Here is a 57,671-nt window from a genome sequence, read left to right as displayed (position 1 = left end):
ATAGCTTGTTGTACCAAGTGCTCAGGATTTTCATGACCTAAACCTTTTATTGACGCGTCTAAACGAAGTAATAGGGCAGGCCAAGTCAAAAAATCGTTCGCATTTAAACGGCGTAACGCTTGTTGATACAGCCCGACTTTGGTTTTCCAAATACCAATTTGCAAGGCATTTTGTGGCTGCTCAAACAGTTGCATCAGCAAACGCATTTCCTTACTGATACTCCATAAAATCAGCGACATCGGCTCGCCTGAAACGATTAAGTATTGAAAAATTTTAATTGATTGTGCCAAATTGCCTTGCAGCATGGCATCATTTAAATCATAGGTGGTGTAGCGTGACTGATCTTGTAAGCAAGAGTACAGATGATCTATTTGGATCATCTCTGCTTCAGGAAAAGTATCTGCAACACGCATTAAACTATTTTTTGCAGCCAGTAAGTTGTGCTCATGATGCTGTTCTAGCCATTGCCAAGCATCATTGGCGAGTTTAATGCCGAGCTTTTGTGCTTCAACGGCCAAAATTTGCTGACGATCTTTAGGGTAGTTTGCAGTCAGTGCAACATTGACTCCATTGGCATCAATGGTTTGGAAAAAACTGGTCTTTAAACTCGCACTGTCTTGCTTCGGCATGACCACGAGCAGCAAGTTACTTTCATTTTGCTGCAAATAGCTTTTTAACAGTTTTAGTCCATTGGCATCGGGTTTAATGCTGCCATGTGCCTCAATTGCCAGTTGACTGGAAAATAATGACAAGCTATTTAAAGCATTAAAGACATTTTTCCAATCAGCAGCAGAGCTAATGTCATACCGTTGACGCTCGACTTCTCGAGTGTTCCAACTCTTACGAAATGCATCCAGGAGATTTTGTTCAAGTAAAGGCTCTTGACCATGCAGCACCCAGGCACCTTGCGCTTCATCTACACGTTTTAATGCCTGAAGATAGTCAAGTTTCATAAATCAAAATTACTCAGCTTTGGTCGGTGCAGTTAGTGGGTTTGCTTTCGGTAAGCGGTTTGATGAAATTTGGCGCACGATTTGTTGTGCAATGTCATCAATAATCACTTGTTTTAAATATTTTTCTTCTTGGTCATCGGTGTTCACGGTTGCTACGTCGTATTGGTAGCTACGTGTTGCCATCAATGTACGTGGTTCTGTCACAGGGTTACCTTGAGCATCTTCAATTTGGAACGTCACATTCAAGCGCAGTAAAGTTTCAACCAATTTACCATTGAGTTCTAAACGTCGCGGAGTGTAATCCAACACATGTAAGACATAGGCATTTTGATTATTGCTCAATTGCACGCCTGCAGAACCTAAATAAATCGCTAACTTTTCATGTAAGTCATCCGTATCTTCAGGAAGTGCCAAACGCATATTGGAATAGGCTACAGGTACAGCAGCAGGGTTGGTGCCTTTTAAATGAAAACCACAACCGACCATGCCTGCGCTCAGGCCCATAGTTAATACAATTGCAGCAACACGTTGAACCAAGTGCATAAAGTGTCCTCTGTTTCCCGAAGGGATAATGTTGAAATCCTGTGTGGATTGTAAAGTCAAAGCCCGTTGACTCGCAACGGGCTTTGTTTGGGAATTGTTTTTTAATCCCTCCCGACCTCCCTTTAAAAAAGGGAGGAGATCCGATTTTTTGTTGGGAGCGGGAAGTCCCCCTTTTATAAAGGGGGATTTAGGGGGATTAAATTAAACCACCAAATTCACTAATTTATTCGGCACCACAATTTCTTTCTTGGTTGGACCAGTCAAGAATTGTTGAACTTCAGGTAATGCTTTTGCTTGCGCCAGAATGTCATCTTTAGATGCATCGACAGACACTTCTAATTTGCCACGAAGTTTACCGTTCACTTGCACTACAATCGTTTGTGTATTGCGAGTCAGCGCAGATTCATCTACCGCAGGGAAGCGTGCTGATGTTAATTCGATACCAAACTCAGCCAATAAGGTTTGGCTTAAATGTGGTGCAAATGGTGCCAGTAAAGTTAGCAGTGTGGTGATCGATTCACGTGCAACAGCGGCATCGTTATCATCTTTTACTTCAAACTTATTGTTTGCGTTTAGAAGTTCCATCATCGCAGCAATCGCGGTGTTGAAGGCGTGACGACGTGCAATGTCATCACCCACTTTTTGAATGGTTTCGTGTGTTTTACGACGCAAGTCTTGTGCAGCGGTAGATAGTGTCGCTTTGTCGATGTTTGCAGCAGAGTTGCCTTGTTCAAGGAAACCAGATGCTAGGCGCCATACACGTTTTAAGAAACGGTTTGCACCTTCAACACCTGCGTCAGACCATTCAAGTGATTGATCTGGCGGCGCAGCAAACATCATGAATACACGTGCAGTATCTGCGCCATATTGGTCAATAATCGCTTGCGGGTCGATACCGTTATTTTTCGATTTCGACATTTTTTCTTGACCGCCAACCACGACGTCTTGACCATCACCTTGATATTTCGCAGAAATGATACGACCTTTTTCATCACGTTCTAAATCGATGTCGGCAGGGTTAAACCAAGTTTTCTTACCTGACTCTGATTCACGGTAGTAAGTATCCGCAAGCACCATACCTTGTGTTAAAAGGTTAGTGAATGGTTCGTTACCTTGAACGACGCCTTCATCACGCATCAATTTGTGGAAGAAGCGTGCATAAAGTAAATGAAGAATTGCGTGTTCAACACCACCGATGTATTGGTTCACAGGTAACCAAGTTTGACCCGCTTCAGGTTTCACCATACCGTCAGTGAAATCTGGAGATGCATAGCGTGCATAGTACCAAGATGATTCTACAAAGGTATCCAAAGTATCTGTTTCACGACGAGCATCGCCACCACAGCATGGGCAAGTGGTTTCATAGAACTCAGGCATTTTGTTGAGTGGGTTGCCTGAACCATCTGGAACCACGTCCGTTGGCAATACAACTGGAAGCTGTTCTTCAGGTACTGGAACCTGACCACATTTTTCACAGTTGATCATAGGAATTGGACAACCCCAATAACGCTGACGAGAAACACCCCAGTCACGTAAACGGAATTGAACTTTCGAGTTGGCAAGTCCAGTCGGTTCTAATTTTGCAAGGAATGCATCGTACGCCCCTTGTAAGTCTAAGCCGTCAAATTCGCCTGAATTCACCAGTTTGCCGTCTTTAGAGCCATACCATTCTTGCCAAATTGTTGCGTCAAAGTCTGCATCGTCTGCACCTTTGGCATCAATCACTTGCTTGATGGTTAAGCCATATTTGTTGGCAAATTCGAAGTCACGTTCATCGTGTGATGGAACCGCCATCACCGCACCTGAACCGTAAGACATCAAGACGTAGTTTGCGATCCAAACAGGAACTTCTTCACCTGTAACTGGGTGCTTAACTGACAAACCTGTTGCCATGCCTTTCTTTTCAGCAGTCGCAAGGTCTGCTTCTGCAACAGAACCCATACGGCATTCTTCGATAAATGCAGCAAGCTCAGGATTGCTTTCCGCAGCTTTAAGTGCCATTGGATGCTCTGCTGCAACTGCAACATAAGTCACACCCATGAGTGTGTCAGCACGAGTGGTAAATACAGTTAAACCATCTGCATAAACATTTGGATTCGCTGAAGGGAAGGTAATTTCCATACCCTGTGAGCGACCAATCCAGTTACGTTGCATGGTTAAAACTTGCTGTGGCCAGCCGTCTTTTAATGTTTCTAAATCGTCAAGTAATTCTTGCGCATAGTCAGTGATGCGGAAGTAGTACATTGGAATATCACGTTTTTCGACCAATGCACCAGAACGCCAGCCACGACCATTTTCAACTTGTTCGTTTGCTAAAACAGTTTGGTCTACAGGGTCCCAGTTCACTGTTGAAAGCTTACGGTAAATTAAACCTTTTTTATAAAGCTGTACGAATAACCATTGTTCCCAACGGTAGTATTCAGGTGTGCAAGTTGCAAATTCACGATCCCAATCTACAGAAAGACCTAACTTTTTAAGCTGATTACGCATGTAATCAATGTTTTCAAAAGTCCATTTTGCAGGAGCGACTTGATGTGCAATTGCCGCGTTTTCAGCAGGCAAACCGAAAGCATCCCAACCCATGGGCTGTAGTACAGTTTCACCTTGTAAACGGTGGAAACGGCTGATCACGTCACCAATTGTATAGTTACGCACATGACCCATATGCAGTTTGCCACTTGGATAAGGGAACATAGAGAGGATATAACGACGTGGTCCTTCTACTTGGTCGGCAACTTTGAAGGCTTTGCGATTTTCCCAGTCTTGTTGGACTGTAGGTTCAATCGCACTGGCTTGATATTCAGGGTCAATGTGAGTAGTCATAAACGTAAATAGAAATAACGGTTAAAAAGTTTGTGCTACAGCATAGCGCAAAATACGCCTAGAGTGAATTTTGCGATGCTGCCTAGATGTAAATAATTTAAGTCGATATAGCAGGACTTTGGCATGAATTATTGTGCTGCGGCAGCTACCGCTTGAGCTTGGCGGAGTGCTGCATTGGCTTCGCGTTGTTGTTCTGCTTGTTGCTCATTTTGTTCATTCGACTGTTCGGCTTCACGTGAAACCTCTTCTTGGTTTTTTGCTGGAGCAGATTGCGTAGTCGTTGTTGCGCCATAGGTATTTACTTTACCTTTACGCTGCGCATTTTTTGGCGGTGGCGTGGTGGTGTAATGCGTTGAACCTTTTGCATCTACCCATTTGTAATATTCTTTCGCTGAAAGGTCCAAACTGGTGAGGCAAAACGCCATGCTAGATAAAATACAGGCAGTGCGAGCAATCGTCGTCTTCATCATCATATATTCAGTCCCAAAGTTATAGTGATCATGCAAAATTATGCTGAAAATTTTGCGCTTTTTTGACAGCAGAATCTATGCATTTTTTAGCACAAAGGATAAAAGGGGCATCGCGTGGGATGAATAACTTTGTGAATGATGAATTGTGGAATTAATAAGCAATCAAAATATTGAGTTCTTATGATCCAATCCATGCCTCAAGTTGAAAGTGAGGCAATTGAATTAAAAACTCACAGCCATTCATTTAATTTATTTATTAGATTTATAAAAGTATTTTATTAAATGCGTGCTAACTGGTTATAAATAAACAAACTACAAAGAATACAAAGAACGGGAGTGTGCTTAAAAAACAAACGGTCTGTAAGTAATCAGAAAAAAGCCGATTTTTAAACTTGACTTTAATGGTTGAAACTACAAAAATGCTGTCTTTAGTTTTATATGCCTTAGATCGATCACCCTTCGAATGAGTGCATTTTAGCAATGGACTTCTTCTCTAGCCGAGAAGTTGAACAAAGCCAACAAAATATGTTTATCCCAACATGTTTTAGACCCCATATTGCTCAAACAGCAAGCAGGTCAGATTTTTTTCTTATTGCTATGAAAACTATGAAATTTGTGTGCTATAACAGAGCACACAGTTAATGAATTAACCACGACAAATGCCCTCCATTTGTGCGTGAAAAAAGATTAGGGTGAATCACGTTGGAACTTTTATCTGGTGGTGAAATGCTCGTACGCGCTTTAGCGGACGAAGGCGTTGAACATGTTTTTGGATACCCAGGCGGCGCAGTACTGCATATTTATGATGCGCTATTTCAACAAGAAAAAATCAATCATTACCTAGTGCGCCACGAGCAAGCTGCTGGTCATATGGCTGATGCTTACTCACGTGTCACAGGTAAAACAGGTGTCGTACTGGTGACATCTGGTCCGGGTGCAACAAATACCGTAACTCCAATTGCAACTGCCTATATGGACTCAATCCCAATGGTGATTTTGTCAGGTCAGGTTGCAAGCCATCTGATCGGTGAGGATGCGTTCCAAGAAACTGATATGGTCGGTATTTCGCGCCCAATCGTAAAACACAGCTTCCAAGTACGTCATGCAAGCGAAATCCCTTCGATTATTAAGAAGGCATTTTATATCGCTTCAAGTGGCCGTCCGGGTCCTGTTGTCGTTGATATTCCAAAGGATGCGACGAATCCTGCAGAGAAATTTGCTTACGAATATCCTGAAAAAGTGAAAATGCGTTCGTATCAACCGCCGCATCGTGGTCACTCAGGTCAAATTCGTAAAGCAATCGATGAATTGATTCATGCCAAACGCCCAATTATTTATTCAGGCGGTGGTGTGGTTCAAGGCAACGCTTCTGCACAGTTGACAGAACTTGCACATTTATTGGGTTATCCAGTAACCAGTACCTTAATGGGTCTTGGTGCGTATCCGGGCAATGATGAACAATTCATCGGCATGTTGGGTATGCATGGTACTTACGAAGCCAATATGACCATGCACAATGCAGATGTGATTCTGTGTGTAGGCGCGCGCTTCGATGACCGTGTAACCAATAATCCTGCGAAATTCTGTCCAAATGCGAAAGTCATTCATATTGATATTGACCCAGCAACGATTTCAAAAACAATTATGGCGCACATCCCAATTGTGGGTGCAGTAGAGCCTGTATTGACTGAAATGTTGGCTCAATTAAAGCAATTGAATGTGTCTAAACCAAATCCTGAAGATATCGCGGCTTGGTGGAAACAAATCAATGAATGGCGTCAAGTTCATGGTTTGAACTATGACAAACCAACTGATGGTTCAATGAAGCCACAGCAGGTTGTTGAAGCGTTGGATAAAATTACCAATAGCCAAGCCATCATTACTTCAGACGTTGGTCAACACCAAATGTTTGGTGCGCTTTACTACAAATACACACGTCCACGTCAATGGATCAACTCAGGTGGTCTAGGAACCATGGGTGTAGGTTTGCCATATGCTATGGCAGCAAAACTTGCCTTCCCAGATCAACAAGTAGTGTGTATTACTGGCGAAGCATCGATTCAGATGTGTATCCAAGAACTTTCTACATGTAAGCAATATGGCCTAAATGTAAAAATTCTATGCTTGAATAACCGTGCATTAGGTATGGTTAAGCAATGGCAAGACATGAACTACGAAGGTCGTCACTCAAGCTCGTATGTTGAGTCACTTCCAGACTTCCCTAAATTAATGGAAGCGTATGGTCATGTAGGTATTCAAATTGACCATGCAGATGAACTCGAGTCGAAGCTTGCTGAAGCGATGGCGATCAATGACAAGTGCGTGTTTATTAACGTGATGGTTGACCGTTCAGAGCATGTATATCCAATGTTGATTGCTGGCCAGTCAATGAAAGATATGTGGTTAGGCAAAGGAGAGCGCACACAATGAGACATATTATCTCTGTACTTGTAGAAAACGAAGCAGGTGCGCTTTCACGGTTGGTGGGTTTATTTTCTCAGCGTAATTATAACATTGAGACTTTAAATGTAGCGCCAACAGAAGATCCGACACTTTCGCGTTTGACTTTAACGACGTATGGCGATGAGCATAAAATTGAACAAATCACCAAACAACTCAACAAGCTTGTCGAAGTTGTTAAAGTTGTTGATTTGTCTGAAGGTGCTCATATTGAACGTGAATTGATGTTAATTAAAGTCAAAGCACTCGGTTCAGCACGTGCCGAAATTAAACGTACTGCGGATATTTTCCGTGGACAAATCGTAGACGTAACGCCAACGACATATACCATTCAAATCGCAGGTACAACTGAAAAGATAGATGGTTTTATTGATGCCTTAGCTGAAAATACAATTCTAGAAGTTGTACGTTCAGGTGTTTCAGGTATCGCACGTGGCGAAAAAGTTTTAACTATCTAATTTTATATATTCACCTCACTCCTATGGGTGAGGTACTTGAAACGTGAATAATCAAACAGAATCACGGTATCAAGTTAAAGGAAACGAAAGCATTTTAGCGGAGACAGCAATGCAAATTTTTTACGATAAAGACACAGACTTATCTATCATCCAAGGCAAAAAAGTAGCAATCATTGGTTATGGTTCACAAGGTCATGCTCATGCGCTTAACCTTAAAGATTCAGGCGTTGACGTAACTGTAGGTCTACGCGCTGGTTCTACTTCTTGGAAAAAAGCTGAAAATGCTGGTCTTAAAGTTTCAGAAGTTCCTGCTGCTGTAGCTCAAGCTGACTTAGTTATGATTTTGACTCCAGATGAGTTCCAATCACAACTTTACCGTGACGTAATTGAGCCAAACATCAAGCAAGGTGCAACGCTAGCATTTGCTCATGGTTTCTCTGTTCTTTATAACCAAGTTGTTCCACGTGCTGACCTTGACGTAATCATGGTTGCTCCAAAAGCGCCTGGTCATACTGTACGTTCAGAATTCCAACGTGGTTCAGGTGTACCTGATCTTATCGCTGTTCACCAAGATGCTTCTGGTAATGCACGTAACGTTGCGCTTTCTTACGCTTCAGGTGTTGGTGGTGGCCGTACTGGTATTATCGAAACTTCATTCCGTGAAGAAACTGAAACTGACCTTTTCGGTGAGCAAGCAGTCCTTTGTGGTGGTGCTGTTGAATTGGTTAAAATGGGCTTCGAAACTCTTGTTGAAGCTGGTTATGCACCAGAAATGGCTTACTTCGAATGTTTACACGAACTTAAATTGATCGTTGACTTAATGTTCGAAGGCGGTATCGCGGACATGAACTACTCAGTATCAAACAATGCTGAATATGGCGAATACGTAACTGGCGTTGAAGTAATCAACGAACAATCTCGTGAAGCGATGCGTAATGCGCTTAAACGTATTCAATCTGGTGAATACGCGAAAATGTTCATCCAAGAAGGTGCGTTGAACTATCCTTCTATGACTGCTCGTCGTCGTCAAAACGCGGCGCATGGTATCGAAGTAACTGGTAACAAGTTACGTGCGATGATGCCTTGGATCCAAGCGAACAAAATCGTTGATAAAGAGAAAAACTAATTTCTTGAATCCATTGATTTGAATACGAAAACCCACTCATTTTGAGTGGGTTTTTTAATATCTAAAGTTACGTGCCTTAAAAATAGAAAAGCATGCTTTTCTATTTTTACGTACCTTGGATCCAAGCGAACAAAATCGTAGACAAAGAAAAGAACTAAGTTCTGATATCTAAGTCAAAAAGCCCTTGTTTTTAACAGGGGCTTTTTTATGCCTTACAAAAGACGGTATCAAGGCTGCGTGCCTCAAATGATGTAAGCAGTGCTTTTATTCCTTGCGCTTCACTCAGAACAGTGTTCTGAGTTTGCTCATACCTTGGATTCAAGCGAACAAAATCGTAGACAAAGAAAAGAACTAAGTTTTGATTTCTAAGTCAAAAAGCTCCTGTTTTTAACAGGGGCTTTTTTATGCCTTACTGAAATCAGCATAAAGGCAAGTAAAACCGTTGATAAAGAGAAAAACTAATTTCTCCAATCAATTGATTTGAATGTGAAAGCCCACTCATTTGAGTGGTATTTAAATTTGCTAAGTACCTAGAAAGGATAAAAGGCAGTACGTGGCCTCTTTGCGTCCACAACAGTGATTTGCTTTTTGGGCTTCATTCAAAGCAGTACTTTTTCTTCCTTGTATTCAAGTAAAAAAAGTTGTAGAGCAATAAAAGAACAAAATTTTATTTCTCAGTCAAAAAAGATGTTTTTAATGGGGATGCCAAAGATTGGAAACATGGGCTTTAAAAGCGGCACCAATTTAATCTAATGGTTTGAGTCATAGATAGTTTCAAAACTCCTATATTTGTGTCATCTGTGTTGAATTTAGGTTGTGATAGAGTAGGCATTATTCATGCTGTATGGAGTGTGTAATTGCAATGAAAATATCAAAACTCTCTCTTTTACTCGCTCTTTGTCTACCTGTGGTGGGTTTTGCACAAGATGCAGATATAGCACAGCCTGAGTTAAAGCCTTTACCTGAGGTTCGGATATCCATGCAGCGGATGCTTCGCTCGATTGAAGGACGTTATTTCTTAGATTTGTATGCTGGTATATGGAATCCGTACGGGACGTTGACTAATCTACAAGAGCCCAAACAAATTAACTTTAAAGGGACTCAAAAAGCTGATTTTATTGACTTGAATTCAGTTAATGTTGGGACTGAACAAAGTGCGGCAACAGCTTATCGATTGGCAGGAACCTTGAATGCAAATACAGGCTCGTTTAAAGCAGAACTGACTGAACAAACGGTACCACCATCTACAAGTTATTTACAGTTTGAACCTGCGTTTAAAGCAGTAGATAAACCTATCCTGCTGTTTAAGTTTTATGGAGTGCAATCCGCAGACCAACCTTATGGGAAGTCTCTAAAACGCGTAGATGTGATTAATAAATCGAATGGCAAAGTACTACAGTCATTACAAGGCTTTAATGCTTTTGGGAATAGTATGGGATTCTTAGATGTAAACTTTGATGGATACTATGATGTTGTACTTTCGGATACCTCTGATGGTCGAAAAATAGAAGATAAGCGATTTATTTATTGGATGTACAATCCTAAAACGAAGAATTTTCAACGCTCACCGCAATTGGAGAAAATTGCTGGCTTCCCAAAATTAAAAGGAGAGTTGCAGCAGATCGACTTTGGATCAGGTCAAATCTTTCGAGTCGATCAAGGATTGCTTTATCCAGTCAGTGAGTAAGTTAAATTTTTTAAAAAGCCCCATAACTTGGGGCTTTTTTTTATTTATAGAATTTTCTAAAGGAGTATGTAGGCAGTTTTAAAAGAGGTGGTCCGTATTTTGAATAAAAAAACAAAGTAAAATGAGTGTTGAAAGAGAGGGGGTGAATTTCTATATATGTGATAATTCACGTAATAAATGAGATTCTAAAAATTTGAAAAACAAAAACTGAAATTTAAAGAAAGAAAATATGTTTTACAAAAGCTAAACATTGGAAACTAAGACGTGTTTCAGAACCTGTAATTTAATACAAAGTCTCAGTATTTGGTGACGTAATTCTTGTATTGCGTTTCAAAAGACATACCTGAAAGTGGTGATTATACATTTGAGATTCTATTTAAAATTTAAATTTAATCGGTCTTTACTATTAATATAGTTGAATATTCACGTAGTATTGGTTTGTTTGAAAATTATTTTGAACTATTTCACAAATATTTGGTGAAATATGTAACAGCCTATATTATTTTTAATGTTACTAAATTTAATAAAAACAATAAGATATAATATACCAAAAAATAGGGATATGAAAAAAATCCCCAAAATTTGGGATAAAGAGAAAAATTAAATAAAAATATAAAAATTAAAAATATTTAATATATTACAACAACATAATTTAAATATTTGTAAAAAATAATATTACATGATTATTCGTGTGAAATTTCCATATTAGGTTCTTTTTTTCTCAACATGATTAAGAATGAATCAGCACCTAGGGAAAGTAAGATTAATTAGTTTTTCTTAATAAATATCCTTTGATGCACATACTAATAAATCTCATATGAGAATGGAGAAGTGAAATGACTACATCTAAAATTTTAACCGCAATACTATCTGCAACATTGTTCGTAGCACTTCCAGCAACATCTGCAATCGCTGGTGGTAAAAAAGAATCTAAACAATGTGGCGGTGCGCCGTGTGAAGGCGAAATCGACATCGAGTTACAGATTCTTAAAGCATGTGAGCTTTTGGTAGGTAAAGACATCAAACTCGTTGAAGACAGTTATACGGGTGCTAGTGGCTTTACAGTTACAACGAACACTCCATATACATTAAATCTATCTACGCTAAACGCGGGTTCAAGTGCAGATACTTTTGTAAAACATGAAACCACTAGTGATAAAGTATTTACAAAAATCACGACTTCAAAAGGTGGTGTGAATTATCCAATCGGTTCTACACCTGTAGCTGGTATGAGCGTTGATAACTTTGCTGTATCTGTAGCTCCAAAAAATACAATTTCAGGTACTCAACGTGCTGGTACATACAAAGATACTTTATATATCAAAGTAGCTTACTAATCCAAATTTCGGGAGTTGATTCTACACAGTTAGGGTCAACTTCTTTTTATTTTGAATTGATAATAATATTTAAATGTACTGGGGTGGGTATATGAAAAGTTTATTCAAAGTCGTTTCATTTAGTTTAATAACTTGCTTATTGAGTCCTCAAATATTTGCAGGTATTTCAATTAGCCCTGTGCAGTTATATTTAACCGATAAATCTAAACAACGCAGTGCGACATTTACTTTGGAATCGAAAGGGGATGATGAGACACCACGTATTTTTGAAGCTCAAGCATTTAAATGGACTCAAAATGCCGCAGGGGAAGATGTTCTTTCACCTGAATCCAATATTATTATCAATCCGAAAAACTTTATTTTAAAACCAAATTCAAAACAAATGGTTCGTGTGGGTTTTACTCAATCTGTAGAAAGTATGAATCTACAACAAGAAGAAGCATGGCGTATTCTTTATACTGAGCTACCACAAGTGACGAACTCTGAATCGAAAATTGCACTGTTATTAAGTATTAATGTGCCATTTTTTGTCGGCAAACAAGAACCCGCTTATTTGAAATTTATTGCCAAAAAAACGAATGGTCGCACCATTATTCAGGTTGAAAATTTAGCAAAATCACACATTCAAATCCAAAAACTTTATGTCATCGATAAAAGCAAGAAAACAGTCGCTGAATCTTCCGATATGAAATATTTATTGGCATTAGGTAAAAACCAATACGACATCGGGAATGTTTCTTTACAAGGCGCTAGTAATTATAAAGTCGTTGTGGAAACAGATAAAGGTGACACTCCTTTGGAGTTTAATTTAGTTGAGTAGTGGCTATGAATAGAATTACATTGCTTCTATATTGTATTTTATGTGCTAATTCTGCTCATGCAGAAGCCGTTGATATGCCTGATGATTTGTTTCCAACCAGTATTTGGGTAAACGAAGTAGACCGCAAGAGCGAAGTATTATTACTGACTGAAAATAACAAGTTTTATATAGAGTGTGCAGATCTTGATAAGCTGCAAATCAAAGTAGAAATTCTGAAACGACATGCAACTAAAAATTCATTTTGTTTGGTAACGGATCAAGATATTCAGTCTGGATTTGATCCTCAATTGCAAGCCATCAAAATTAATCTTCCATCAAAATATTTCTTTGGGCTAGAAACGGATGCCTTAATCAGTCAGCCGATGCCTGCAAATTTTGGTGCATTTCTCAATTATGAAATGCACTTTGAAAATAACACTCAACATAATAATTTTGGTGTACTGCCTGAACTTGGGGTGTTTAAAGACAATTGGATTTTAAGAAATAATGCCTTTTATCGAAATAATAAAGGGGATGATTATCGTGAAGAAAAATTTGTAAGGTTAAATAGTAGTCTTGAGTTTGATTTCTCCAAAAGTGCGACCAAGCTGATTATTGGTGATACGACCTCTGCCTATAGCGCATTAATTCATGGTGTGCGATTTGGTGGTTTGAGTTTTGGTACAGACTATACGTCACGTCCAGATTTTGTGTATTGGAATATTCCAAGTCTAAAAGGTAGTGCAGTTTTACCTTCGACTGTTGATTTATATATTGATGGCGTAAATATTTATCAGAAAAAGATTTCACCTGGAGATTATAACTTACAAACAGGTGCCAATATTGAAAGTGCAGGTACAGCGCAAATGGTTGTACAAGATGTCTTGGGGAATACCACTGTTCGAAGCTTCCCGGTGTTAATTAGTAGTAAATTGCTCAAAGAAGACTTAAATGATTACAACATTTCATTAGGGAAACTACGCTTCAGTTATGACGAAGAAAATAGTGATTATCGCGATTTTTTCAGTTCAGCCTATTGGCGTAGAGGTGTCACCAGTCGTACCACGTTGGGTGCAAGTGCTACCTATAGTGACAAAGTAAAAAATGCAGGACTGCTATGGACGCAAGCGGTCAATCGATGGTTTGTTTTAGACAGTATTTTTTTAGGCAGTAAAACCGATAATGACGATGGCTATTCTGCAGGTTTGGCTATTAGTCGTAATTTCGGGAAACTCAATTTTGGTGTGAGTTCACGCTACGCTACAAATGATTATCGGGCGTTAGGTTATGAAGATAATCATATTTTTCCAAAATTTGAAAATATGGCGTATTTGAGTTTTGCTAATTTCCCATTCTTTCAAAATTTAAACCTGAACTATATCGAACAAACCCAGTATGAATCTAATGATCCTTTATTTGAATTAGAGGATCGCAAAATGCTCACAGTGGGTGTGAGTCGCGAAATCACACAGAATTTAATGTATACCGCCAATTATTTTAAAGAATTTGGTGATAGCGATGACTCAGGTGCCTTTATTACATTTTCTTATAATTTTGGTGGTGGTAAACGTATTCAGGCTGATGCAGGTACCAATAAATCCGGCGGTGTACGTTTCATCCAAAATGCATTTGGTGAATATGGTGCAAATTATGCGCTCGGTGTGGATTATCGTAATGATGAAACGGTATTAAATGCCTATGGTGGTTTGTCCACTAATGTTGGTGATTTAACTTTGAGTCATCTCTATAGTGAAAATGATTCAACAACACAGGTTGGCTACCGTGGCGCTATGGTGTGGGTGGGTGGTCAATACGCATTGACCAGTTTTGTCGATAATGCTTTTGCTTTAGTGAATGTTGGTGGTCGTGAAGATATTGATGTCATGCGATCAATGTCTCCAGTCGCGAAAACCAATAAAAAAGGCTATGCCTTTGTACACGATATCGTTCCTTATATTAATTACGATATTTCATTCGATGAAAACCAATTGCCGATCGAAAGCAAAGTTCCGAATGCTGCACATCGTTTAGTTGCGTTAAGACAGCGTGGTTATAACATTAATTTTTCAGTATTTGATACACAACAAATATTGGTCAAAATATTGGATGAACAAGGTCATCAATTTGTGGCAGGAAGTGAAGTTGCAATTGATACCCCAGAAGCTGATGTTTATCCAGTGGGTTCAGATGGCACGGTAATGTTATATGGTTTGGTTGAAGGCTACTACAAGTTGACGGTGAGGACCAGTGGTGGTCGATCTTGCCAAACAGCGTTAACAGTGCCGAAAAAGGTAGAAAACCAAACTCCTGAATTAATTACATTGCAGTGTAAATAAAGGAGTATTTCCAATGAAAAGTATTTTACTCATCTCAGCAGCGTTATTTAGTTCAATGACATTTGCAGCACCGAGTCGCTGTGAAATGGGACGAATCAGTGAAACCAATATGCGCTTGGCGAATTACTATAATAGTCAAGCGGCAAGTTCATTTAGTGTCGATTGTTCCGGTAAATACCGCATACGCTTTAATAGCCGTAATTTGCAGGATACTTCGGGCAGTAGTTTTGTGACGAATGGCCCGATTAAGCTCAAAACACGGATGACTGTTTCAGGTGCGATGGAAAATCTGTGGAATGTTTCTACCGAGCAAGGCGCTGGCAAAAATAACTATGTAATTGCTGTGCGTTTGGTGGAGCGAGTGAATGCAACGACACCTGCAGGAATCTACCGCGATACAGTCTTTGTAAATATGGTGTTTTGAGTTGCTTAGCGACAAAATTTATTTCAAGGCCAAGGTGATGATATGCAGAGTGCTGATTTCGTTCATGTTGCTAGATTGAAGCTTGAGGAAAGAAATTTAGGTGAATCTTGGGCTTCAATCTAAGGAGCTTAATTTTCTGTTATGCGTATAAAGTCAGAAATGAAGGAAATTTGATTTCAGCATATGCTTCCCCGATAACAACTTTGGGTGTGGCGATTATTTTTGCACTACGCTTGACTAAAAGTGTAAGACGAATTGAAAAGTTTAATCAAACGTTGGCAACAACGGTCACTCAAGTAAAGGAAGAGTTAACGCATACCTTACAAAATCATTATCAGCTAGAAATGGAAAATACTCGCTTGCAAGAGCGTATTCAAATAGCACATGACCTACATGATGGCTCAGCTCGATCATTGCGATTAATGGCATAGGCTGAGCAGAGCGCCAAAGATCTGACCAATCCACAATTTTTATCGATGTTGAAAATTTTAAGAGATGATTTACGACAGATCATTGATAGCGGTTCAAGTTTAGGCACCAAACTGCCTGAAACCCCTTTGTAATGGATGGCACTCTTTAGGCACCGTTTTAATCAGTTATTTGATGAGCTCGATATATACGCTAAATGGTCAGTTCCTGCAAAATGGGAAGTGGATGTTACTCCATTGGAATGTCTAAGCTTACAGCGTGTAGCTGAAGAAGCATTAACCAATATTGTGAAGCATAGTCATGCGACCGTGGTGCAGATTCGAATTTATTATGAAAACTCGGCGTTGATAATGGAAGTTGAAGACAATGGCGTGGGGGTTGATGTGGATCTGGTTAATCAAGCTGGTTTGAGTGTGGGGCTTCGTAGTATGAGTGGGTGTTTAGAAAGGATGAACGCAGATATGCAAATAGCTTCTCGTGCGGGTCAGACGATTTTAAAACTGATTAAAAATTACGGATAAATCATGATTTTGTAGAAGAAATTAGTCAATTTTTTTCAATAAACTGTCATCAAATAATCATCAAAATGCAAAAAACTGCTGCTTAAACTGTGGATATACATTTATAAGAAGCATGTAAGATCATGACAGAATCGGCTATCAATTTAGGGCATATGCAGGATGAACCTGCACGCTTTCAATTCCAATTTAAGCATATGCAATCACGAATGGATGTGCAAACGATCTCAACCTTAATCCGTCCAGGTCTAAAAGTCGCCATTGTTACAGATACGTGGGCGCCAGAAATTAATGGTGTTGCACATTCTTTATTGCAGTTGTGTAAAGGCTTGCAGCAACAAGGCAACTCAATATTTTTAATACGTCCTGAACAGTCCGAAAGTTGTCAGGATTTTCGACCTGATCAAGAGTGTTTGGTTCGAGCGCAGTCGATTCCTAGATATTCAGGTTTACAATTTGGCTGGCCGCAATTGATCAAGCTGAGTAAAGCTTTAAAAAAAGCCCAAGTCGACATTGTGCATATAGTCACTGAAGGGCCTTTGGGATTTGCTATGCTTCAACTGGCGCGTTCTTTACAGATTCCTGTGTCCAGTGGTTTTCATTCGGCCTTTCATGATTTTAGTCGATTCTTTGATTTAGCGTTTTTAATGAAGCCTGTACAACATTATTTACGATGGTTTCATAACAATACTCAACTCACCTGTGTCCCGAGCCAAGATACTGCAGATGCCCTGCATCGATTAGGTTTTAGTTGTCCATTGGTGGTGGTGGGGCGTGGTGTGGACCATAGCCGATTTTCTCCCTCACATTATCGAGCAGATCTGAGACAACAGTGGCAAGCAGATGAACATACCCGCGTGATGCTGTATGTCGGTCGGCTATCTCCTGAAAAAGAGGTAGATGTTTTAATTTCAGCCTATCGCTCGATGTTGGCTATGGATGCACGAACGAAATTGGTCATTGTGGGTGATGGCCCAGATCGTGCGCGATTAATGCAATTGGCAAAATCACTAGATGTTATTTTTATGGGAAGTTTAAGTGGTCAGGCTTTATCGGAAGCCTATGCTAGTGCGGATGTTTTTGTTTTCGCAAGTCAGGTTGAGACTTTTGGTAATGTGGTTTTGGAGGCGATGGCCAGCGGATTGCCTGTGATTGCATATAATGCTGCATGTGCCCAACTGCACGTGAGAAATCAGCAAACGGGATGGTTATGTCACTTATCTCGAACCGATGAATTTATTCGGCTTATGCAGCAATTGCCGCAACGCGCTAAATTAAAAACCATGGGCATCGAGGCGGCAAAAGACGCTGCTAAAATCGGATGGCAATATCCTGTACAGCAATTTGAGCAAGCGCTATATCGCGTGGTGGATCAAGCCATGATGAGCCAATGGAGCTAGCGTTATTGGCTATATTGAAAAGTTCAACATCTTCAAAAATCAATATTCATCGAACTGTCATCAAAGCATCATTGCACTGTCAAAAAGAGAACCTAAGCTGAGTCAAACAAAGATCTAAACTTGTAAAAATAACAACACAAATCTAGCTCAACCCCAACACAGTCAGGCTTTGACTGTAGATAGGAGATTAGCGATGAATTTTAAAAATGCAAAAACAAGAATGCTGCATCTCGATTTAAAAGGCTGTATTTATCTCAATCATTTTTCACATCAACAAGTTGTCGCTGACATATTTAAAATGGTGAGTCGACTTGGTGATGGTGTGTTTTGGTATGTCATGTTGGTGACGGTTTGGATCGTGCAGGGCATCTCCTACAGTGTGCAAATCGTCTATGTATTACTGGGTGGTTTCGTCGGCACCTCGATCTATAAACTCCTCAAAAAGAAAACTGTGCGCCCAAGACCGTACCAAGTGCATCAAGTGATTCGCTTAGGTGAACGCCCTCTAGATCATTTTAGTTTTCCATCGGGGCATACTCTACATGCGGTCATGGCAACAACAGTGCTGGGCTATATTCAACCCATGTTGTTGGTCTTAATGTTGCCCTTTAGCTTATTGGTGGCATTATCCCGCATGATCTTAGGATTGCATTACCCGAGTGATGTTGCTGTCGGTGCTGCAATAGGCGCTGCAGTGGGTGCCGCAATTATTCTCTGTGCACCTCTTTTGGGTTTGGTTTTATAGTTTGATGTGGAGATCTTAATTGCAAAATCTGGTAATAAAAAAATTAAAAGGGTTTATCACGTCGAATTGCTGAAATTTGTTAAAGTAAGCCATCATTCTATAGACGATGTTAGGAAGACCCATGGGTTTACGCTGGACAGATACCATTGATATCGCAATTGAGCTGTATGAAGCTCACCCTGATGTTGATCCGCAATGGATTCGATTTACTGACCTACATGCATGGGTATGTGCATTGCCAAATTTCACTGATGACCCTGAAAAGTCGACTGAAGGTCTGCTTGAGGGAATTCAGATGGCCTGGATTGATGAGGCAAGTTAATCCCTACATCGAAAAAAGCAATTTTTTTGTATAGCAAAAGCAGAAAATAGCGCATTATTCGGTATAATGCGGCAAATTTTTCACGTCAAATTGACTTAAGGAGCCTCTCATGGCTATTGAACGTACTTTATCTATCGTTAAACCAGACGCAGTTGCTAAAAACCACATCGGCGACATCTTTGCTCGTTTCGAAAAAGCTGGTCTTCAAATCGTTGCAACTAAAATGAAACACTTGACTCAAGCTGAAGCTGAAGGCTTCTACGCTGAGCACAAAGAACGTGGTTTCTTTGGTGACCTAGTTGCATTCATGACTTCTGGTCCAGTTGTAGTTTCAGTTCTTGAAGGCGAAAACGCAGTTCTTGCTCACCGTGAAATCCTTGGCGCAACTAACCCTAAAGAAGCTGCTCCTGGTACTATCCGTGCAGACTTCGCTGTAAGCATCGACGAAAACGCTGCTCACGGTTCTGACTCTGTAGCATCTGCTGATCGTGAAGTTAACTACTTCTTCGCTCAAACTGAGATCGCTCCACGTACTCGTTAATTCGAAGTATTCAAACCAGATAAGTGGTATACTGCTTGTCTGGTTTTTTTATTCTCTGAATAATTCTTTGCTCAATAACTGAGCTTCTCCTTTGATCTTTAGACATGGTTTAGGTAATTACACATGAGTACTGAAGTAGTCGCTACATCAGCTGTTTCTGATGCACAGCAACAATCTCCATCCGCTCCGACGCAGAAAAATACTGTGGAGAAAGTGAATTTACTGGGCATGTCACGTCCGCAAATGGAAAAATTCTTCGAAGAAATGGGGGAGAAGAAATTCCGTGCTGGGCAGGTGATGAAATGGATTCATCAGTTCTTCGTGACTGATTTTGCTGAAATGACCAATATTTCTGGTAAATTGCGTGAAAAACTAGAAAAGATTTGTGAAATTAAAGCGCCTGAAGTGGTGCATAAAAATTATTCAAAAGACGGTACTCGTAAATGGGTGTTCCGTGTAGGTGATGGTGCAGGTTCATTGGTTGAAACCGTGCTCATTCCTGCAGAAGATAAAACCGGCGCACGTAAGACCTTGTGTATTTCGTCACAAGTGGGCTGTGCTCTGGACTGTTCATTCTGTTCAACTGGGAAACAAGGTTTTCAACGTGATTTGAGCCAAGCTGAAATTATTGGTCAGCTGTGGATGGCGAACTTCTCTTATATGGAAGATGTGCCAGTTGCTGATCGTGAACGTTCAGTAACCAACGTGGTGATGATGGGTATGGGTGAGCCACTGTTGAACTATGATGCCGTATTGAATTCAATGCGTATCATGCTGGATGACTTTGCATATGGCATGTCGAAGCGTCGTGTGACTTTGTCAACCTCAGGTGTGGTGCCTAAAATTGACCAATTGGCACAAGACATTGATGTAGCCTTGGCAATTTCACTCCATGCGCCAAATGATGAACTACGTAACGAACTTGTTCCGATCAATAAAAAATATCCGTTGGAACAGTTGATTGCAGCTTGTCAGCGTTATATCGCCAAAGATGGTAATGAAAGTTCACGTAAACACGTGACTATCGAATACGTGATGTTAGATGGTGTAAATGACCATCCTGAACATGCACAGCAAATGTTAAAGCTGTTGAAAAACTTACCAAGCAAAATTAATTTAATTCCGTTTAACCCGTTCCCGCATGCGCCATACGGTCGTTCAAGCCGTAACCGTATTATTTCTTTCCAAAAAACTTTGTCTGATGCCGGTTTTGTGTGTACGATTCGTCAGACACGTGGTGATGATATCGACGCTGCGTGTGGACAACTCGTGGGGCAAGTTGCTGACCGTACTCGTCGTGCGGAGCAATGGAAAAAGAAAGTTGCGCAGCAAAATGAGATACTGCGCTCACAAGGATAATAAAGAGGCAGCCAATTGAAAAAGTTAACGTATAAGTTCACTTTCGTTTCAGCTTTATGTGCATCGGTTTTGGTATTAACAGCATGTCAAACGCCTGAGATTGGGAAAAAAGACCCAGAGAAAGCCGTAAAAATCAGAACGCAATTGGCTGTTGAACACCTGAAAGCAGGGGATTTGGACTCTGCTAAACGTGCATTAGATCAGGCTTTAGAGGTGGATTCTCGCGATTCCCAAGCCAATATGATGATGGGCGTCTTACTGCAAAGAGAAGGCAGTCCAGCCAACTTAGAAAAAGCAGATAGTTATTTTAAGCGTGCAATTTCAGCAGACTCAAAAAATTCTCAAGCACGTAACAACTACGGTACGTATTTATACCAAGTTGAGCGTTATAATGATGCGATTGAACAGTTCAGCATCGCAGGTTCAACTTTAGGTTATGATCAACGTTTCAAAGCATTGGAAAATTTAGGTCGAATTTACCTGAAAGTGGGTGATGTGGCGAATGCTGAAAAATCATTCAAACAAGCTTTGCAGGCTAATCGTGATTCCTATGTTTCAATGTTAGAGTTGTCTGAAATCTTTTATTTGAATCAGCAGTTCCCTGCTGCCACACAAATGTATGAACAATTTGTACGTGCAGTAGGACAAAAAAATCAGGGTGCGCGTGCACTCTGGATTGGCATTCGAACAGCGCGTGCCAATGGCGACAATTTGGGTATGCAAGTACTGGTTAACCAGTTACGTGCTTTGTTCCCAGAAAGTCCTGAATACCAACGCTATTTGCAATTACAGTACAGTACTGAGGCCGTATGGAAGTAAATCCTAATTCACCGCAATCGAATGGTTCGAGCGTAGCTCCAAATGCATTAGGAAATGTACAACGCCCAGGTGAGTATTTACGTCAAGTACGTATTACGCAAAAACTGGAACTTGAAGCTGTCGCATCAGAACTCAATATTCCATTAAAAACACTGACTGCACTTGAGCAAGATGATTATAAGTCATTGCCTGAAGCGACCTTTATTAAAGGTTACTACCGCACTTATGCCAAATATTTAAAAGTTGATGCAACCAATATCATTCAACGTTTTGATGATATTTATGCTAACGATACGGGTTTGTTGCCAAATCACGCGTTAAACAATTCACCGATTAAAATTATGGGTAAATTACCCGGTTCTAACCGCGACCGTAATCGTAAATGGATCAAACGTGGTCTGATTGCATTGGCGGTGTTGGTGGTCATTGGTGCGATCGTGGCAGCGATTCAGGGCATGACCTCGGGCAGCGATAATGAAGACGCTGTGACCAATGATGTCGCTTCAGAAGTTCAAGTCCTCGACATGAATGGCGGAAATGCAGCGGTCAGTGGCGATCAATTGACATTGACCTTTAGTAGCCCGACTTCAGTACATATTGTTGATTCGACGGGTAAGGTGTTGGCGACGGGTCGTCAAGCATCGACGCTCAACTTAAACGGTGAAACACCATTCCAAATTCGTTTGGATGATGCAACAGTAGTGTCATTAAGCTTAAATAATGAAAATATTTCATTGTCACCATATACCGTAAACGGCAAAGCAGATTTCCGTTTATCACGTTAAGGGACAACAGAGCAGACTGAACAATGATTGAAAATCCAATTAAGCGCCGTCCAACGCGTAAAATTAAAGTAGGTTCGGTGTATGTCGGTGGTGATGCGCCGATCAGCATCCAAAGTATGACCAATACTGAAACCTGTGATGTCGAAGCGACCGTGGCACAGATTCAGCGCTGTGTTGATGTAGGCGCAGACATCATGCGTGTGTCTGTACCAAGTATGGAAGCTGCTGAAGCTTTTGGTGAAATTCGTAAACGTGTGCAAGTGCCATTGGTTGCCGATATTCACTTTGATTATAAAATTGCTTTACGTGTTGCAGACCTTGGTGCAGATTGTTTGCGTATTAACCCGGGTAATATTGGCTCAGAAGCTAAAATTCGTGAAGTGGTAACTGCTGCACAACATAATGACATCTCTATGCGTATTGGTGTCAATGCCGGTTCACTGGAAAAAGATATTCAAAAGAAATATGGTGAGCCTACAGGTCAGGCTTTGCTTGAATCTGCAATGCGCCATATTGATATTTTAGACCGTTTAAATTTCCATGAATTTAAAGTGTCAGTCAAAGCATCGAATGTCTTTCTGACGATGGATGCTTACCGTTTGTTATCTAAACAAATTGATAACCCATTACACTTAGGTGTGACTGAAGCAGGTGTCTACCGCACGGGTTCAGTCAAATCTGCTATCGCTTTAGGCGGTTTGTTGATGGAAGGCATTGGTGACACCATGCGTATTTCATTGGCAGCAGAGCCTGAAGAAGAAATCAAAATTGGCTTTGATATTTTAAAATCATTGGGCTTACGTTCAAACGGCATTAACTTTATTGCATGCCCAAGTTGTTCACGCCAAGAGTTCAATGTCATCAAAGTTATGCAAACATTGGAAGAGCGTTTAGAAGATATTCGTACCCCAATGGATGTATCGGTGATTGGTTGTAAAGTAAATGGTCCGGGTGAAGCCAAAGAAGCCGATATTGGTGTAGTAGGTGCAAGTCCGCGTTCACTGGTGTATCGTAATGGCGAAAAGAGCCATTTAATTGACACAAATCAGTTGGTTGACGAAATCGAAGCGATGGTTCGTCAACGTGTTAGCGATCTTGAAGACGCTAAAGCTAAAGAGATTATTCGCACAAGTTTTTCTGAGTAGATCATGAGTTCAATCGTCGCAATCAAAGGTTTTAATGACATTCTCCCTACGCAAAGTCCTGCATGGAGACGTCTAGAACAGCATCTATCTAGCCTGATGGATGCTTATGGTTATCAGCAAATTCGCTTGCCGATTGTGGAGCAGACTCATCTGTTCAAACGTTCTATTGGTGATGCAACGGATATCGTTGAAAAAGAAATGTACACATTCTTAGACAAAGGTAATCCGCCTGAGTCTTTGACTTTGCGTCCAGAAGGAACAGCAGGGTGTGTACGTGCAATGCTTGAACATAACTTACTTCGTGGTGCTACACCGCGTGTATGGTATGTCGGCCCAATGTTCCGCTATGAAAAACCACAAAAAGGTCGCTACCGTCAGTTCCATCAATTTGGCGTAGAAACCTTTGGTGTTGCAACACCAGATCAAGATGCAGAATTGATTTTAATGACTGCGCGTTTGTGGAAACGCATGGGCGTTGCAGATAAAGTTCAATTAGAACTCAATACATTAGGTGAGTCTGATGAACGTGCAGCTTATCGTGCGGCATTGGTTGAATTCTTAGAGTCACATAAAAATGACTTAGATGAAGATTCTCAGCGACGTCTAACTACGAATCCACTGCGTATTTTGGATTCTAAAGATGCAAAAACACAAAGCATTTTGGAAAATGCGCCAAAACTTCACGACTTTATGGGTGAAGAAACGTTGGCTCACTTTGCCCAATTGCAGCAGTATTTGACTGATGCTGGTATTGGTTTTGTGATCAATCAGAAATTGGTTCGTGGTCTCGACTACTACAATAAAACGGTCTTTGAATGGACAACTACACACTTAGGTTCTCAAGGAACGGTATGTGCTGGTGGTCGTTATGACGGTTTAGTCGGTCAGCTTAAAGGTAAAGCAGACCAGTCTGTACCTGCTGTTGGTTTTGCAATGGGTATGGAGCGTTTGCTTCTTCTACTTGAACAAGTGGAAGACAATACCCCAGTGCGTGACTGTGAGCTATTCTTGGTTTCAGATCCTGCAACTCAAGGTAAGGCATTGGTACTTGCTGAACAAATTCGTGATCAACTTGAAGCAGCGGGTAGCAACATTCGCTTAAAAGTTGGTTCACAAGGTTCAATGAAATCGCAAATGAAAAAAGCCGACCAATCGGGCGCTTTATTTGCTGTGATTTACGGTGAACGTGAGCAAGCAGCAGGGCAAGTGCTGGTGAAAGAGCTAGCGATTGCAGAACAACACGAAGTGAATGTGGCAGACTTTGTTGCCTTCATTATCGAAAAAAATTCTTCAAAATAATCCCTATAACATAAGGAAAAAGGTAATTTCATGAGCGCATTGAGTGAAGAAGAACAACTTGATAATTTAAAATCGTTTGCTAAAAAATATGGCTCTGCCATTGTTAGCGGCATTTTAATTGCGTTGATTGCCTTTTTCGGATGGGAATACTGGCAGAAGAAAACTTTGGCTGAATCGCAAATGCAAACAGCCAAAGTACAGCAGTTAATGGATGATGCTCAGTCGGCGACTGGCGATGCGTTTACACAACTTTCTGCGACTGCAGATAAAATTGTAAAAGAAGCGCCAGATTCGCCACAAGCCATCCAAACTCAGTTGCTTATGGCAAAATTGGCATATGATAAAGCCGATTATGCCAATGCTGAGAAAGCTTTGAAAAAAGTTGAAAATTCAAAAGTTGATGATGCAGGCTTAATTCAATTGGTGAAATTACGTTTGGCGTATGCACAATTGGCGCAAAAGAAATTTGATGAAGCATTAAAAACCTTAGAAGCAGTTAAAGAACCTGCTTTTCAAGCGACTGCAGATGAAGCCCGTGGCGACGTCTATGTTGCGAAAAATGATATCGAAAATGCAAAGAAAGTTTATCAAAGTGCATGGGATGCTTTGGTTGAGCGACAAGAAGAACGTCAAATTTTACAAATTAAACTCGAAAGTGTAGGCGTTTTAGTTGATGATCCTGAAATTGAACGTCCGATTATAGATACACAAGTGGAAGCAACTGAATGAATAGAAAATACAAAATTACCTGTGCGCTGACAGTTTTAACACTTGCTTTGGCTGGTTGTGCAAATAAAGGAAAAGTAGAAAAAGTAAAACCAAATCCTTTACCAAAATTGGAACAGGCAAAAACTTTAGCACCTGTATTTTCAAACAGTGTGGCTTCAACTGAAGAAGCAGATCCACTGCGTTTACGTATGGATGCAGATAATGGCGTTGTTTTTAGCGTAAATCCTAACGGTGAAGTTCAAGCCTACAAAGGTAAAGAGCGCTTATGGCAGAAGAAAATCTCTAAACAAGGTTTGACTGCAGGTGTAGAAGCTGCTGACGGTATTGTGGTTGTGGGTAATGCAAAAGGTCAATTATTTGCATTAGATCAGGCAACAGGTGAACAAAAGTGGACTGCGCAATTAACCGGCGCGTTACTTTCACCGTCGTTGATTCAAGCAGGTCGCGTTATTTCAGTTACCAATGATGGTACGGTATACGCAAACGATGTGGCAACGGGTCAACAAACTTGGACCTATAACTTGCCAAATGTGCAGTTTAGTTTACGTGGTATGGCAGCACCGGTATCACTCGATGCTCGTCATGTTCTCATTGCTTCTTCAAATGCCTATATCTATGTGATTGATGCATTGAGCGGTATTCCGAAAATGCAGCGTCGTGTTGCAGTGTCAGACGGTCGTTCAGATGTACAACGTCTCATTGATATTGACGGTGAACCGACTGTAGCAGGTCAATTTTTAATTACCACCAGTTACCAAGGCCAAGTGACTGCACTTGATCTTGCATCACAACAAGTGATCTGGAGTAATGATGCGAGCAGCATTCAGCGCCCTGAAGTTGCAGGCAATGGTGTCTTTGTGACACAAACTGATGGTAAAATTGTGGCTTACGAAATTACCACTGGTCAAACATTGTGGGAAAATGACCAATTGCTTAATCGTAATTTGAGTAACCCAGTGATGTTAGGTCAAGACCTTGTGGTTGGTGATCTGGATGGTGTACTTCACTTAATCAACCCAGCGACAGGCGAATTGGTTGGTCGTTCTAAAACCAGTGGTGAAGTACGCTCACTACGTGTGATTGACAACCAATTATATGTGTCGACACGTAAGGGTGCATTAAGCATTTGGCAGAACCGTTAATTTTTCTGCGGCTTATGTTAAAATAAGCCAAACCGTATTTTTGAACGCGGGGGATTGAACCATCAATGCCCCGTGTTTTTATTTATTTTAGGCATTTATCCTATTTCCATTCTTCCTAAGCTTTCTGATGTTCAGACCAGACCAAACTGGCTGATCTGGAATAAAGGTTAATCTATGAAACCCGTAATTGCGCTCATTGGTCGTCCGAACGTCGGAAAATCAACGTTGTTTAACCAGATAACCAAGAGCCGTGATGCTCTCGTTGCTGACTTTGCAGGTCTTACTCGTGACCGTAAGTATGGTGACGCGACTTATCAAAATAAATCCTTTATCGTCGTTGATACTGGGGGTATTGGCGAAACTGAGGGCGGTATCGACTCGTACATGGCAGAACAGTCAAAAACTGCCATTAATGAAGCAGATATTATTGTCTTTGTGGTCGATGCGCGCGCAGGCTTATTGGCATCTGATGAGCAAATTGCACGTGACTTACGTACGCTAGGTAAAAAAGTTTATCTTGTTGCCAACAAAGTTGATGGTGTACATGCCGAAGCAGCTTTAGTTGAATTCTTCAAATTGGGTATGGGTGAACCACTTCAAGTGGCTGCCAGCCATGGTCGTGGTGTTCAGCAGATGCTTGAAGAAGTGTTGGCTGATGTACCTGAAGATGAAAGTGAAGAACAACACGATAAAGACACAGGCTTACGTTTAGCGATTATTGGTCGTCCAAACGTAGGTAAATCGACTTTAGTGAACCGTTTGTTGGGTGAAGACCGTGTGGTTGCATTTGACCAACCGGGTACTACACGTGACTCGATTTATATCCCATTTGAACGTGATGGCCGTAAATACACACTAATCGATACTGCGGGTGTACGTCGTAAAGGTAAAGTGGACGAAATGATCGAGAAATTCTCGATTGTGAAAACTTTACAAGCGATGAAAGATGCGCATGTTGTGGTTATTGTTGTCGATGCACGTGAAGGGATCGTTGAGCAAGACTTGCATTTGATCGGTTATGCGCTTGAAGCAGGCCGTGCGATGGTGATTGCCATCAACAAATGGGACAACATGTCTGACTACGACCGTAAACAATGTAAATTAGATGTTGAACGTCGTTTTGACTTTATTCCATGGGCAAAAATTCACTTAATTTCTGCACTTCACGGTACAGGTGTTGGTGATCTTTATCCATCGATCCACCGTGCTTATGATTCTTCGCATTTGAAAGTATCACCTGCGAAAATCACTCAGATCTTGAATGATGCAACTGATGCGCACCAACCACCAATGGTTCAAGGTCGTCGTATCAAAATGCGTTATGCGCATATTGGCGGACAAAATCCACCGACGATTGTGATTCATGGTAACAAAGTCGATAAAACGCCAAATGACTATCGTCGTTACCTAGAAAACGTGTTCCGTAAAGTTTATAAACTTGAAGGTACGCCAGTCAAAATTGAATTTAAAACCTCTGATAACCCATTTGAAGGTCGTAAGTCGCAAATCGATGAGCGTACGGCGGCACGTAAACGTCGTTATGTTCAGAAGTTCAAAAAAGCGGAAAAGAAATTCAAACGCTAAGTTTAGATGAACAAAAAAAGCCTGCAGATATGCAGGCTTTTTTATTTCACTTTATTTATCTAAAAAGATGTAGAAATTAGTTTTTACACTTTTTAGCTTGGCGGTAAATATCAATATTATCCAGGTTAGCTTGAGCAATTTCCATGGCTTGCTGTGCGCTGCTGCTATCCTGTTGTGTATTTTTATTGCCAGAAAAAGCTGTCGCAAATTGTCCCATACGCGCGGCTGTTTCAGATTGACCTGAAAATGCGGATAGCGCGTTGCCAGCAAGACCAGCCCATTTTGAAACTTGATTATTTTGCTGTGCAGACGCTTGGCTTAATGCCAGTTGCGATGCTTCCAATGTGCGTTCGAAAGTTTTACGTTCAACGCTCAGATCAGTGCAATCTAAGGTTTTTAAATAACTGGTGCTATAAACACTATTGTTGGTTTGGTTAGCTTGATTGAAATTTGAGGCATAGCCACGGTCTGCTTGAGCTACAGCATTGGCAGCTTCTTGACGGCTTTGATTCATACGCGCTTCAGCTTGGTCCATAATCGCGCCATTTTTGGCACCCATTACTGCAACAGCTGCATCCAATAAGCCTGCTTGAGCGAAACATGGTAGGACACAAAGTGAACTGATTAACGTGATTTTTCTTAGCATCTGATTTACCCCGAGTTTTAAATTAAAGTTATAAGAATCTAGAGTATTTTATCTAATTGAAGATGTATTTAAAATATTTATTATACTTAAGTATTTGAATATATTTATAATATTAAGTATTTCTTAAGTGGTTTGAAATATTTTTAAACTGAGTTTTAAAATCTCGATAAGTCAAAGGACCGATGCGCTCATCTGTATTGTGGTGTATTTTGTGTCGGAGAGTCGCATAAAATATAGCGTCATGGACGTAGTGTAAAAGATATTGGATCAACAACTTATGGCGAAAATTCAGCTTGAATATAGTGCAATTACTGACTTCTTTGTGGAGCCGCATGGCTTGAGTCGTCAAGAGGTAATTGCCGTGCGTAAACAAGCCATTTACCAATATCGAAATCAATTACTCGGGCAGCGGCTAAATAGGTCAGTTGAAAATTCAGATTTTTCAAAGTCTGCGTTTGGTAAGCCTTTTCTTCCTGATTTGCCACATTTTCATTTTAATCATAGTCATAGCCAGCAGCATTATGTATTGGCCAGCAGTGAAAAAATCGCCAATATTGGTGTGGATATTGAAGATTTAAATCGAAAAGTTCGTTTTGATGCGATGGCTCAACACAGCTTTCATCCCGAAGAATTGCTCAATTGGGACAGTTGTGAGCATGATCCTGATTTTTGGTTTAAAGTTTGGACCACCAAAGAGGCGGTACTTAAAGCGTCGGGTTTAGGGATTCGAGTGAACCTGAATGAACTTAATACGCAGTGTCATCCTGAGCAGAATGGTGGGATGTGTAGTCACCCCGCTATTGGCACTTTTGCTTATCAGAATATTCAACTGCCGCATGTGATGTTGACGGTGGCATGGCAAAGTGAACAATCTTGCCGAGGTTTTCATTTGCCTAATATTGAGTTGAATGTCTTATAAATCGGTATGAAATAAAATCATCATGAAAAAAGCCCTGTTCTGGCTGAACAGGGCTTTTTTTAAATCAATCTAAACTGGCTTTAGATTAGATTTTGCATTTTTTAGAACCTTGGTAGATACCAATGTTGTCGATGTTTGCTTGAGCAGCAGATTTGTTTGCTTGTTGAAGTTCAAGGTTGCCTGCTTCTGAAGTATCTTGCTCACCAGCCAAGCTGTTTGCAATGTTGCTTGCACGAGCAGCTTTTTCAGAGTTACCACCGAAAGCAGCAAGAGCGCCACCCGCTAAACCAGCAAATTTGCTCAATGATTTGCCTGGCGCTTGAGCAGATGCTTGGATGTTTGCAATGTTTTTGTCAGCAGCTTCTAAAGAGCGCTTAGCATTCGCTTTTTCAACAGCAAGAGTTGCACAATCCATCGCTTTTAATTCTGAAGATGCGAATTGAGTTGTAGCAAAAGCAGAAATTGAAATAGAAGTAACAGTTGCAAGAACAAGTAATTTTTTCATGAAATAATTCACTTTTATTGTTAGAGAATAAACACCCGAAAGTAATGGGCGGGTGAATATTATTCAAAAAAAGGAATTTTGTCCTGTTAAAATGTGACAATTGTGTAACTTTGTGTAATTTTCGTACAAATATGATTGCAAAATTAAATGATTAGTAACACGTTACTATTTGGGTTTTTGTGCAATCCAAATATTACTTAAGCGGTTGACAAATTGCGGGCTAAACTTCGATAAATTAAATAAAAATTTAGCTTTCATCCCCACAGGTGTATGTGTGGCCATTAAGACCGTATCCTTTTTTTGTACCAAGGTATAAATTTGCTGAGCGACATCGCTCGGTTGAAGATTGACGCCCATTTTCTTAATGCTTTGGGCATCCATGTCTTGCACCATCGCGGTTTGAACAAATAAAGGCATCACATCTAAAACGCGAATATTGTATTTTTGCCATTCAATATCTAAGCTTTCAGTGAGCCCACGTACAGCAAATTTAGATGTGGCATAGCTGGCTAAATCTGCTTGTCCATAAATAGCTGAAGCCGAAGAGAGGTTAATCACACGAGCAAAATTGCTTTGTTGTAAATAGGGGAATGCCGCATAGCAACCGTTTATCACCCCTTTGACATTGATATCAATCGTTCGGTGGTGTGCAGACAGTTCCGTATGTTCAAAGCTGCCTGAATACAGAATTCCGGCATTATTGACTAAGATATTCAGCTGACCTGCCCAAGCAACAAATTCAGCTAAAGCGCTTTGCCATTGCTCTGGTTGTGTCACATCTAAAAGCCCAGCTTTGGCATGGCTACCGAGTTCAGCAGCTAATGAGGTGACTTGAGATTGGTTAATGTCGTAGAGCCCAACTTTATAGCCTTGTTGTATGAACAGTCGTGCAATTGCTGCGCCAATCCCTTGTCCTGCACCGCTAATAAAAATACTTTGCATGTTATGCTTCCCTGAATTGAGTTGCTCATTCCCTGAGTGAATTTTGAGCATATCAAATTCTGTAATCGAAACAATGTACTGATGAGTAAATAGCTGGAGTTCACATGGAACAATTATTAGCAGTGATGAAAGAATTACGTGAAAAATGTCCATGGGATCAAAAGCAAACCCCAGAAAGTCTGACTCGTTATGCTATAGAAGAGGCCTATGAAGTTGAAGCGGCGGTTCGTTCAGGTCAGATTGACGATGTGCGAGATGAACTGGGGGATTTGTTGCTGCAAGTGGTTTTTCAGTCGCAGATGTATAGCGAACAAGGCGCGTTTGATTTTCAAGATGTGGTGCAAGCCATTACAGATAAATTAATTCGCCGTCATCCCCATGTGTTTCAGGCAGAGCAGTTTTCTGCACTCAATGCGGATGATGTGGCAACACTATGGAAACAGATTAAACAACAAGAAAAAGCAGGGAAATCAGCATCTAGATTAGATGAGGTTAAACATGCACCTGCATTAAGCCAAGCAGATGAAATCCAAAAAAATGTGGCGAAAATTGGATTTGATTTTCCAGATATTGAAGGGGCTTATGGCAAACTTGAGGAAGAGCTAGGGGAATTAAAAGAGGCATTGGCAGGCAAAAAATCCGACGAAATATTTGATGAATTTGGTGATTGCTTATTTTCACTGGTGAATGTTGGACGTAAGATTGGCATCTCAAGTGAGATGGCACTGTTAAGTACCATTCATAAGTTTAGAAGCCGTTTTGCTTATATTGAAGCACAGGCCACATTACAACAAAAACATGTAGAAGACTTGTCCCTGACTGAAATGGATCAGTTATGGGAACAGGCAAAACAACAATTAAAACAACAGGCTGAATATGCACTACATCCTAAAGAATAAATACTTTACACAACTACTTGTCTTGGTTTTGAGTTTAATGGCAGATTTAACTTTTGCGCAAAGCCCTTCGGGCTATGCGGAATGGAAAGCCATGCAGCAAGCTCAAGATCAACAATTAAAAAAGCAATCTGAGGCCACTAAGTCCAAAGCGACAACTGCACCGAGCAATGCCAACTATTATTTGTCACGCCCCAGCACCCAACAAAATAGTCGAACAGATCAGGTACGCTTAAATACAGCCTCAGTCGATGAACTGCAGACATTGCATGGAATTGGTCAGAAAAAAGCGGAAGCAATTGTGCAATATCGCAAAAATAATGGCTTATTTAAAAGCATTGATGATATTCAACAGGTTAAGGGAATCGGTCCTGCGCTGTTTGCTAAAAATAAAGCAAAATTGGCACTTTAAGTGAAGTGTAAAAAAAAGAATTAGGTTAAGCTCAGCTTGAGCATCGAGATAATCAAATTGCCCTTTGATTGTGTTAGAGATATCATTAGCGACATCTTAAGAATTTTACGTTCAGACGTAGGAGACAGCGTCTTTTGCAAACTTTGCGCGCGTCCAAATGTGGTTTATCAACCACACAATTACCTTCTTCCATTTTAGATGTGATTGATGCCTTAACTAAGGCAGGCTATGAAGCTTATATCGTGGGTGGCGGTGTCCGTGACCTAATGTTGGGTCATGCACCTAAAGATTTTGATGCCGTAACTAATGCGACACCAGCTCAGGTGAAAGAAGTCTTCGGGCGACGTTGCCGAATTATTGGTCGTCGTTTTGAGCTGGCGCATGTCTACTCAGGACGTGAACTGATCGAAGTTGCGACCTTCCGTGCGCCGCCTAAAAAAGCCGTGACTTCTGCTGCGGGCATGATTTTACGTGATAATAATTGGGGTACGATTGAGCAAGACTTTGCACGTCGTGACTTCTCGATCAATGCAATGTATTACCAACCACGCAAAGGTGAAGTGCTAGATTTTTGTCATGCAGTAGATGACATTAAGCATAAAACGTTGCGTTTATTGGGTGATCCACAATTACGTTTTGAAGAAGATCCTGTGCGGATGCTTCGGACTTTACGTTTTGCAGCCAAATTAAACTTTAATATTGATGAAAAAATTCTGGATGTCTTTACTCCAGAACTTACTCAATTGCTGCGTGATGTGTCTCCACATCGTTTATACGATGAGTCACAAAAACTCTTTACCATGGGGCATCTCAATCGCGTCTTACCGATGCTGATCGATTTTGGTATCTGGTATCAATTATTTGCAGATATCAAACCGGTCGTAACGCCATTTATTGAGTTGGCAGCAAAAAATACCGATCAACGTATTTCGATTGGGAAAACCATTAACCCTGCATTTTTCTATGCCGTATTATTGTGGATTCCGTTCCAAGAACGTTGTACGTTCTATCTGAATAAAGGTGTTGTTCCAGCTGAAGCACGTGCTCAAGCGGGCTTAGATGTATTGAAACGTCAAGCTACACGAACCATTATTCCACGCTTTGCCGAAACGTTTATTCGTGAGGTTTGGGAAATGCAAACCCGTTTGCTGAATCCAAAACCACAGCAAATTGAAGCACTTTCAGGTCATGCACGTTTCCGTGCAGGCTTTGACTTCTTGCTGCTGCGTGAAAAATCGGGTGATACAAGCACGCAAGGTATGGGCCAGTGGTGGGATGCTTATCAGCAGATGAGCACTGACGAAAAAGAACGGGCAATTAGCCAATACAATCGTCAACGTGCCAAGAGTCGTCGTAAAGCGGCGCATGAAGATGTGGAAACGAAAACTTCTGCACATCAGCAAGTTGAAATTGAACCACTTGTGAATGAACCAGAAAGCAGAAGTCGCCGTCAACGTAAGCCTAAATCACATGCCAACAGTCCAGCGACAGTGTCAATCGTGGCAGCGTCAGCCAGTGGTGAAATTGGTGCAGATCATCCAATTTTAAAACGTAAACGTGTGAAACGAGATTTGACTCAGGTTATTTTTGGGCCAACACAATGACGCTGACATATATTGGCTTAGGCAGTAATTTAGGTGATTCCCTGCAGATCCTCAGTGAAGCGGTGCATAAACTTGCGACACTCGGTACTGTAAAAGTCTCACAACTGTATCAAAGCCCGCCAATGGGGCCACAAGATCAGCCGAATTATTTAAATGCAGCAGTTGCATTAGAAACTGATCTAGCACCTTTGGCTTTGTTGGATGAATTGCAACGCTTTGAACAAGAGTCGGGGCGTGTACGCCTACGTCATTGGGGCGAGCGTACACTGGATTTAGATTTACTGATATATGGTGAACAGCACATTCAAAATGAACGTTTAACGGTGCCTCATGTTGGTGTTTTAGAACGTGATTTTGTGTTGAAGCCTTTATTGGATTTAGATGAGAATCTACAGATTAAAGGACAACCATTAAAAGATTTACCTATTTTGAATAATCCAAATTTAACTGTATTGGATGCAGGAAACTGGGCCCATCTTTAATTTTTGTATGACCACTTGAGAAAGCCGTCATCTGAGGAATATTGAAATGATTAGTCTAAGTGACTTGAAAAAATTTAAAGCGGAAGGCCGCAAATTCTCCTGCCTGACTTGCTATGATGCGAGCATGGCAAAAGCAATGGAAGTTGCTGAAGTCGATAGTATTCTGATTGGTGATTCATTGGGGATGACCATTCAAGGCAATGACTCAACCTTACCGGTCACTGTTGAAGATATGGCATATCACACTGCGGCAGTGCGTCGTGGCAATAAGCATGCGTTTATTTTGACTGATTTGCCATTTATGACCTATGCCACTTTGAATGACGCTTTGGTGAATTCAAAGACTGTAATGCAAGCAGGCGCGCAGATGGTCAAATTGGAAGGTGGCGCATGGTTGTCAGAAACAGTTGAAGTATTGACTCGTAATGGTATTCCAGTGTGTGTGCATTTAGGGTTAACTCCGCAATCGGTTCATGTGTTTGGCGGTTATAAAGTGCAAGCACGTACACGCGAAACTGCGGATCAACTCATTGCAGATTGTAAAGCTGTGGTTGATGCAGGTGCAGCACTTTTACTTTTGGAATGTGTTCCTGCCCAAGTGGGTAAAGAAATTAGTGAATTGTTCCCAAATACACCTGTGATTGGGATCGGTGCCGGTGCAGAAACGGATGCTCAAGTCTTGGTTCAACAAGATATGTTGGGACTGACGTTTAGTCACGTGGCGAAATTTGTTCGCAACTTTATGAAAGAGCAAGCAGGGGAAACGGCGATTGTGGATGCGTTTAAGGCGTATCATGCTGCCGTACTAGATGGTAGCTTCCCTGCCAAAGAACATACATTCCAAATTGAGCTGTAAGACATGAAAACTGAAACAACGATTCAAGGTTTAAGTGCATCGCTAAATCCTGCACGTGCTGCGCGCAAAATCATTGGTTTTGTACCAACGATGGGGAACTTGCATGAAGGTCACCTCAATTTAGTTCGTGAAGCGCGTAAACTGTGTGATGTCGTGGTAGTGAGTATTTTCGTTAACCCAATTCAGTTTGGTCCAAATGAAGACTTTGACAACTATCCACGTACTTTGGAACAAGATCAGCACTTATTGGCTGAAGTGGGTTGTGACATTGTATTTGCACCGACCGTTGAACAAATGTATGGCAATAAACCGCGCTTAACCAATATTAGCGTGGGCGGTATTACCAATGATTTGTGTGGCGAACAACGTCCGGGTCATTTTGACGGTGTTGCTGTTGTTGTGACAAAACTCTTTAATATTGTTCAACCGAATTTTGCATTCTTTGGACAAAAGGATTATCAGCAACTTGCAGTGATTCGTCAGTTTGTACGTGACTTAAATATTCCACTTGAAGTGATTGGTGTGCCGATTACTCGTGCTGAAGATGGTTTGGCATTGAGTTCACGTAATGGTTATTTAAGTGCGGAAAACCGTGCGATTGCACCAACGATTTACCAAAGCTTGAAAACGGCTGAGGCAGAATTACATGCGGGAACTCAACTGGTAGATGTGTTAGCGAATATTAAAGCAACATTGACAGCAGCGGGTTTTGTTGTGGACTATGTTGAAGTACGCACACCTGAATTACAGAAAATTGAAGAATTTGATCAAGATGTGGTGTTGTTTATTGCGGCTAAATTAGGCGCAACACGTCTTATTGATAATATGCAGGTTAAATATACTGCAGTTTAAAACGGCTATGGGGTAGCAAGCGATGAAGCGCATTTTAATTGTTACAGGACAATCTGGATCTGGAAAGTCATCTGCATTACAGATACTTGAGGATTTGGGCTATTACTGTATCGATAATTTGCCATTGGCCTTACTCCCCGAAATTGTTGAAAAACTTGATTCAGAAAATAATCTTGAACAATTGGCACTGGGTGTGGATGTCCGCAGTACACGTGCAGATTTACAAGAGTTCGATTTGGTTTTTCAACAGCTACAACGCCATGGCTCAGTCGATATTATTTATTTGACCACACGTGATCAGGAATTGATTGCGCGATTCAGTTCATCTCGACGTCCCCATCCGTTGGCAAGTCGTTTCAAAAGTTTAAATGAGTGCATACAGGAAGAAAAATCTTTACTGTTGCCGATTCAATTACGCTCGACAGTACATATTGATACCACTGATAAGAGCGTACATGATTTAAAACATACCTTGCTGTCTAAACTCGGACAGGCAGATAATTTAATTTTGATCTTACAGTCTTTCGGCTATAAGCATGGTATTCCACTCGATGCAGATTATGTTTTTGACGTCCGTCATTTGCCCAATCCGCACTGGGATATGGAATTACGTAAGTATTCAGGATTAGATGAGCCAGTTCGTCAGTTTTTACAACAAAGTGAACAAACCAATGAAATGTTCCAAGATATTTATAATTTCTTGGATAAATGGCTGCCGGCATTTGCCGAAGGGCATCGTCATTACATGACGGTGTCGATCGGTTGTACAGGTGGGCAACACCGTTCGGTATATATCGTAGATAGACTAAAAAAAGCACTTGAGGCAAAATGGTCTATTCAGGTTCTACATAGAGAAATGAAGCACTGGTCATGATCGACACAACTGTTGACGTAATTAATAAACTGGGTTTACATGCGCGTGCATCTGGCAAGCTAATCGAAGTCACGACCAAATTTCGCTCGTCGATTCAAATTGGTAAGGGTGGAAAATTAGTAGATGCCAAAAATATTATGTCTTTGCTGATGCTTGGCGCAGGCAAGGGCACAACTTTACGCTTAGTGATTGAAGGTGCAGATGAAGAAAAAGCTTTATCTGAAATTCAAGCACTGTTTGCAGCAAAATTTTACGAGGCAGATTAAACGTGGCACGTCGACCGAACCGCTATACCGAAGAAGACTTTGAATCCTTAGAAGGACGTGCAAGTAAAACTGAGCAAAAGAAAGCTGTACAACGTATGGCTGCTTTGGGCGAGGAACTTGCAAAACTGAATCCTAAACAGATTAAAAATCTTCCTGTTGAAGAGCGTCTGATCGAAGCACTACTAGATGCACAAACAATTACTTCACATGAAGCACGACGCCGTCAGTTTCAACGTGTAGGTAAATTGCTGCGTAATGAAGATGAAACCATGATTTTATCTTATTTAACCCCACAGCAAGGTGCGAAAAAAACAGCGCAGCTTCAACGCTGGACTGAACGTATGATTGCCCAAGGTGATCCAGTCATTAAAGAGTTCATGAAAGCACATAATGCTGCTGAACATCATCCTATTCGTCAGCATATTTTGCGTATTCAACGTGATATAGCAAAAAATGTAAGTGAAGAAGAACTGACTGCGTCAAAGTTGAAATTGTTTAACTACATTCAACAAGTGGCTTTATTATCTGATAACTAATGCCTTATTAGATAGCCAAGTGCTTAGATAGCTCAATGATCAGATAATTCAACATGATCTGATCATTGAAGCAAAACGTGATGTCTATAATTTCACATCAAAAAAGCGACCTGATCAGGTCGCTTTTTTTTGCTTGAGTATTGAAAAATTCAAGCTTGGCTTTTGAGTTTGAATATTAACCAAATTCACCAACAGCGCGCTCTTTAGCCCATTCACGTAAAACAAACTTTTGAAGTTTACCTGTCGAGGTTTTTGGAATTTCGGTAATCACTACATCTTTAGGTACTTTGAAACGTGCAAGATGTTGTTTACAGAATTCGATCAGTTCTTCAGGTGTTGCCTCTTTGCCTGTTTTCAATTCAATGAAGGCACAAGGCACTTCTTGCCAACGAGGGTCGGGTTTTGCAACCACTGCAGCGGTCAGTACTGCAGGATGTTGATACAGAATTTCTTCCACTTCGAGCGATGAAATATTTTCACCCCCTGAAATGATCACATCTTTAGAGCGGTCAGTAATTTTGGCATAACCGTCGGGTTGGCAGACGGCTAAATCACCGGTATGGAACCAACCACCGGCAAAAGCTTCAGCCGTTGCTTCAGGGTTTTTCAAATAACCTTTCATTACGATGTTGCCACGGAACATGATTTCACCCATGGTCTGGCCATCATGCGGAACAGGTAACATGGTTTCAGGATCAATGACTTTCATGCCATCTTGAAGCGGGTATGGCACACCTTGGCGAGAATGCAACTGTGCTTGTTCTTGAATGGAAAGATCAGACCAGCCTGCTTGCGATGCGCAAAGTGCCGATGGACCATAGGTTTCAGTCAAACCGTAAACATGTGTGACATTGATGCCAATATTACGCATCCCTTCAATAATCGCTGCAGGAGGCGCTGCACCAGCTACCATCACTTCAACGCGATGGTCAAATTGCGCTTTTTTCTCTTCAGGCGTGTTGATCAGCATTGAAAGTACGATTGGCGCACCGCAGAAATAATCTACTTTGTGCTCTGCGATCAGTTTGAAAATCAGTTCAGGGTCGATTTTACGTAGACAAATATTGGTTCCGCCATTGGCTGCCATCGTCCAAGCAAAGCACCAGCCATTACAGTGGAATAGAGGAAGCGTCCACAGATACGTTGCACGTGGCGTCATGCCGCAAGCAATGATGTTACTCGCTGCATTGATATATGCGCCGCGGTGATGATACACCACGCCTTTTGGATTCCCTGTCGTGCCAGAGGTATAGCTTAAGCTAATTGCATCCCATTCATCTTGAGGTAAGTGCCATTCAAAGTTGGCATCGCCTTGCGCCAACCAGTCTTCAAATTCGACTTGTCCAATCGGTTGTGCTGTACCTTCAAATTCAGCATCTGCCACATCAATGACATAAATCTCTTGATCGATTAAAGCTAAAGCTTCTGTGGCAACCTGAGTGAATTCAGGGTCAACCAACAGGACTTTGGTTTCAGCATGTTCCAGCATGAAGGCAATAGTTTTTGCATCAAGGCGTGTATTTAGCGTATTCAATACTGCACCCGCCATCGGTACGGCAAAGTGTGCTTCAACCATAGCAGGAACGTTTGGTAATAACACAGACACGGTGTCGTTTTTGCCAATGCCTAATTGTTGCAATTGATGCGCAAATTGACGACAGCGGTTATACGTTTGGCGCCATGAAATATGACGATTGCCGTGGATAATGGCATCCTGATCAGGATAAATATAGGCTGCACGCTCTAAATAACGTAGAGGCGAAAGTGCCACAAAATTTGCCGGGGTCCGTGGCAATTCATCGTATGCGCTAACCATCGTGGTACTCCAAGTCCATATATATATTTGTTTTAAATCTGACTTAACAATAATTCAGTCCGTAGCTTCTCTGCATTTATGCTTTAGTCGAGTATTTACACTAAGTTTTTAAGTGATTGAAATTGAATAAAATAAAAACAATAATGTAACGAAAATGAACCCTATGGTTCTCAAAATTGATTTTTTAGCATAAATAATTTAGCTGAAAAATATACAGGTGTTGTTGGTTTTTTATACTGATTTTGCCGATGTTTCCGTGTGTGATCCTCTCTATTGATCAGGTTTGAATGATGCTTAACGAATAATGTAGAGCGCTTTGAATAGTCTGTGTGGGGGTATAAACGAATGATTTTTTCTTTAATTGATCGTGGCTTATTTGCTGTTTTATAAAAATAAACTTAAATTTGAGAAGATGCTGAACTTCGTATAATCTAAGTAAAAAATCAAGATGGCTTGTGCATTAACATTGCAAAAGCGGAAATCAAAAATAAAACAATACAGCTGAATACAATAAAAAGTATGGCGATAAGGATGAATATGACAATTCAACACGACATTGCATGGGAAAATTGGTCAGGTGCTCAGAAGTCGATCCCGAAGTCATCTATACAACCGCAAAATCTTGAGCAGTTAATGGATGTGGTGCAATCCCATCCTAAGATTCGTATGGTCGGTGCAGGGCACTCATTTAGCCCTTTGGCAAAAACCACTGATACCTTAGTAAGTTTAGATCATCTCAAAGGCATTCTAGATATTGATGCTGAACGCTGCCAAAGTACCGTCCAAGCTGGCACACGATTATTTGATTTGGGTGAGAAGCTCGCGTCTTTTGATCAAGCACTGATTAATCAAGGAGATATTGATCATCAAAGTTTGGCTGGAGCGATTGCAACAGGGACGCATGGTACTGGACTCGAATTACCGTGTTTATCGGCATTGGTTACGCGTTTCGAATTATTAACCGCGCAGGGCGAATTAATACAATGCAGTGCTGAACAGAACAGCGAAATTTTCCAAGCAGGGCGGGTTTCACTCGGGAGTTTAGGCGTGCTGTCACATGTACAGCTGCAAAATCGGCCGATGTATAAACTCAAAGAACAAACGCGATTATGTCCGCTGAAAGATGTCTTGTAGAATATGCAGCAATGGCAATATGCACATCGACATATTGAGTTCTGGGCATTCAGTCATGCCGATCAGGTCATTTTAAAAACCTTAGATGAGACGGAAGATGACCTTCAACCGCGGAAAGAACAGTGGTTAGATGACGACGTTTTACTCAAATTTTGTGCAGAATTGACGCGATTTTTTCCGCCACTAAATCCATGGCTACAAAAATTATTGGGTGTTTTTGTCAAACCTTCGATGAGCGTAGATTGGTCAAGTCGAATATTTCCTTCTGCTCGAAATACAAAATTTAATGAGATGGAATACCAGATTCCGCTGCAACACGGGATGAATTGTTTAGAAGAAATTTTGCATACCCTTCGACGTCATAAGGTTCCGATGTTTTTTCCGCTAGAGTATCGACTTGTACGTGGGGATGATATTTGGCTCAGTCCGTTTTATCAGCAAGATTCGGCCTCAATTTCGGTGCATCAGTTCTATAAGCAAGATTATCAAGTCATCTTTAAGCTCGTAGAACCGATTTTTTTAAAATATGGCGGGCGACCGCATTGGGGGAAATTGCATAGCCTAAATGCACGGCAGCTTCAAAATGTGTACCCCAAGTGGCAGAATTTTTTTAATATTCGACAAGAATTAGATCCGAAGCAAAAGTGGCTCAGTCCCGAGCTACAGCAGTTACTGATTGATTAAGCATCGTGGAAAGTTAAACATTGAAGACCAATTGAACGATATGAAAAAGGGGGATGGCATGGATGCATATTTTCAACAGTTGAATACGCTGTTAAAGCTAAAAGGCACTGGGATGCCCCAGTTAATCGTGGATGTTGATGCATTAAATCACAACTTGGTGGTCACTCAGCAGCAAATGCCAAAAGGGCTGCATCCGCGCTTGGTGGTGAAATCCTTGGCCTGCATGGCATTGCTTCAACACTGTGCTACTCAGCTTCAGGCACAGCGTTTCATGCTATTTCATTTTGCACATCTAAAAACGCTTTTCGAATCGATTCCGCAAGCCGATGTGTTGTTTGGAAAACCGATGCCGATTCAGGCCTTAAACCATGCAGACAAGGCATTTTTGCAGGCAACGCAATCGCAAGTGCAATGGCTGATTGATAGTGAACAGCGTTTAGCCCAATACCTCAAATTTGCTGAGCAGCATCAACTGTGTCTACGCATCAATATTGAAATCGATGTGGGGCTACACCGTGGAGGCCTGAAAACGATCAATGAGCTAAAGGCTGTTTTGGATGTAATCGTTCAACATCCCCAACATTTAAAATTTTCAGGATTGATGGGCTATGACGCACATGTGGCGAAGATTCCACGGCTGATCCAATCTGCTGAACAGACTTATCAACAGTCCCAGCAAAGTTATCAACAATTCAAAGCTTATGTACAACAGCACTATCCAACTTTATGTGATGAACACACCTGTTGGAATGGTGGTGGTAGTCCTAGTTTTAGTTTTCATTGTCAGCAGAGTGTCTGTAACGAAGTCTCGTTTGGCTCGATGTTATTAAAACCTGCAGATTTTGAATTGAAAAAATTGCACGCTTTTCAAAGTGCCTTATGGATCGCCGCACCCGTGCTAAAAGTGTTGCCAAGGACAGAATTACCACAGTTAGAATGGCTCAGTCGTTGGGCAAAGTCTCAGGCTGTGTTTATTTATGGAGGTTATTGGCGTGGGGACTATGTTTATCCTCAAGGCAGTCAGCCCCATGCATTATATGGTCGCAGTAGTAATCAGGAACTTGTGCAAATTCCACAGACAAGCAGCATAGACGTAGATGATTATATTTTTTTACGTCCTGCACAAAGTGAAATGATCATCCCTCAATTTGCACAGCTTTGGTTGTACCAAGCCGCTCAATTCATGGCCTTTGAAACCTTCAGAGAATAAAAAAGAGCCCGTATGGACTCTTTTTAGGTTCAATGGTTTTGAAAAAAGCTCATGATTTGAAGCTTACTCAAATCCACTGTAGTGAATACCCGTGAGGTTCGACATTTCTTTTTTCCATGTGGTCAGGTCATCTTTGCAGAATTGATTGAGATGATGATGTCCGCAGGCACGTGCCATGACTTGCATCAATTCCACAGAAGCATTTAAAAAATTCGCTAGTTGTTGTGCCGATTTGTCTATTTCTAAACGACGACGTAAATGATCTTGTTGTGTGGCAATGCCCACAGAACAATCATTGGTCTGACAGGCACGCATACCTAAACAGCCTATGGCTTGCATGGCAGAGTTTGAAATCGCGATGGCATCGGCACCTAAAGCCAGTGCCTTAATAAAATCTGCGGGTACACGAAGTCCACCTGTGATCACTAAACTAATATCTGACCGTCCTAAACGGTCTAAATGACGACGTGCTCGTGCAAGCGCAGGAATGGTTGGTACTGAGATATTGTCACGGAATAAGGTTGGGGCTGCACCTGTACCACCGCCACGTCCATCTAAAATAATATAGTCCACACCAATGCTCAGAGCCGCGTCAATATCACGTTCAATATGCTGTGCGGAGAGCTTATAGCCGATCGGGATGCCGCCGGTCTCGGCTCGGATATATTCTGCAAATTCACGATATTGTGAAAGATGAGTCCAGTCGGGGAAGGTTGCAGGAGAAATGGCTGCGGTGCCTTCTGGTAATTTGCGCACTTCTGCAATTTTTCCAACCACTTTATGGCCTGGCAGATGTCCTCCAGTACCTGTTTTTGCCGCTTGACCGCCTTTAAAATGAAAGGCCTGACACTTTTTGACTTTTTCGATGTCATAGCCAAACGACCAGACGCGAGTTCATAAAAATAACGGGAGTTAGCCGCTTGTTCCTCAGTAAGCATTCCGCCTTCACCTGAGCAAATGCCTGTACCTGCAAGTTCAGCACCTGTTGCAAGGGCAACTTTGGCTTCTTGAGATAGCGCACCAAAACTCATATCTGACACAAACACGGGAATGTTGAGTTTTAAAGGTTTTTTAGCATTTGGGCCAATCACCACTTCGGTTGCTACGGGTGCATTATCTAACAATGGAATTTTCCACAGTTGTGCGGTGATCAGTTGAATATCATCCCATTTCGGAAGTTGATTGAAAGGCACGCCCATTGCCGCTGTCGGGCCATGATGTCCAAATTTACTTAAGCCATTTCGTGCGAGTTCCAAGATCAATTTATTATATGGTTCTTCTGGCGCGGGCGCGGAGTCAGCATATAGGCCTTGGTATTGATCACGCTTATATTGTTGAGGATTTCTTTTTTCCCACGCTTGAATTTCTTCAAGATCGACATACACCTGATCGCCTTACACCCACGCTTTAAACTTTTGCAGATTTTTATTCAGATAACGTGGGTTGATGCCAGTTTTATAAATATAGTGAGAGCCATGCAGCCCACAGACGATTTTATCTCCTTGAATATGGGCATCGGCCATGAGTGCGCCGCGATGCTGACAGCGACCATACATGACCACGACTTGTTCTACATCATCATCTTCGAGCCGTAAGACCACAAGATCGACATTGGCTGCAAGGGCATAAGCGGGTTTGGAGCGGTTTTAAACTAGACCAAGATATAAGTGAATGTGCTTGCATGATACCTGCCTACATAGAGAGTTCAGTGGGTATAGGTGTTCGAAATTCGGAATAATTTTATGAATTAGAACGTGATTATTATGTTGACAGCATAAAGCGCATTTCGGCTGAAATCTGTTTGAATTATCAGGAGTCTTGTAAAAGGCGGCAGAAAAATCAACTTCTATGGGATTAGAGGTTTATTAAAGTTGGCAGGGCGTGTAAAATTTAGGTCGAATTTTATTTATCCACCGTTTTTATCTTTTGAGGGTCTCCCTCGATCATAATCTCGCGGTGACATGCTCCATTGTACGGGGCATCACTCCTTAAGGATTTTTATATGCCAATTATCACTTTGCCTAATGGCGATCAAAAAGAATTTGATCATGCCGTGTCTGTGATGGAAGTTGCTCAAAGCATCGGTCCTGGTCTAGCAAAAAATACAGTTGCGGGTCGTGTAAACGATCGTTTAGTTGATGCATCTGATTTAATTACAGAAGATGCTAGCCTACAAATTATCACGCCTAAAGATGAAGATGGTATTCACATCATTCGTCACTCTTGTGCGCATTTGGTAGGTCATGCAGTTAAGCAATTGTTCCCAGAAGCAAAGATGGTCATTGGTCCTGTCATTGAAGAAGGTTTCTACTATGACATCTGGATGCCACGTCCGTTTACTTTAGATGACATGGCAGCAATCGAAGAGCGCATGAAAAAGCTCATCGACCAAGACTATGATGTCATCAAAAAAATGACTCCACGTGATGAAGTGATCAAAGAGTTCACTGCACGCGGCGAAGAATACAAACTGCGTCTGATCGAAGACATGCCTGAAGAAACTGAAATGGGCTTGTACTATCATCAAGACTACTTGGATATGTGTCGTGGTCCGCACGTTCCAAATACTAAATTCTTAAAATCGTTCAAGTTGACTAAAATCTCTGGTGCTTACTGGCGCGGTGATGCGAAAAACGAACAGCTGCAACGTATTTACGGTACAGCTTGGGCTGACAAAAAACAGTTAGCTGCGTATATCAAACGTATTGAAGAAGCTGAAAAACGCGATCACCGTAAAATTGGTAAAGCGTTAGACTTGTTCCATATGCAAGAAGAAGCGCCGGGTATGGTGTTCTGGCATCCAAACGGCTGGACGATTTACCAAGTGCTTGAACAATACATGCGTAAAGTTCAACAAGCCAATGGTTACCAAGAAATCCGTACACCGCAAGTGGTTGATTTCACGCTTTGGGAAAAATCAGGTCACGCAGCAAACTATGCTGAAAACATGTTTACGACTCACTCAGAGAACCGTAACTATGCAGTAAAACCAATGAACTGCCCATGTCACGTGCAAGTCTTCAACCAAGGTTTAAAATCTTACCGTGACCTGCCAATCCGTTTAGCTGAGTTTGGTTCATGTCACCGTAACGAACCATCGGGTTCATTACACGGTATTATGCGTGTACGTGGCTTTACACAAGATGATGCGCATATCTTCTGTACGAAAGAACAAATCGGTACTGAAGTTGCAGACTTCATTAAATTGACTTTAGATGTTTATAAAGACTTTGGTTTTGAAGAAGTTCAAATGAAATTGTCGACGCGTCCAGAAAAACGTGTAGGTGATGACAAACTTTGGGACATGGCAGAAAAATCTTTAGCAGATGCTTTAGATGCTGCAGGCCTAGAGTGGGAACTTCAACCGGGTGAAGGTGCATTCTACGGTCCGAAAATTGAATTCTCATTGAAAGACTGCTTAGGTCGTGTATGGCAGTGCGGTACAATTCAATGTGACTTTAACTTACCAGAACGTCTTGACGCATCTTATGTGACTGAAGATAACGACCGTGATCAGCCTGTAATGTTGCACCGCGCAATACTTGGCAGTTTCGAGCGTTTTATTGGTATACTTATTGAACACTATGCTGGTTTCATGCCACCTTGGTTGTCTCCAATTCAAGCATGTGTGATGAACATTACTGATTCACAAGCTGAAGCATGTGAGTCAGTCGTCGCTAAACTTAAAGAAAGCGGTATCCGCGCGATTTCAGACTTGAGAAATGAGAAAATCGGCTTTAAGATTCGTGAACGTACTTTAGAGCGTATTCCTTACTTATTGGTTCTTGGAGACCGTGAAGTTGAGGAAGGTACTGTAAACGTCCGTACTCGCTCTGGAAAAAATTTGGGTACTATGTCAATTGATGCATTCATCGACTTAGTAAAAGCAGCCGTAGCCGAACGCGGCCGGTACATTGTGGAGTAAAAGCGATTAAACAGCCTGACCGTAATCAACAGGGCGGAAAGTCAAACCGTCCTGCCTTGAATGATGAAATTCGTGCAAAAGAAGTCCGTCTAGTAGACGAAAATGGCGAGCAAAAAGGGATTGTATCTCTTGCTGACGCTTTGCGTGCTGCAGAAGCAGTAGATCTTGACCTTGTTGAGATCGTTGCCAATGCTGAGCCACCAGTCTGCAAAATCATGGATTTCAACAAGCATTTGTTTGATCTAAAACAAAAGCAAAAAGAAGCGAAGAAAAAACAACATCAAGTACAGGTGAAAGAAATCAAGCTACGCCCTGGTACTGATGTTGGTGACTACAACGTTAAACTACGTGCCATTATCAAGTTCCTTGAAGAAGGCAATAAGGTAAAAATCACGCTTCGTTTCCGTGGTCGTGAAATGGCACACCAACAGTTAGGTTTGGCTCAATTGCAAAAAATTGAAGCTGACGTGGTTGACTATGGTGTTGTTGAACAAACACCAAAAATGGAAGGCCGTCAAATGGGTATGCTACTTGGTCCTAAAAAGAAAAAGTAAGTATCCATTAAAAAAGCACTGCATTTGCAGTGCTTTTTTTTGCCTATATTTTGGTTTTTAATCTCAATGATGTTCAAGGGCACAAATAATTTTTGCTGCGTATTGATTGGAAAATAGAGCAAAATTCATGAATGCGAACTTATGTCTGAGAGTATTAAGTAAGTTTCTTTAAGAAAGACAAATTTGATTATATTTTAATAGATATTCAATCGTTGTTTCGATTCAGACGTTTTGAAATGCTTTAATTTAGTTTTAATGTAGGTATAAAGTGAGCAAAGCTTTTTATTGAGCTAACTATGTGAGATCTATTTACATAAAACAGGCCGTGAAATAGGGGTTTTCAGTACCCTCCAATAGATTTTCATCTTGGTAATATTAGGTCGTATATTCCATGTCATAAAAGCAATCAGAACAAAGTACATTTCATATAAATAGATAGTAATACAGAGTAGGATTATTTTTTGCAAGATACGCCAAAATTTAAAAAGAGTAGATGAGCAGCTTGTAAGCCAGACCCACCAAGGATTCATTAAAAACACCTATATGGAGTATTTAGTTTGGAATAAAAAATCAGAACATAAAATTTGCAATCTAGACACTATATTTTTGAGATGGGATGATTTTAATTCTTTTTTATCATGTTACGAATTTAACTATTTTTTTCAAAAAAAAGACCCCGAAGGGTCTTTTTTTTATGAGGGTTTACTCAGCGCTATTTTCTTGGACAGGACTTTCTATCAATGCCTTTTTGCCAATTGGAATTTGGCGTGGCAGTTTTTCTTCAGGAATAATACGCTGTAAGTCCACTGTCAATAAACCATTTTCATATAGGGCTTGTTGCACTTCTATATGTTCATCTAAGCGTAAAGACAGTTTAAATGTACGACGAGCAATGCCTTTATGCAGGAATTCCACAGTTGTATCTTGCGCTTCAGTTGGTTTACCTGAAATGCTTAGCACTTGATTTTCTAAGTTTAGCGAAAGTTCATCTTCTGTAAAACCTGCGGTTGCCACCACAATGCGATAGCTATTTTCAGCCGTTTTTTCAATATTGTATGGCGGGTAATTTGGTGTGTCGCTTTGCATGGCATAATCAAATAAATCGTTGAAACGATCAAAACCAATGCTACGACGGAAAAGTGGGTTAAGATTTAAACTACTCATAATTAGAACTCTCTTTAATAAGCAAAGTTGTAACAATAAGAAATGTTCAGTGATGCTTGGCATCCACTGTTCACTAACAAGATCGTTTGATCCTTGTACATGTATCAATATCGGTCTGTGCTGATTTTTTTCAAGGGATTTTTATAAAAAAATTATATTTTTTGAATTTTTGTACCTTAAGTGATTTTAAAAGCAAAGTGATAATTCACATTTTAACGTTACTTTTCAGAAAAACTGACAAGCTTTCACTGGATTAAACATGTTATACATAAAGCAAAATGAGATTGCCTTACTGAAAATTAAAAAGGAATATAGATGATTGATCTCTACTATTGGGGTACACCCAATGGACATAAAATTACCATCGCTTTAGAAGAAATGGGTTTGGAATACCAAATTTTTCCGATTAATATCTTGGAAAATGATCAATTTCAGCCAGACTTTTTGAGAATTTCTCCGAACAATAAAATCCCTGCAATCGTGGATCAGAATGGCCCACGGGGAGAGTCGATTTCAGTTTTTGAGTCTGGTGCGATTCTGCAATATCTTGGACGTAAAACAGGTTTGTTTTATCCAGAAGATGAGTTTGAGCGCGTTGAAGTTGAACAATGGTTGATGTGGCAAATGGGTGGTTTTGGGCCCATGTTAGGACAAAATCATCATTTTAGTCGTTTTGCACCTGAACGTATTCCGTATGCAACTGAACGTTATGTAAATGAGTCTAAACGCTTATATAAAGTTTTGAACCATCAGTTGATTGGTCAAAAATTTGTGGCTGGAGAGTATTCGATTGCAGATATGGCTATTCTGCCTTGGGCACTGCGTCATGAATGGCAGCAAATTCAGCTGGAAGATTATCCATACGTGAAAGACTATATCGATCGACTGACGGCCCGTCCAGCGGTACAAAAAGCCTTAGCAATACACGTTTAAAAAAAGAGCATGGAAACATGCTCTTTTTTTACGAAATAAATAGAAGCTTTTTCCACCAAGGTCTTTGGTTTTCTTTCAGGGTCTTGAGTGAGAAGGGCTGTACGGCAACAAAGGGGGAGGCTACACCATTTTCGATATAAGGTTTGAACTTGGCACGTAAAAGTGACTGCTCAACCCGCTTATCAATGTGTGTAAGTCCAGAGCTTTTGATTAATTCAGCTTTTTGAACTTCGCCGGTGGCTAAAACATATAGTTTGAAACTGAGGTCACGATTTTGATTGCCCAGATCGTCATTGTTGAAGTTAAAAATAGGTCGCTTTTTCCAAATCATTTGATCTTGTGTAATCAAGTGTTGTTTGGCAATTTCAGAAGGACTTTGTGCATATTAAGCGGTCAAAATTTGTAATAACACGATAAAACTTAAGCAAAGAATTTTTTTCATAAAGTGAGTTAAAATTATTCAATATTTGCGTGGCAGATTAGAAGTCTCATGTATAAAAGTAAAGTGCGGAAAGACTCCCCTTAAGATTTTAGATAGGACGGAAGAAAATTCTAACGCTGTGTTAGAATGCGGCGCTGCCGAAAAGAACGCGTTGTTGACGGCTTAGTTGGACGATTTTGCGATGAAAGACTTTTTCTTAAATTTTACCCGTATTGTTGAAAATAACCCAAGAATCTATTGGAGTATTATTTTTGGTATTGCAGGCTGCTTAGTGCTATTTGTCGCTGAAATTGTACATGTTCAAAATATTCTTGCAGATTTACATACCAAAGATCAAAACTTGATGCGAGCTGCGATTGAACCGATTTCTTCACAATATAAATGGTCGAGAATCGTTGTAATTGTTGCAGCAGTGCTTTGGTCAAATTTTGAATATTTGAAGTCGAAGAAAAAATTAGGTCTCTAAGCATTCGTTTCGATGTGGTCGTTTTTAGTTTTATTCTTCGCGGCATTTGGGGCTGCGACCTTACTTCCTTTACAGTCCGAAGCCGTATTGCTCGGCTTGTTGAGCTATGGTCAACATAATCCATGGCTGCTGATTGTGGTGGCCAGTATTGGTAATATTCTCGGTTCTTGTGTGAATTGGTGGCTCGGTTTAAAAGTAGAACATTATAAAAATAAAACATGGTTTCCCGTGTCAGAGCTGAAAATGCAGCAGGCACAGGGTATTTATCACAAATATGGTTATTGGTCTTTGCTACTGAGTTGGCTGCCGATTATTGGAGACCCTATTACTTTAATTGCGGGTTTAATGAAAGAAAACTTCTGGCGCTTTGTGTTCATGGTGACCGTAGCGAAAACCGGGCGTTATCTCTGTATTTATCTTATATTTTTAGGTTTCTTCTGAGATAAAACAGGGCATTGAAACATTCAATCCCTGTTTGAAATGTTGAATCTATTACTTATTTACAGCCATTTACTTGAAACTGAATTTCATCTTTAAAGTTCGACTTTTTGTAGATCCAAAGGGTGCTCGCAGTACGTTTAACCGAGATCTGACTATTTCTTAGTGCTTCAACGACTTTCTGATCGAGTGCATAAATGCCAGAGCCTTGCTTGATCTTCACCTTTTTCACTTGTCCGTGTTTGTCCACTTTAAAGTTAAATTTGACTTTACGATCGTGCTGTTTCAACTCATGACTAGTGAGATCTAATTTTGGTTGAGATACATATTGGAATGGCGTTTTCTTATTTGCACTTTGTGCATTCCAAACTTTTGAATCAAAGTTGAAATCACATTCAGGCGTATTGCCTTTAACTCTCAAATTAAACGCTTGATAGCCAATAATGGCTTTGGATTCACCATTTTCTAAATGTGGCTTGACTTTAGCTTTTTTGACAGCAGAAATTAAGATTCGGTCGAGTTGATCGACCCCTGTACTTTCTTCAACACTTGCATCGGTAATTGTACCTTTTGCATTCGCTGTGACACGAATAATGGCCGCGCGGTCACGTTGCTTGAGGTCTTCATTGGCATATACCGGTTTTGGAAAAACCGACCAATTTAAACGCGTGGTTAAATGCGCAGGAGCAACTTCAATATTCTGTGCCGGAAGTTGATGGGTTTTGGTTGAAGCACTAAACGCTGTAGAAAATGGAGCGCAGGCCAAAAGGGTTAAGCACAGATATTGTTTCATAAGTCTATTCTTGCATCACGTCGTAGAGTGATATTGAGTCGATATTGCTGCGCAGTATTTCCTGTATTGAAAATACTGGCAAGGTGTAAATGAAAAATATTCTCTTATTTTTTCGACTGGTGAGTAATGTCCACGCCAAATAAATCACGTGTTTTCGCCCAACTGATTGCTACTACAGCCATGGTCATACAGCCACCAAAGATTGTCGCCATGATCGTGCCCATATATTTTGCAGCCAATCCAGATTCAAATGCACCGAGTTCATTACTACTGGAGACAAACATGCCATTGACCGCGGCAACACGCCCACGCATATTTTCCGGCGGATAGAGCTGTAAAATAGTTTGACGCACGACGACAGAAACACTGTCACATGCACCAGTCATTGCCAGTGCAAAGAGTGATAACCAAAGATTGCTTGAAAATGCGAATAAAATGGTAAATACACCAAAACCCGCTACAGCCAATAACATATTACGCCATGCATGATGAGTTGGAGGGAATTTGGTCAATGCAATCATAGTGATCAGGGCGCCAATAGACGGTGCTGCCCGTAAGTAGCCTAAACCTTCAGGCCCCACTTTTAAAATATCTTCGGCAAAAATCGGTAAGAGGGCAATCACGCCACCAAAAAGCACAGAAACTAAATCGAGTGAAATCGCCCAAAGGACAATTTTGGTTTTCCAGATAAATCGAAAACCTTCACTTAAACTATCTTTTAAATTGTCAGATTCAATTTTAGGAAAACTGCGTTTATTGAGTAGGTTAATGAGAACGAAGCAGACAGTTAGTAGCGCCGCAACACTGAGTAAGCTGGTTTCACGGCCTAAAAATGCCAACATAAAACCGCCAAGCATTGGCCCAATAATCACCCCACTTTGCCAACCAATCGTTGTCCATGTTGCACCATTGGCATAGAGCTCCCGCGGGATTAAAAAAGGTTTAAGCGACGTTGCCGAGGGATTATAGAAACCTCGGATCGTTCCAAGCCCAAAAATGACCGCATAAATACCCCAAGACAGTTGGGTGACATCAATTTGGCCGAGACCATATTGGTGAAATAGCCCCCAGAGAATAAGTGGCATCGGTACAGAAAAAAACAGACAAATTTTCATAATGGTCTGTTTATTGAAACGATCTGCAAAGTATCCTCCCCACAAAGAGAGAGCAATAAAAGGAATTGCTTCGGCTAAACCAATTAAGCCCAGTGTTAGCGGGTCTTTAGTGATTTGATACAGTGAGTAAGCAACAATAATTTCTTGAATCAAAATGGCTAAGGTCAGACAAAATTGATTAAGCGTAACAATCGAGAAATCCCGATAACGTAGGGCTGCAAAAGCATCCTGTGCAGGTTTCATAATGGACAGTAATAGTTGGCGTGCCGACATTATATAAGCCTTATTGGGCATCGCTTATAAAATCATCGGAAAATCTATATCAGAAAATTAATTAAGTTCGATATTCGGTAGAAAGATTCGCTTTTGTTTTGAGCAAAGATGCTTTAGAATACTCGCTCCCTTACCTGCAGGGCGTCTTTGCAATGGTGCAGACGTGCCGAACAGGTGTTCAAAAGAGGTTCTTATGCCTAAGATGAAAACTCGCCGTGGTGCAGCTAAACGCTTCAAGCCAACTGCAAACGGTTTTAAACGTCACCAAGCGTTCAAACGACACATTTTGACCAAAAAATCTGCTAAGCGTATCCGTCAATTACGCGGCTGTGTAATGGTTCACGTAAGTGACGTTGCTTCAGTTCGCCGTATGTGCCCATACATCTAAGGAGATTATAAATGGCTCGTGTTAAACGTGGTGTACAGGCTCATCGCCGTCATAAAAAAATTCTTGCTCGTGCTAAAGGTTACTACGGCGCTCGTTCACGCGTATATCGCGTAGCGTTCCAAGCAGTAATCAAAGCAGGTCAATATGCTTACCGTGACCGTCGTCAAAAGAAACGTCAATTCCGTGCTCTATGGATTGCGCGTATCAATGCTGGTGCTCGTCAAAATGGTTTGTCGTACAGCCGTATGATCGCTGGCTTGAAAAAAGCTCAAGTGATTATCGACCGTCGCGTACTTGCTGACATCGCTATGCATGACGCAGTTGCGTTTGCTGCTTTAGCTTCTAAAGCTAAAGATGCATTAGCTGCATAAGTCTTTATGACTTAAAAAAAGACCGCTTTTAGCGGTCTTTTTTTGGGCTTTAAATTCTTATGTAAGCTTAACCAATATTAATCGGTTTTTGTTTTAAGCTGGACATAAGCAAGGTCTCGGTGCTGAAAATGATAGTTATGCCAGTGATAATAAATGGGAAATTCATAAATTGCATTTATTTTAAAGTGCGTGTTGTAGAAAGGTGTTTTGGGTAAAATATGAAAAGTTTGCTGGTTGTCTAATAACAACCATTTCTGACCATCTGCATCCATTGAGAGTAATTGCGCATCGGTCATTTTATGAGTGCCAAAATGCAAAGCATAATAACTATGCAATACCGGCATTAGAAAAAAGCTCAGGCTCAGCGTTAAAAATGTACTGGACAGCACGCTTCCTGTAAACGCCATTTTGGGAATATCTTTTTGTATCCACAATACGCTTGGAATGAAAATCAGCAGAAAAATAATGGCCAAACACAGCAAAACCGGATAATTGGAAATGTAAAAGAACTGCGCTTGCGCGTTTAAATATAAGCCCAAAATACCAATAGGAACGCTGCCGATAAGCATGTAGGCGATCCGCGGACTGATCTTGGTTTGCAGAATTAAATTTTGCAGATCTTCTTGAGAAAGCGTCAGCGCCGCAATCTCATCCTGAAAATTATAATATTGTTTGAGTATTTGAATCAGCTGCCCTTTTTCATGTTCACTTAAGCATGCAAGGTGCAATTGAGATTGAACATTTTTAAGGGGGAAGAATAAAAGCTGTGGATTTTCTTTGTTGGCAGTCTGATAAATGGGACGCTGCAGCCATGAGATCCGTTTTGGGCGTTTTATACCAAGAATGGCAAATTGACAGTATTCTACCTCCTGCCGCTGAATGAATGTGCTGAGAGGTATTTTCCACAAGCGGTAATAAATTTTATCAGGCGTAATGACCAGTTTAATCTGCGTTTTTAAGTAATCAATGACAATTATAGATACGATGTAGAGCAGGATCAGCTGGGCATGATCGGCTTGCAGCTTGTAAATCGGGAAATTTTTTAGGGTGAATTGCAGGTATTCAATCACTATGCTGACGTTAAGCGGTTGAGCTTGATCTCTAAACCATTTGAAAAAAGGTATAATAAAGACCATCGCAATGCCTAGTAAAATAAGCATTAAAATTGTTGGCCATGAAATCAGCGGTTTTTTAGCATAAATGTCAAATTCTGTTTTCATAAAGTCTCATAATAATTATGTTGAAATTTTATATTTAAGTGTTTGGTTACTATATTTAAATTTTGAATATTTGATCGATGCTTAGCGCTAAATTATATCTGAAAATGAATAGGCTAGGTAGGTGCTGCGCCCCGAGCCACGGTTTGTGCGTATTATGTCGTGATTTCAATGTTTAGCTTCGATCTTGTTGCCTGGCCGGTTTGTTTAATGCTCAGTTGAAGGCCCGCACATGCACACGGCGCTTTTCGCTCAGAACGGGAAGGTATTTATATTGCGCATGTTCATCATAATTGCGGACAGAATTAATTCATACATCTGGGGACAGCTAGAATCTGTTTTTTTATAAGGCGTGCAGATAGGGGGGACAGCCATAAATGAATGGATAAATACCAACTGAAAAATTATTGGATCAATATAGTCTGTGAAAAGTGTGTTTTTATACTGCAATTGAACCTGACTTTATCAATATCGATGCAGATCTTTTGGATTATCGTGAAGAATAAAAGTTAACCTACAGATCCAATGCTGTTATCTTGAAGTAGATTCACCAGACTCAAGTAGATCATCATGACAATGAAAAGAATAAACGTAGTCGGTACATCGACCACTGGAAAATCAACCTTTTCCAGAGCTTTGGCGGACAAAATAGGGCTGCATTATATTGAACTAGATAACCTATTTTGGCTGGATGATTGGCAGGAGTGTCCTGACGAAATCTTTTTTGCACGTATCGAAACTGAAATTGCCAAAGCGAAAAATGGTTATGTTATTGATGGCAACTATACTCGAACGATTCCTGTTAAATGGTCTGAAATAGATACGGTGATATGGTTAGACCTTCCGTTTCCAGTCAATTTATACCGCTCTGTAAAGCGCGCATTTTCTCGGGCTAAGTCCAAACAAGATCTTTGGCCAGATTCAAATAATCAGGAAAGTTTGTGGCGGATGTTTGGTCGAGATTCCATTGTCTGGTGGATGATTAAGACCCATAAAAAGAATCGTGAAAAATATCTACAGATGATGAATGCACCTGAATATCAACATATTCAATGGATTCGTTTAAAGTCTGCAAATGCAGTTGATGCATTTTTAGAACAATTGGACTCTTATGTTTTTGATATTTAAGTTTTGATGTTTTATCAATAAAAAGTGCAGTTAAGTTACAGAAATAATCTTTATACCGCGCTTTGCGCCATGCCTAATGTATGGATAGAAAAGAACAAAAGGAAAATAAAATGTTGGCTGAAATAGTTGGTATGGGTCAAGGTAGCATTACTGTAGAGCTCGAAATGATTCCCCGCAAAGGTGAGGCGGTCAAAATCATGTATGGTGCAGACGCAGAGCTTGAGGGGGAAGTAGTCTCGGTCAGTCATTATATTAATCAACATGCCGATCAGCATCGCGTTCGATTAGAAATTCGTCCATTTAATTATTTAACGACCTCATAATTTTGAAATCTTTCATACAGAAGTATGTTTATAAAAAAGCCCTTCAATGAGAGGGGCTTTTTAGTGTTGATCATATTTATACAGTTAAAGTCCGAAGTAATAAGCCAATAAGCAAATCACTACCGTAATAATAACTAAGGTAATCACTCCACCTGCACCGGGTTTATGAGGCAAGTTAGCCGGGTGTGCATGCTGAGGATTTGATTTTCTATCCTCAGTTTTAAATCCATCCAGAGGAGAGCTTTCAACCACAGGAGTTAAACGTGCAGTTTTATAGTGATTGGCGACTTTTACGATAAATTTAGCCGTTAAATCTTCAGTTTTTTGAGCAAAATGGCGCAAATTTAACTGTTCTTCAGGTGTGTAGATGCTGCCATCTACATGATAGGGATGCTGAATTTTAGACTGAATGTGGCGGTTTAATGCATCTAAGCGATGCAAGCTGTCATGTGCAAAATCCGCTTGTGCATCCGTTGGCAAGAGTGCAAGTTTTGCGGATTCATTCGATTCGCTGCTTAGATCAGGCTGCGTACCATAATAAGGTGTGCCTAACACCTCCGGCTCAATAAAACCTTCCGCCGGTTTTTGCAAAAATAATTCTGCTTCAGTGAAGTTATGAATATCATCCCATTTTGGTAACTGCATATCCGCTTCAATGCGTTTAATGAGTTTATGGTTCAGCTCATAGCGCCAAAAAGTTTCGCGACGTATTTGTAGTTGTTGGGATACAGGTGCTTCATAGTCATTTTCTGCGTTATACCACTCGGCAAGTTCTTTACCAAAAATCCATGCCTGCTTTTTATTTTGTTCGTGGCTCACAATAAAATGGGCAAAGGGAAGAAGTTCAACGTTAGCATTCGGATTTTGTTCATCATTTAGCAAGCTAGAGCTATGTAAACTTAAGCGTTGTACCCCGTGTTTTTTTAAGCCTTCTAGCCAAATTTGGAAATGTTGAGCCAATAAATGCTGTGATAGCAAATCACGAAAATGGAAACTGTGCTGATCAAAAATGTGGTGATTCAACCAACGTTGAAAACTCAAACCTTGGTTGAGAAATTCATTGCCATAAGTGACGAGTGTGAGCTGTTGTTTCCAGATTGGATCGAGTGCCATAAAGATTGGATCCCATTGATATTGTGTTTATCTTCTCTGTACACGACAAAAATAGATAACTCATTGAAATAATGTCACAATAATTGTTTTCTAACGACGAATACTATGACACATCTCAATGAGTTATATCTTATCTTAAACAAATCTCTAAAATGGAACAA

Annotated in this window: 56 protein-coding genes and 3 pseudogenes (1 of these 59 running past the window's edge); 43 read left to right on the top strand and 16 right to left on the bottom strand. The window is 40.7% G+C overall.

Going from position 1 to position 57,671, the window contains the following annotated elements; genetic code table 11:
* The 4 genes from holA to FTV04_RS13220 all read right to left on the bottom strand — a co-directional run.
* Positions 1-953, bottom strand: partial view of a DNA polymerase III subunit delta gene (gene holA, locus FTV04_RS13235; protein WP_180089892.1) — the 5' portion only. It extends 31 nt beyond the left edge of the window; the window shows 953 of its 984 coding nt (coding positions 1-953); its start codon is at positions 951-953; its stop codon lies beyond the left edge, outside the window.
* Positions 954-962: 9 nt separating this feature from the next.
* Positions 963-1,496 (bottom strand): LPS assembly lipoprotein LptE, encoded by a 534-nt coding sequence (gene lptE / locus FTV04_RS13230; RefSeq protein ID WP_078192675.1) that lies wholly within the window; start codon positions 1,494-1,496, stop codon positions 963-965.
* Positions 1,497-1,697: 201 nt separating this feature from the next.
* Positions 1,698-4,319 (bottom strand): leucine--tRNA ligase, encoded by a 2,622-nt coding sequence (leuS, locus tag FTV04_RS13225; RefSeq protein WP_180089890.1) that lies wholly within the window; start codon positions 4,317-4,319, stop codon positions 1,698-1,700.
* A 128-nt stretch (positions 4,320-4,447) separates the two neighbouring features.
* Entirely contained in the window at positions 4,448-4,792 is a 345-nt protein-coding gene (locus FTV04_RS13220; protein WP_257221049.1) for a DUF4124 domain-containing protein, read from the bottom strand.
* A 699-nt stretch (positions 4,793-5,491) separates the two neighbouring features.
* On the opposite strand from FTV04_RS13220, the gene FTV04_RS13215 reads away from it, so the two are divergent.
* From FTV04_RS13215 to der, 22 genes are all read left to right on the top strand, one after another.
* Positions 5,492-7,219 (top strand): acetolactate synthase 3 large subunit, encoded by a 1,728-nt coding sequence (locus tag FTV04_RS13215; RefSeq protein WP_180089888.1) that lies wholly within the window; start codon positions 5,492-5,494, stop codon positions 7,217-7,219.
* Positions 7,216-7,707, top strand: coding sequence for an acetolactate synthase small subunit (gene ilvN / locus FTV04_RS13210; RefSeq protein WP_180089886.1), 492 nt, complete (start codon positions 7,216-7,218; stop codon positions 7,705-7,707). The genes FTV04_RS13215 and ilvN overlap by 4 nt, the downstream gene beginning before the upstream one ends.
* Positions 7,708-7,816: 109 nt before the next feature.
* Positions 7,817-8,833, top strand: a complete 1,017-nt coding sequence (ilvC, locus tag FTV04_RS13205; protein WP_078192867.1) for a ketol-acid reductoisomerase — start codon at positions 7,817-7,819, stop codon at positions 8,831-8,833.
* 862 nt (positions 8,834-9,695) lie between these two features.
* The gene (locus FTV04_RS13200; RefSeq protein ID WP_257221048.1) at positions 9,696-10,520 is read left to right on the top strand and encodes a hypothetical protein; all 825 of its coding nucleotides are present in this window, start codon (positions 9,696-9,698) and stop codon (positions 10,518-10,520) included.
* 836 nt (positions 10,521-11,356) lie between these two features.
* The gene (locus FTV04_RS13195; RefSeq protein WP_180089882.1) at positions 11,357-11,857 is read left to right on the top strand and encodes a hypothetical protein; all 501 of its coding nucleotides are present in this window, start codon (positions 11,357-11,359) and stop codon (positions 11,855-11,857) included.
* 91 nt (positions 11,858-11,948) lie between these two features.
* Positions 11,949-12,677, top strand: coding sequence for a molecular chaperone (locus FTV04_RS13190; RefSeq protein ID WP_180089880.1), 729 nt, complete (start codon positions 11,949-11,951; stop codon positions 12,675-12,677).
* A 5-nt stretch (positions 12,678-12,682) separates the two neighbouring features.
* The gene (locus tag FTV04_RS13185) at positions 12,683-14,992 is read left to right on the top strand and encodes a fimbria/pilus outer membrane usher protein (protein ID WP_180089878.1); all 2,310 of its coding nucleotides are present in this window, start codon (positions 12,683-12,685) and stop codon (positions 14,990-14,992) included.
* 13 nt (positions 14,993-15,005) lie between these two features.
* The gene (locus FTV04_RS13180; RefSeq protein WP_180007213.1) at positions 15,006-15,416 is read left to right on the top strand and encodes a hypothetical protein; all 411 of its coding nucleotides are present in this window, start codon (positions 15,006-15,008) and stop codon (positions 15,414-15,416) included.
* Between the two features lie 170 nt (positions 15,417-15,586).
* Positions 15,587-15,847, top strand: a complete 261-nt coding sequence (locus tag FTV04_RS13175) for a hypothetical protein (protein WP_180089877.1) — start codon at positions 15,587-15,589, stop codon at positions 15,845-15,847.
* Positions 15,848-15,982: 135 nt separating this feature from the next.
* Entirely contained in the window at positions 15,983-16,366 is a 384-nt protein-coding gene (locus tag FTV04_RS13170) for a sensor histidine kinase (RefSeq protein WP_180089876.1), read from the top strand.
* 119 nt (positions 16,367-16,485) lie between these two features.
* Positions 16,486-17,763 (top strand): glycosyltransferase family 4 protein, encoded by a 1,278-nt coding sequence (locus FTV04_RS13165; RefSeq protein ID WP_373688134.1) that lies wholly within the window; start codon positions 16,486-16,488, stop codon positions 17,761-17,763.
* 193 nt (positions 17,764-17,956) lie between these two features.
* Complete coding sequence (locus FTV04_RS13160) at positions 17,957-18,508, top strand: phosphatase PAP2 family protein (RefSeq protein ID WP_180089874.1); 552 nt, start codon at positions 17,957-17,959, stop codon at positions 18,506-18,508.
* A gap of 121 nt (positions 18,509-18,629) precedes the next feature.
* Positions 18,630-18,830, top strand: coding sequence for a Fe-S cluster assembly protein IscX (gene iscX, locus FTV04_RS13155; protein ID WP_078189615.1), 201 nt, complete (start codon positions 18,630-18,632; stop codon positions 18,828-18,830).
* Positions 18,831-18,939: 109 nt separating this feature from the next.
* Positions 18,940-19,371 carry a nucleoside-diphosphate kinase gene (gene ndk / locus FTV04_RS13150; protein WP_078189614.1) on the top strand — a complete coding sequence of 144 codons (432 nt, stop codon included), beginning with the start codon at positions 18,940-18,942 and terminating at the stop codon, positions 19,369-19,371.
* Positions 19,372-19,494: 123 nt separating this feature from the next.
* Positions 19,495-20,730: a 23S rRNA (adenine(2503)-C(2))-methyltransferase RlmN gene (rlmN, locus tag FTV04_RS13145; protein ID WP_168378458.1), complete on the top strand. Its 1,236-nt coding sequence runs from the start codon at positions 19,495-19,497 to the stop codon at positions 20,728-20,730.
* A 15-nt stretch (positions 20,731-20,745) separates the two neighbouring features.
* On the top strand, positions 20,746-21,549 hold the full coding sequence (pilW, locus tag FTV04_RS13140) for a type IV pilus biogenesis/stability protein PilW (protein ID WP_180089873.1): 804 nt from the start codon (positions 20,746-20,748) through the stop codon (positions 21,547-21,549).
* Entirely contained in the window at positions 21,540-22,334 is a 795-nt protein-coding gene (locus FTV04_RS13135) for a RodZ domain-containing protein (protein ID WP_180089871.1), read from the top strand. Before pilW ends, FTV04_RS13135 begins: the two co-directional genes overlap by 10 nt.
* A 23-nt stretch (positions 22,335-22,357) precedes the next feature.
* The gene (ispG, locus tag FTV04_RS13130) at positions 22,358-23,479 is read left to right on the top strand and encodes a flavodoxin-dependent (E)-4-hydroxy-3-methylbut-2-enyl-diphosphate synthase (protein ID WP_180089869.1); all 1,122 of its coding nucleotides are present in this window, start codon (positions 22,358-22,360) and stop codon (positions 23,477-23,479) included.
* A 3-nt stretch (positions 23,480-23,482) separates the two neighbouring features.
* Entirely contained in the window at positions 23,483-24,778 is a 1,296-nt protein-coding gene (hisS, locus tag FTV04_RS13125) for a histidine--tRNA ligase (RefSeq protein ID WP_180089867.1), read from the top strand.
* Positions 24,779-24,808: 30 nt separating this feature from the next.
* Positions 24,809-25,507, top strand: a complete 699-nt coding sequence (locus FTV04_RS13120; RefSeq protein ID WP_078192660.1) for a tetratricopeptide repeat protein — start codon at positions 24,809-24,811, stop codon at positions 25,505-25,507.
* A complete protein-coding gene (bamB, locus tag FTV04_RS13115; RefSeq protein WP_078189607.1) occupies positions 25,504-26,649 on the top strand; it encodes an outer membrane protein assembly factor BamB in 1,146 nt (381 codons plus the stop codon). The genes FTV04_RS13120 and bamB overlap by 4 nt, the downstream gene beginning before the upstream one ends.
* 174 nt (positions 26,650-26,823) lie before the next feature.
* Positions 26,824-28,233 carry a ribosome biogenesis GTPase Der gene (gene der / locus FTV04_RS13110; protein ID WP_180073270.1) on the top strand — a complete coding sequence of 470 codons (1,410 nt, stop codon included), beginning with the start codon at positions 26,824-26,826 and terminating at the stop codon, positions 28,231-28,233.
* A 76-nt stretch (positions 28,234-28,309) separates the two neighbouring features.
* On the opposite strand, the gene FTV04_RS13105 is transcribed toward der, so the two are convergent.
* A complete protein-coding gene (locus FTV04_RS13105; RefSeq protein WP_111884741.1) occupies positions 28,310-28,879 on the bottom strand; it encodes a hypothetical protein in 570 nt (189 codons plus the stop codon).
* A gap of 277 nt (positions 28,880-29,156) precedes the next feature.
* Here FTV04_RS13105 and FTV04_RS13100 point away from each other — a divergent pair, with 277 nt between their 5' ends.
* Entirely contained in the window at positions 29,157-29,798 is a 642-nt protein-coding gene (locus FTV04_RS13100; RefSeq protein WP_180089865.1) for a 4'-phosphopantetheinyl transferase superfamily protein, read from the top strand.
* 85 nt (positions 29,799-29,883) lie between these two features.
* Here the strand turns inward: FTV04_RS13100 and FTV04_RS13095 are convergent, their stop codons facing one another.
* Together FTV04_RS13095 and FTV04_RS13090 are read right to left on the bottom strand one after the other, a co-directional pair.
* Positions 29,884-30,303 carry a hypothetical protein gene (locus FTV04_RS13095; RefSeq protein ID WP_180089863.1) on the bottom strand — a complete coding sequence of 140 codons (420 nt, stop codon included), beginning with the start codon at positions 30,301-30,303 and terminating at the stop codon, positions 29,884-29,886.
* A gap of 165 nt (positions 30,304-30,468) precedes the next feature.
* Positions 30,469-31,245, bottom strand: coding sequence for an SDR family oxidoreductase (locus FTV04_RS13090; protein ID WP_180005383.1), 777 nt, complete (start codon positions 31,243-31,245; stop codon positions 30,469-30,471).
* Positions 31,246-31,349: 104 nt separating this feature from the next.
* Here FTV04_RS13090 and mazG point away from each other — a divergent pair, with 104 nt between their 5' ends.
* From mazG to yjgA, 9 genes are all read left to right on the top strand, one after another.
* A complete protein-coding gene (mazG, locus tag FTV04_RS13085) occupies positions 31,350-32,144 on the top strand; it encodes a nucleoside triphosphate pyrophosphohydrolase (protein WP_180020991.1) in 795 nt (264 codons plus the stop codon).
* 37 nt (positions 32,145-32,181) lie between these two features.
* Positions 32,182-32,553, top strand: a complete 372-nt coding sequence (locus FTV04_RS13080; protein WP_257221047.1) for a ComEA family DNA-binding protein — start codon at positions 32,182-32,184, stop codon at positions 32,551-32,553.
* A gap of 134 nt (positions 32,554-32,687) precedes the next feature.
* On the top strand, positions 32,688-34,157 hold the full coding sequence (gene pcnB / locus FTV04_RS13075) for a polynucleotide adenylyltransferase PcnB (protein WP_180089859.1): 1,470 nt from the start codon (positions 32,688-32,690) through the stop codon (positions 34,155-34,157).
* Positions 34,154-34,639, top strand: coding sequence for a 2-amino-4-hydroxy-6-hydroxymethyldihydropteridine diphosphokinase (gene folK / locus FTV04_RS13070; RefSeq protein ID WP_180005386.1), 486 nt, complete (start codon positions 34,154-34,156; stop codon positions 34,637-34,639). The genes pcnB and folK overlap by 4 nt, the downstream gene beginning before the upstream one ends.
* A 46-nt stretch (positions 34,640-34,685) precedes the next feature.
* Positions 34,686-35,495 carry a 3-methyl-2-oxobutanoate hydroxymethyltransferase gene (gene panB, locus FTV04_RS13065; RefSeq protein WP_180007226.1) on the top strand — a complete coding sequence of 270 codons (810 nt, stop codon included), beginning with the start codon at positions 34,686-34,688 and terminating at the stop codon, positions 35,493-35,495.
* 3 nt (positions 35,496-35,498) lie between these two features.
* Entirely contained in the window at positions 35,499-36,347 is an 849-nt protein-coding gene (gene panC, locus FTV04_RS13060) for a pantoate--beta-alanine ligase (RefSeq protein ID WP_180089857.1), read from the top strand.
* Positions 36,348-36,369: 22 nt separating this feature from the next.
* The gene (rapZ, locus tag FTV04_RS13055) at positions 36,370-37,221 is read left to right on the top strand and encodes an RNase adapter RapZ (protein ID WP_078189595.1); all 852 of its coding nucleotides are present in this window, start codon (positions 36,370-36,372) and stop codon (positions 37,219-37,221) included.
* The gene (locus FTV04_RS13050) at positions 37,218-37,487 is read left to right on the top strand and encodes an HPr family phosphocarrier protein (RefSeq protein WP_067763492.1); all 270 of its coding nucleotides are present in this window, start codon (positions 37,218-37,220) and stop codon (positions 37,485-37,487) included. Before rapZ ends, FTV04_RS13050 begins: the two co-directional genes overlap by 4 nt.
* Before the next feature lie 2 nt (positions 37,488-37,489).
* Positions 37,490-38,023 carry a ribosome biogenesis factor YjgA gene (yjgA, locus tag FTV04_RS13045; protein WP_078189593.1) on the top strand — a complete coding sequence of 178 codons (534 nt, stop codon included), beginning with the start codon at positions 37,490-37,492 and terminating at the stop codon, positions 38,021-38,023.
* A gap of 175 nt (positions 38,024-38,198) precedes the next feature.
* Here yjgA and FTV04_RS13040 read toward each other — a convergent pair whose 3' ends face one another.
* On the bottom strand, positions 38,199-39,839 hold the full coding sequence (locus tag FTV04_RS13040) for an acyl-CoA synthetase (RefSeq protein ID WP_180089855.1): 1,641 nt from the start codon (positions 39,837-39,839) through the stop codon (positions 38,199-38,201).
* Between the two features lie 537 nt (positions 39,840-40,376).
* Here FTV04_RS13040 and FTV04_RS13035 point away from each other — a divergent pair.
* Positions 40,377-41,657, top strand: a pseudogene (locus tag FTV04_RS13035) (D-arabinono-1,4-lactone oxidase).
* Positions 41,658-41,715: 58 nt separating this feature from the next.
* Entirely contained in the window at positions 41,716-42,867 is a 1,152-nt protein-coding gene (locus tag FTV04_RS13030; RefSeq protein ID WP_180007230.1) for an alanine racemase, read from the top strand.
* A gap of 63 nt (positions 42,868-42,930) precedes the next feature.
* Here FTV04_RS13030 and FTV04_RS16855 read toward each other — a convergent pair.
* A pseudogene (locus tag FTV04_RS16855) lies at positions 42,931-43,898 on the bottom strand (FMN-binding glutamate synthase family protein).
* Between the two features lie 363 nt (positions 43,899-44,261).
* Positions 44,262-44,471 (bottom strand): annotated as a pseudogene (locus tag FTV04_RS13020) (Rieske 2Fe-2S domain-containing protein); the annotation flags it as partial.
* Positions 44,472-44,869: 398 nt separating this feature from the next.
* Here FTV04_RS13020 and thrS point away from each other — a divergent pair.
* Complete coding sequence (gene thrS / locus FTV04_RS13015; RefSeq protein ID WP_180007231.1) at positions 44,870-46,792, top strand: threonine--tRNA ligase; 1,923 nt, start codon at positions 44,870-44,872, stop codon at positions 46,790-46,792.
* A 5-nt stretch (positions 46,793-46,797) separates the two neighbouring features.
* Positions 46,798-47,346, top strand: coding sequence for a translation initiation factor IF-3 (infC, locus tag FTV04_RS13010; RefSeq protein ID WP_078192643.1), 549 nt, complete (start codon positions 46,798-46,800; stop codon positions 47,344-47,346).
* Between the two features lie 702 nt (positions 47,347-48,048).
* On the opposite strand, the gene FTV04_RS13005 is transcribed toward infC, so the two are convergent.
* A complete protein-coding gene (locus tag FTV04_RS13005) occupies positions 48,049-48,510 on the bottom strand; it encodes an Hsp20 family protein (RefSeq protein WP_168378471.1) in 462 nt (153 codons plus the stop codon).
* 315 nt (positions 48,511-48,825) lie between these two features.
* Between FTV04_RS13005 and FTV04_RS13000 the strand changes: the two genes are divergently transcribed.
* Positions 48,826-49,443: a glutathione S-transferase N-terminal domain-containing protein gene (locus tag FTV04_RS13000; protein ID WP_168378472.1), complete on the top strand. Its 618-nt coding sequence runs from the start codon at positions 48,826-48,828 to the stop codon at positions 49,441-49,443.
* A 28-nt stretch (positions 49,444-49,471) separates the two neighbouring features.
* Here FTV04_RS13000 and FTV04_RS12995 read toward each other — a convergent pair whose 3' ends face one another.
* On the bottom strand, positions 49,472-49,792 hold the full coding sequence (locus tag FTV04_RS12995; RefSeq protein WP_168378473.1) for an energy transducer TonB: 321 nt from the start codon (positions 49,790-49,792) through the stop codon (positions 49,472-49,474).
* A 274-nt stretch (positions 49,793-50,066) separates the two neighbouring features.
* Here FTV04_RS12995 and FTV04_RS12990 point away from each other — a divergent pair, with 274 nt between their 5' ends.
* Positions 50,067-50,351: a hypothetical protein gene (locus FTV04_RS12990; RefSeq protein ID WP_078192639.1), complete on the top strand. Its 285-nt coding sequence runs from the start codon at positions 50,067-50,069 to the stop codon at positions 50,349-50,351.
* 12 nt (positions 50,352-50,363) lie between these two features.
* Positions 50,364-50,792 carry a YqaA family protein gene (locus FTV04_RS12985; RefSeq protein ID WP_168378474.1) on the top strand — a complete coding sequence of 143 codons (429 nt, stop codon included), beginning with the start codon at positions 50,364-50,366 and terminating at the stop codon, positions 50,790-50,792.
* A gap of 55 nt (positions 50,793-50,847) precedes the next feature.
* On the opposite strand, the gene FTV04_RS12980 is transcribed toward FTV04_RS12985, so the two are convergent.
* Both FTV04_RS12980 and FTV04_RS12975 read right to left on the bottom strand, forming a co-directional pair.
* Positions 50,848-51,582 carry an energy transducer TonB gene (locus FTV04_RS12980; RefSeq protein WP_180089851.1) on the bottom strand — a complete coding sequence of 245 codons (735 nt, stop codon included), beginning with the start codon at positions 51,580-51,582 and terminating at the stop codon, positions 50,848-50,850.
* A gap of 104 nt (positions 51,583-51,686) precedes the next feature.
* On the bottom strand, positions 51,687-52,940 hold the full coding sequence (locus FTV04_RS12975; RefSeq protein WP_180089898.1) for an MFS transporter: 1,254 nt from the start codon (positions 52,938-52,940) through the stop codon (positions 51,687-51,689).
* A 223-nt stretch (positions 52,941-53,163) separates the two neighbouring features.
* On the opposite strand from FTV04_RS12975, the gene rpmI reads away from it, so the two are divergent.
* Positions 53,164-53,358: a 50S ribosomal protein L35 gene (rpmI, locus tag FTV04_RS12970; protein ID WP_065994397.1), complete on the top strand. Its 195-nt coding sequence runs from the start codon at positions 53,164-53,166 to the stop codon at positions 53,356-53,358.
* 11 nt (positions 53,359-53,369) lie between these two features.
* Positions 53,370-53,729: a 50S ribosomal protein L20 gene (rplT, locus tag FTV04_RS12965; RefSeq protein ID WP_004647525.1), complete on the top strand. Its 360-nt coding sequence runs from the start codon at positions 53,370-53,372 to the stop codon at positions 53,727-53,729.
* 77 nt (positions 53,730-53,806) lie between these two features.
* Here rplT and FTV04_RS12960 read toward each other — a convergent pair whose 3' ends face one another.
* On the bottom strand, positions 53,807-54,949 hold the full coding sequence (locus FTV04_RS12960) for a hypothetical protein (protein WP_180089849.1): 1,143 nt from the start codon (positions 54,947-54,949) through the stop codon (positions 53,807-53,809).
* A gap of 573 nt (positions 54,950-55,522) precedes the next feature.
* Between FTV04_RS12960 and FTV04_RS12955 the strand changes: the two genes are divergently transcribed.
* Complete coding sequence (locus tag FTV04_RS12955; protein ID WP_180089847.1) at positions 55,523-56,074, top strand: adenylate kinase; 552 nt, start codon at positions 55,523-55,525, stop codon at positions 56,072-56,074.
* Between the two features lie 110 nt (positions 56,075-56,184).
* Complete coding sequence (locus FTV04_RS12950) at positions 56,185-56,397, top strand: hypothetical protein (protein ID WP_111884721.1); 213 nt, start codon at positions 56,185-56,187, stop codon at positions 56,395-56,397.
* An 84-nt stretch (positions 56,398-56,481) separates the two neighbouring features.
* Here the strand turns inward: FTV04_RS12950 and FTV04_RS12945 are convergent, their stop codons facing one another.
* A complete protein-coding gene (locus tag FTV04_RS12945) occupies positions 56,482-57,510 on the bottom strand; it encodes a hypothetical protein (protein ID WP_180089845.1) in 1,029 nt (342 codons plus the stop codon).
* Between the last annotated feature and the right edge of the window lie 161 nt (positions 57,511-57,671).

Origin of the sequence: Acinetobacter sp. YH12219 (genome assembly GCF_013417875.1) — a bacterium.
Lineage (GTDB): Bacteria > Pseudomonadota > Gammaproteobacteria > Pseudomonadales > Moraxellaceae > Acinetobacter > Acinetobacter amyesii.
Note: the sequence above shows the minus strand (reverse complement) of the source record. Positions and strands in the feature narration are given on the sequence as shown.

Bases quoted from the DNA above. Each gene is read 5' to 3' on its own strand.
- lptE (WP_078192675.1), bottom strand. From the start codon at position 1,496: ATGCACTTGGTTCAACGTGTTGCTGCAATTGTATTAACTATGGGCCTG.
- leuS (WP_180089890.1), bottom strand. From the start codon at position 4,319: ATGACTACTCACATTGACCCTGAATATCAAGCCAGTGCGATTGAACCT.
- FTV04_RS13220 (WP_257221049.1), bottom strand. From the start codon at position 4,792: ATGATGATGAAGACGACGATTGCTCGCACTGCCTGTATTTTATCTAGC.
- ilvN (WP_180089886.1), top strand. From the start codon at position 7,216: ATGAGACATATTATCTCTGTACTTGTAGAAAACGAAGCAGGTGCGCTT.
- ilvC (WP_078192867.1), top strand. From the start codon at position 7,817: ATGCAAATTTTTTACGATAAAGACACAGACTTATCTATCATCCAAGGC.
- FTV04_RS13200 (WP_257221048.1), top strand. From the start codon at position 9,696: ATGAAAATATCAAAACTCTCTCTTTTACTCGCTCTTTGTCTACCTGTG.
- FTV04_RS13195 (WP_180089882.1), top strand. From the start codon at position 11,357: ATGACTACATCTAAAATTTTAACCGCAATACTATCTGCAACATTGTTC.
- FTV04_RS13190 (WP_180089880.1), top strand. From the start codon at position 11,949: ATGAAAAGTTTATTCAAAGTCGTTTCATTTAGTTTAATAACTTGCTTA.
- FTV04_RS13185 (WP_180089878.1), top strand. From the start codon at position 12,683: ATGAATAGAATTACATTGCTTCTATATTGTATTTTATGTGCTAATTCT.
- FTV04_RS13180 (WP_180007213.1), top strand. From the start codon at position 15,006: ATGAAAAGTATTTTACTCATCTCAGCAGCGTTATTTAGTTCAATGACA.
- FTV04_RS13170 (WP_180089876.1), top strand. From the start codon at position 15,983: ATGGCACTCTTTAGGCACCGTTTTAATCAGTTATTTGATGAGCTCGAT.
- FTV04_RS13160 (WP_180089874.1), top strand. From the start codon at position 17,957: ATGAATTTTAAAAATGCAAAAACAAGAATGCTGCATCTCGATTTAAAA.
- iscX (WP_078189615.1), top strand. From the start codon at position 18,630: ATGGGTTTACGCTGGACAGATACCATTGATATCGCAATTGAGCTGTAT.
- ndk (WP_078189614.1), top strand. From the start codon at position 18,940: ATGGCTATTGAACGTACTTTATCTATCGTTAAACCAGACGCAGTTGCT.
- rlmN (WP_168378458.1), top strand. From the start codon at position 19,495: ATGAGTACTGAAGTAGTCGCTACATCAGCTGTTTCTGATGCACAGCAA.
- FTV04_RS13135 (WP_180089871.1), top strand. From the start codon at position 21,540: ATGGAAGTAAATCCTAATTCACCGCAATCGAATGGTTCGAGCGTAGCT.
- ispG (WP_180089869.1), top strand. From the start codon at position 22,358: ATGATTGAAAATCCAATTAAGCGCCGTCCAACGCGTAAAATTAAAGTA.
- hisS (WP_180089867.1), top strand. From the start codon at position 23,483: ATGAGTTCAATCGTCGCAATCAAAGGTTTTAATGACATTCTCCCTACG.
- FTV04_RS13120 (WP_078192660.1), top strand. From the start codon at position 24,809: ATGAGCGCATTGAGTGAAGAAGAACAACTTGATAATTTAAAATCGTTT.
- bamB (WP_078189607.1), top strand. From the start codon at position 25,504: ATGAATAGAAAATACAAAATTACCTGTGCGCTGACAGTTTTAACACTT.
- der (WP_180073270.1), top strand. From the start codon at position 26,824: ATGAAACCCGTAATTGCGCTCATTGGTCGTCCGAACGTCGGAAAATCA.
- FTV04_RS13105 (WP_111884741.1), bottom strand. From the start codon at position 28,879: ATGCTAAGAAAAATCACGTTAATCAGTTCACTTTGTGTCCTACCATGT.
- FTV04_RS13100 (WP_180089865.1), top strand. From the start codon at position 29,157: ATGGCGAAAATTCAGCTTGAATATAGTGCAATTACTGACTTCTTTGTG.
- FTV04_RS13095 (WP_180089863.1), bottom strand. From the start codon at position 30,303: ATGAAAAAATTACTTGTTCTTGCAACTGTTACTTCTATTTCAATTTCT.
- FTV04_RS13090 (WP_180005383.1), bottom strand. From the start codon at position 31,245: ATGCAAAGTATTTTTATTAGCGGTGCAGGACAAGGGATTGGCGCAGCA.
- mazG (WP_180020991.1), top strand. From the start codon at position 31,350: ATGGAACAATTATTAGCAGTGATGAAAGAATTACGTGAAAAATGTCCA.
- FTV04_RS13080 (WP_257221047.1), top strand. From the start codon at position 32,182: ATGGCAGATTTAACTTTTGCGCAAAGCCCTTCGGGCTATGCGGAATGG.
- folK (WP_180005386.1), top strand. From the start codon at position 34,154: ATGACGCTGACATATATTGGCTTAGGCAGTAATTTAGGTGATTCCCTG.
- panB (WP_180007226.1), top strand. From the start codon at position 34,686: ATGATTAGTCTAAGTGACTTGAAAAAATTTAAAGCGGAAGGCCGCAAA.
- panC (WP_180089857.1), top strand. From the start codon at position 35,499: ATGAAAACTGAAACAACGATTCAAGGTTTAAGTGCATCGCTAAATCCT.
- rapZ (WP_078189595.1), top strand. From the start codon at position 36,370: ATGAAGCGCATTTTAATTGTTACAGGACAATCTGGATCTGGAAAGTCA.
- FTV04_RS13050 (WP_067763492.1), top strand. From the start codon at position 37,218: ATGATCGACACAACTGTTGACGTAATTAATAAACTGGGTTTACATGCG.
- FTV04_RS13040 (WP_180089855.1), bottom strand. From the start codon at position 39,839: ATGGTTAGCGCATACGATGAATTGCCACGGACCCCGGCAAATTTTGTG.
- FTV04_RS13030 (WP_180007230.1), top strand. From the start codon at position 41,716: ATGGATGCATATTTTCAACAGTTGAATACGCTGTTAAAGCTAAAAGGC.
- thrS (WP_180007231.1), top strand. From the start codon at position 44,870: ATGCCAATTATCACTTTGCCTAATGGCGATCAAAAAGAATTTGATCAT.
- FTV04_RS13005 (WP_168378471.1), bottom strand. From the start codon at position 48,510: ATGAGTAGTTTAAATCTTAACCCACTTTTCCGTCGTAGCATTGGTTTT.
- FTV04_RS13000 (WP_168378472.1), top strand. From the start codon at position 48,826: ATGATTGATCTCTACTATTGGGGTACACCCAATGGACATAAAATTACC.
- FTV04_RS12990 (WP_078192639.1), top strand. From the start codon at position 50,067: ATGAAAGACTTTTTCTTAAATTTTACCCGTATTGTTGAAAATAACCCA.
- FTV04_RS12985 (WP_168378474.1), top strand. From the start codon at position 50,364: ATGTGGTCGTTTTTAGTTTTATTCTTCGCGGCATTTGGGGCTGCGACC.
- FTV04_RS12980 (WP_180089851.1), bottom strand. From the start codon at position 51,582: ATGAAACAATATCTGTGCTTAACCCTTTTGGCCTGCGCTCCATTTTCT.
- FTV04_RS12975 (WP_180089898.1), bottom strand. From the start codon at position 52,940: ATGAAACCTGCACAGGATGCTTTTGCAGCCCTACGTTATCGGGATTTC.
- rpmI (WP_065994397.1), top strand. From the start codon at position 53,164: ATGCCTAAGATGAAAACTCGCCGTGGTGCAGCTAAACGCTTCAAGCCA.
- rplT (WP_004647525.1), top strand. From the start codon at position 53,370: ATGGCTCGTGTTAAACGTGGTGTACAGGCTCATCGCCGTCATAAAAAA.
- FTV04_RS12960 (WP_180089849.1), bottom strand. From the start codon at position 54,949: ATGAAAACAGAATTTGACATTTATGCTAAAAAACCGCTGATTTCATGG.
- FTV04_RS12955 (WP_180089847.1), top strand. From the start codon at position 55,523: ATGAAAAGAATAAACGTAGTCGGTACATCGACCACTGGAAAATCAACC.
- FTV04_RS12950 (WP_111884721.1), top strand. From the start codon at position 56,185: ATGTTGGCTGAAATAGTTGGTATGGGTCAAGGTAGCATTACTGTAGAG.
- FTV04_RS12945 (WP_180089845.1), bottom strand. From the start codon at position 57,510: ATGGCACTCGATCCAATCTGGAAACAACAGCTCACACTCGTCACTTAT.